This is a genomic window from Desulfoluna butyratoxydans (assembly GCF_900699765.1).
GTDB lineage: Bacteria > Desulfobacterota > Desulfobacteria > Desulfobacterales > Desulfolunaceae > Desulfoluna > Desulfoluna butyratoxydans.
Window position 1 is genome coordinate 1 of sequence record NZ_CAADHO010000013.1, and the last position, 57,671, is coordinate 57,671.

The 57,671-nt window shown below is 58.3% G+C and carries 44 protein-coding genes and 3 tRNA genes (1 of these 47 running past the window's edge); 30 read left to right on the forward strand and 17 right to left on the reverse strand.

Going from position 1 to position 57,671, the window contains the following annotated elements:
* Positions 1 to 130 precede the first annotated feature (130 nt).
* Complete coding sequence (locus MSL71_RS23685; protein WP_180146066.1) at positions 131 to 898, reverse strand: HD domain-containing protein; 768 nt, start codon at positions 896 to 898, stop codon at positions 131 to 133.
* A 231-nt stretch (positions 899 to 1,129) separates the two neighbouring features.
* Between MSL71_RS23685 and MSL71_RS23690 the strand changes: the two genes are divergently transcribed.
* The 8 genes from MSL71_RS23690 (at position 1,130) to MSL71_RS23725 (ending at position 12,247) form a co-directional block, all read left to right on the forward strand.
* Positions 1,130 to 1,465: a rhodanese-like domain-containing protein gene (locus tag MSL71_RS23690; protein ID WP_180146069.1), complete on the forward strand. Its 336-nt coding sequence runs from the start codon at positions 1,130 to 1,132 to the stop codon at positions 1,463 to 1,465.
* Between the two features lie 81 nt (positions 1,466 to 1,546).
* A tRNA-Met gene (locus MSL71_RS23695) sits at positions 1,547 to 1,623 on the forward strand.
* Between the two features lie 138 nt (positions 1,624 to 1,761).
* Positions 1,762 to 1,838: transfer RNA gene (locus MSL71_RS23700), tRNA-Met, on the forward strand.
* Between the two features lie 367 nt (positions 1,839 to 2,205).
* A complete protein-coding gene (locus tag MSL71_RS23705) occupies positions 2,206 to 3,108 on the forward strand; it encodes a glutamate--tRNA ligase family protein (RefSeq protein ID WP_246317901.1) in 903 nt (300 codons plus the stop codon).
* A gap of 98 nt (positions 3,109 to 3,206) precedes the next feature.
* The gene (ychF, locus tag MSL71_RS23710; RefSeq protein ID WP_180146074.1) at positions 3,207 to 4,316 is read left to right on the forward strand and encodes a redox-regulated ATPase YchF; all 1,110 of its coding nucleotides are present in this window, start codon (positions 3,207 to 3,209) and stop codon (positions 4,314 to 4,316) included.
* Positions 4,317 to 4,966: 650 nt separating this feature from the next.
* The gene (locus MSL71_RS23715; RefSeq protein WP_180146077.1) at positions 4,967 to 6,490 is read left to right on the forward strand and encodes a hypothetical protein; all 1,524 of its coding nucleotides are present in this window, start codon (positions 4,967 to 4,969) and stop codon (positions 6,488 to 6,490) included.
* Between the two features lie 599 nt (positions 6,491 to 7,089).
* On the forward strand, positions 7,090 to 7,872 hold the full coding sequence (locus MSL71_RS23720; RefSeq protein WP_180146080.1) for a hypothetical protein: 783 nt from the start codon (positions 7,090 to 7,092) through the stop codon (positions 7,870 to 7,872).
* Position 7,873: 1 nt separating this feature from the next.
* Positions 7,874 to 12,247 (forward strand): coiled-coil domain-containing protein, encoded by a 4,374-nt coding sequence (locus MSL71_RS23725; protein WP_180146083.1) that lies wholly within the window; start codon positions 7,874 to 7,876, stop codon positions 12,245 to 12,247.
* A 130-nt stretch (positions 12,248 to 12,377) separates the two neighbouring features.
* Here MSL71_RS23725 and MSL71_RS23730 read toward each other — a convergent pair whose 3' ends face one another.
* Entirely contained in the window at positions 12,378 to 13,028 is a 651-nt protein-coding gene (locus tag MSL71_RS23730; protein ID WP_180146086.1) for a flavodoxin family protein, read from the reverse strand.
* Positions 13,029 to 13,331: 303 nt separating this feature from the next.
* Positions 13,332 to 13,751 (reverse strand): MarR family winged helix-turn-helix transcriptional regulator, encoded by a 420-nt coding sequence (locus MSL71_RS23735; protein ID WP_180146089.1) that lies wholly within the window; start codon positions 13,749 to 13,751, stop codon positions 13,332 to 13,334.
* A gap of 366 nt (positions 13,752 to 14,117) precedes the next feature.
* Between MSL71_RS23735 and MSL71_RS23740 the strand changes: the two genes are divergently transcribed.
* Positions 14,118 to 14,369 (forward strand): hypothetical protein, encoded by a 252-nt coding sequence (locus MSL71_RS23740; RefSeq protein WP_180146092.1) that lies wholly within the window; start codon positions 14,118 to 14,120, stop codon positions 14,367 to 14,369.
* 174 nt (positions 14,370 to 14,543) lie between these two features.
* Here MSL71_RS23740 and recQ read toward each other — a convergent pair whose 3' ends face one another.
* The 5 genes from recQ to MSL71_RS23765 form a co-directional block, all read right to left on the reverse strand.
* Positions 14,544 to 16,379 carry a DNA helicase RecQ gene (gene recQ / locus MSL71_RS23745; RefSeq protein ID WP_180146094.1) on the reverse strand — a complete coding sequence of 612 codons (1,836 nt, stop codon included), beginning with the start codon at positions 16,377 to 16,379 and terminating at the stop codon, positions 14,544 to 14,546.
* Between the two features lie 193 nt (positions 16,380 to 16,572).
* Positions 16,573 to 16,649 (reverse strand) — tRNA-Met (locus MSL71_RS23750).
* Between the two features lie 66 nt (positions 16,650 to 16,715).
* The gene (locus MSL71_RS23755; RefSeq protein WP_180146097.1) at positions 16,716 to 17,030 is read right to left on the reverse strand and encodes a DUF167 domain-containing protein; all 315 of its coding nucleotides are present in this window, start codon (positions 17,028 to 17,030) and stop codon (positions 16,716 to 16,718) included.
* Positions 17,031 to 17,032: 2 nt separating this feature from the next.
* The gene (gene thrH, locus MSL71_RS23760) at positions 17,033 to 17,653 is read right to left on the reverse strand and encodes a bifunctional phosphoserine phosphatase/homoserine phosphotransferase ThrH (protein ID WP_425484456.1); all 621 of its coding nucleotides are present in this window, start codon (positions 17,651 to 17,653) and stop codon (positions 17,033 to 17,035) included.
* Between the two features lie 100 nt (positions 17,654 to 17,753).
* Positions 17,754 to 19,058 carry a homoserine dehydrogenase gene (locus tag MSL71_RS23765; RefSeq protein ID WP_180146100.1) on the reverse strand — a complete coding sequence of 435 codons (1,305 nt, stop codon included), beginning with the start codon at positions 19,056 to 19,058 and terminating at the stop codon, positions 17,754 to 17,756.
* Between the two features lie 541 nt (positions 19,059 to 19,599).
* On the opposite strand from MSL71_RS23765, the gene purM reads away from it, so the two are divergent.
* The 3 genes from purM to MSL71_RS23780 all read left to right on the forward strand — a co-directional run bounded on the left by purM (position 19,600) and on the right by MSL71_RS23780 (position 23,552).
* Positions 19,600 to 20,643 carry a phosphoribosylformylglycinamidine cyclo-ligase gene (purM, locus tag MSL71_RS23770; RefSeq protein WP_180146103.1) on the forward strand — a complete coding sequence of 348 codons (1,044 nt, stop codon included), beginning with the start codon at positions 19,600 to 19,602 and terminating at the stop codon, positions 20,641 to 20,643.
* A gap of 138 nt (positions 20,644 to 20,781) precedes the next feature.
* The gene (tsaD, locus tag MSL71_RS23775; RefSeq protein WP_180146106.1) at positions 20,782 to 21,801 is read left to right on the forward strand and encodes a tRNA (adenosine(37)-N6)-threonylcarbamoyltransferase complex transferase subunit TsaD; all 1,020 of its coding nucleotides are present in this window, start codon (positions 20,782 to 20,784) and stop codon (positions 21,799 to 21,801) included.
* 416 nt (positions 21,802 to 22,217) lie between these two features.
* Complete coding sequence (locus tag MSL71_RS23780; RefSeq protein WP_180146109.1) at positions 22,218 to 23,552, forward strand: sodium-dependent transporter; 1,335 nt, start codon at positions 22,218 to 22,220, stop codon at positions 23,550 to 23,552.
* A 365-nt stretch (positions 23,553 to 23,917) separates the two neighbouring features.
* On the opposite strand, the gene MSL71_RS23785 is transcribed toward MSL71_RS23780, so the two are convergent.
* Both MSL71_RS23785 and MSL71_RS23790 read right to left on the reverse strand, forming a co-directional pair.
* Positions 23,918 to 24,859, reverse strand: a complete 942-nt coding sequence (locus tag MSL71_RS23785; RefSeq protein ID WP_180146111.1) for an AraC family transcriptional regulator — start codon at positions 24,857 to 24,859, stop codon at positions 23,918 to 23,920.
* A complete protein-coding gene (locus tag MSL71_RS23790; protein WP_180146114.1) occupies positions 24,860 to 25,558 on the reverse strand; it encodes a TetR/AcrR family transcriptional regulator in 699 nt (232 codons plus the stop codon). It abuts the gene before it with no gap.
* A gap of 292 nt (positions 25,559 to 25,850) precedes the next feature.
* On the opposite strand from MSL71_RS23790, the gene MSL71_RS23795 reads away from it, so the two are divergent.
* The 5 genes from MSL71_RS23795 to MSL71_RS23815 all read left to right on the forward strand — a co-directional run bounded on the left by MSL71_RS23795 (position 25,851) and on the right by MSL71_RS23815 (position 30,733).
* Positions 25,851 to 26,612: a hypothetical protein gene (locus tag MSL71_RS23795; RefSeq protein WP_180146117.1), complete on the forward strand. Its 762-nt coding sequence runs from the start codon at positions 25,851 to 25,853 to the stop codon at positions 26,610 to 26,612.
* A 38-nt stretch (positions 26,613 to 26,650) separates the two neighbouring features.
* A complete protein-coding gene (locus tag MSL71_RS23800) occupies positions 26,651 to 27,910 on the forward strand; it encodes an aminotransferase class III-fold pyridoxal phosphate-dependent enzyme (RefSeq protein ID WP_180146120.1) in 1,260 nt (419 codons plus the stop codon).
* Between the two features lie 175 nt (positions 27,911 to 28,085).
* Positions 28,086 to 28,928 carry a transketolase gene (locus tag MSL71_RS23805; RefSeq protein WP_180146123.1) on the forward strand — a complete coding sequence of 281 codons (843 nt, stop codon included), beginning with the start codon at positions 28,086 to 28,088 and terminating at the stop codon, positions 28,926 to 28,928.
* Positions 28,929 to 28,938: 10 nt separating this feature from the next.
* Positions 28,939 to 29,955, forward strand: a complete 1,017-nt coding sequence (locus MSL71_RS23810) for a transketolase family protein (protein ID WP_180146126.1) — start codon at positions 28,939 to 28,941, stop codon at positions 29,953 to 29,955.
* A 1-nt stretch (position 29,956) separates the two neighbouring features.
* Positions 29,957 to 30,733 carry a hypothetical protein gene (locus tag MSL71_RS23815; RefSeq protein WP_180146129.1) on the forward strand — a complete coding sequence of 259 codons (777 nt, stop codon included), beginning with the start codon at positions 29,957 to 29,959 and terminating at the stop codon, positions 30,731 to 30,733.
* Between the two features lie 1,027 nt (positions 30,734 to 31,760).
* Here MSL71_RS23815 and MSL71_RS23820 read toward each other — a convergent pair.
* Positions 31,761 to 32,795, reverse strand: coding sequence for a YeiH family protein (locus MSL71_RS23820; protein WP_180146132.1), 1,035 nt, complete (start codon positions 32,793 to 32,795; stop codon positions 31,761 to 31,763).
* A gap of 532 nt (positions 32,796 to 33,327) precedes the next feature.
* On the opposite strand from MSL71_RS23820, the gene MSL71_RS23825 reads away from it, so the two are divergent.
* The 13 genes from MSL71_RS23825 (at position 33,328) to MSL71_RS23885 (ending at position 49,786) form a co-directional block, all read left to right on the forward strand.
* A complete protein-coding gene (locus tag MSL71_RS23825; protein ID WP_246317903.1) occupies positions 33,328 to 34,224 on the forward strand; it encodes a LysR family transcriptional regulator in 897 nt (298 codons plus the stop codon).
* Between the two features lie 431 nt (positions 34,225 to 34,655).
* Positions 34,656 to 36,320 carry an acetolactate synthase large subunit gene (locus MSL71_RS23830; protein ID WP_180146134.1) on the forward strand — a complete coding sequence of 555 codons (1,665 nt, stop codon included), beginning with the start codon at positions 34,656 to 34,658 and terminating at the stop codon, positions 36,318 to 36,320.
* A gap of 82 nt (positions 36,321 to 36,402) precedes the next feature.
* Positions 36,403 to 37,785, forward strand: coding sequence for an aldehyde dehydrogenase family protein (locus MSL71_RS23835; RefSeq protein ID WP_180146136.1), 1,383 nt, complete (start codon positions 36,403 to 36,405; stop codon positions 37,783 to 37,785).
* Between the two features lie 200 nt (positions 37,786 to 37,985).
* The gene (locus MSL71_RS23840) at positions 37,986 to 38,906 is read left to right on the forward strand and encodes a transposase (RefSeq protein WP_180146141.1); all 921 of its coding nucleotides are present in this window, start codon (positions 37,986 to 37,988) and stop codon (positions 38,904 to 38,906) included.
* Between the two features lie 618 nt (positions 38,907 to 39,524).
* Positions 39,525 to 40,016 (forward strand): cytochrome P460 family protein, encoded by a 492-nt coding sequence (locus MSL71_RS23845; protein WP_180146144.1) that lies wholly within the window; start codon positions 39,525 to 39,527, stop codon positions 40,014 to 40,016.
* Positions 40,017 to 40,807: 791 nt separating this feature from the next.
* Positions 40,808 to 41,782, forward strand: a complete 975-nt coding sequence (locus tag MSL71_RS23850) for an AAA family ATPase (protein WP_180146147.1) — start codon at positions 40,808 to 40,810, stop codon at positions 41,780 to 41,782.
* Between the two features lies 1 nt (position 41,783).
* Positions 41,784 to 42,662, forward strand: a complete 879-nt coding sequence (locus MSL71_RS23855) for a DUF58 domain-containing protein (protein ID WP_180146151.1) — start codon at positions 41,784 to 41,786, stop codon at positions 42,660 to 42,662.
* The gene (locus tag MSL71_RS23860; RefSeq protein WP_180146154.1) at positions 42,662 to 43,342 is read left to right on the forward strand and encodes a hypothetical protein; all 681 of its coding nucleotides are present in this window, start codon (positions 42,662 to 42,664) and stop codon (positions 43,340 to 43,342) included. The genes MSL71_RS23855 and MSL71_RS23860 overlap by 1 nt, the downstream gene beginning before the upstream one ends.
* Positions 43,343 to 43,416: 74 nt before the next feature.
* Positions 43,417 to 44,412, forward strand: a complete 996-nt coding sequence (locus tag MSL71_RS23865) for a vWA domain-containing protein (RefSeq protein ID WP_180146157.1) — start codon at positions 43,417 to 43,419, stop codon at positions 44,410 to 44,412.
* On the forward strand, positions 44,409 to 46,277 hold the full coding sequence (locus MSL71_RS23870) for a VWA domain-containing protein (RefSeq protein WP_180146160.1): 1,869 nt from the start codon (positions 44,409 to 44,411) through the stop codon (positions 46,275 to 46,277). The genes MSL71_RS23865 and MSL71_RS23870 overlap by 4 nt, the downstream gene beginning before the upstream one ends.
* The gene (locus MSL71_RS23875; protein WP_180146163.1) at positions 46,278 to 48,020 is read left to right on the forward strand and encodes a BatD family protein; all 1,743 of its coding nucleotides are present in this window, start codon (positions 46,278 to 46,280) and stop codon (positions 48,018 to 48,020) included.
* The gene (locus tag MSL71_RS23880; protein WP_180146166.1) at positions 48,017 to 48,754 is read left to right on the forward strand and encodes an SH3 domain-containing protein; all 738 of its coding nucleotides are present in this window, start codon (positions 48,017 to 48,019) and stop codon (positions 48,752 to 48,754) included. The genes MSL71_RS23875 and MSL71_RS23880 overlap by 4 nt, the downstream gene beginning before the upstream one ends.
* Before the next feature lie 453 nt (positions 48,755 to 49,207).
* Positions 49,208 to 49,786, forward strand: a complete 579-nt coding sequence (locus tag MSL71_RS23885; RefSeq protein WP_180146168.1) for an REP-associated tyrosine transposase — start codon at positions 49,208 to 49,210, stop codon at positions 49,784 to 49,786.
* 78 nt (positions 49,787 to 49,864) lie between these two features.
* Here the strand turns inward: MSL71_RS23885 and MSL71_RS23890 are convergent, their stop codons facing one another.
* From MSL71_RS23890 to MSL71_RS23915, 6 genes are all read right to left on the reverse strand, one after another.
* Positions 49,865 to 50,707, reverse strand: coding sequence for an MBL fold metallo-hydrolase (locus MSL71_RS23890; protein ID WP_180146171.1), 843 nt, complete (start codon positions 50,705 to 50,707; stop codon positions 49,865 to 49,867).
* Positions 50,708 to 50,835: 128 nt separating this feature from the next.
* The gene (locus MSL71_RS23895; RefSeq protein ID WP_180146174.1) at positions 50,836 to 53,286 is read right to left on the reverse strand and encodes an ATP-binding protein; all 2,451 of its coding nucleotides are present in this window, start codon (positions 53,284 to 53,286) and stop codon (positions 50,836 to 50,838) included.
* 135 nt (positions 53,287 to 53,421) lie between these two features.
* Positions 53,422 to 54,840, reverse strand: a complete 1,419-nt coding sequence (locus MSL71_RS23900) for an MFS transporter (protein ID WP_180146177.1) — start codon at positions 54,838 to 54,840, stop codon at positions 53,422 to 53,424.
* Between the two features lie 42 nt (positions 54,841 to 54,882).
* Positions 54,883 to 55,380, reverse strand: coding sequence for a MarR family winged helix-turn-helix transcriptional regulator (locus tag MSL71_RS23905; protein ID WP_180146180.1), 498 nt, complete (start codon positions 55,378 to 55,380; stop codon positions 54,883 to 54,885).
* A 141-nt stretch (positions 55,381 to 55,521) separates the two neighbouring features.
* Positions 55,522 to 56,856: a diguanylate cyclase domain-containing protein gene (locus MSL71_RS23910; RefSeq protein ID WP_180146183.1), complete on the reverse strand. Its 1,335-nt coding sequence runs from the start codon at positions 56,854 to 56,856 to the stop codon at positions 55,522 to 55,524.
* Between the two features lie 632 nt (positions 56,857 to 57,488).
* Positions 57,489 to 57,671, reverse strand: partial view of a hypothetical protein gene (locus tag MSL71_RS23915; protein WP_180146186.1) — the end only. Its footprint extends 813 nt past the window's final position; the window shows 183 of its 996 coding nt (coding positions 814–996); the start codon falls outside the window, past its right edge; the stop codon is at positions 57,489 to 57,491.

A 57,671-nucleotide genomic window follows, 5' to 3' on the forward strand; every position in this document is an offset into this window, starting at 1 on the left:
ATAATAGGTTATTGTTTAACTTTACCATAACCTTTAAAGAGTGGTTTGTCTAGATTTTATCACGTCATTTTGGGCCTTTAGGTATAGTTATATTTACCACCTTGAAAGGGCTGCCCTTAGCCCTTAGCCCTTAAGCCCCCTTCTCCCCCATGTATCGGGCTATGTTGTCGTAGATTTCATCGATCCTCGGATCCTCCGGCAGGGTCTCTCTGATCATCCGCAGGTAGCCTTTCTCCTCCAGGCGTTTGATGGACGGGGTGAAATTGAGGTCGAAGACCCAGCCCATCTGCAGGAGCTTGAAGTCATTTAAGCTTTGCAGATGCTCTTTGAGAACCACGGTTCGGTTCATAAGGCTCTCATGGACCTTCTTCGAGACGTCCGGAGTGTCGGGCAGGCCGAGTTCCAGGGTGGTGTTTCGCTTGAGCTTCATCTCCTTGTAATACGAGGTGACCACAAACCAGATATCGAGCTTGTCGGCGTCCCGCAGGAGGCGGGTGTGAAACAGGCACTCCTCGGACTCATCCTCCGGCAGGAAGGCCCGGTTGTGATAGAGGACCACTCGTTTGATGAGGTCGGCGTCGGAAGGGGCCATCCGTGCGAGGCAGTCCTGTTCCTCCAATATGTCACGGCCGAGTCGGGCATGGTCGGTGGAGCGGTCGTCCACAAAGGTGCGAAAGCGTCGGAACTGTTCAAAACGGCCGATGTCATGGAGGAGGGCGGCCAGGTCGGCAAGGGCTGTTTGCCGCTCGTTGAGGCCCAGGGCGTCTGCCAGGAAGCGGCTCTCGGCGCGAACCCTCTGGGTGTGGTCCCGTTTGAGGTTGATGTTTCGGTCGTTTTTCTCGGAGCCGGTGAGAAAGGAGGCGGTGTAGTCGTCAAACCATTGGTTGAGATGATTCATTGGGCTGTGTGGATCCTGTGATGATCATGATAAACATGCGGGCACACAGACGGGGAGCATTCTGGATGAACGGGCTTGTATGGCCTGCAGTGTCCGTATGGTACGGTGTACTCGGAACATTCTTTTGCGGAGCTTTTGTTCAAAAAAGCGACCCGCCGGGGGCAACTGAACCGTTGCATTTCTTTTCGACAGGCATATCAGTATTGGCGAGTGAATGAAAGGAGCTCTTGAATGACGTGGTTTCGGTTTTTTCTTCCGGTGACCTCCATTGGCCCGGAACAGGCCAGGAAAATAATGGCAGACAGTGACGGGTGGACCCTTCTGGATGTGCGGCAGAAGGCGGAGTACGACGGAGGGCACCTTGAGGGTTCCATCCATATTCCGCTGTTTCAGGTCAGGAAGCGGGCCGGGGAGCTGAACAAGGGCACCGCCCTGCTTGTGTATTGCCGGTGCGGCAACCGGAGCAGGCTGGCCTCGCGGTTCCTGGCGGCCAAGGGGTTTACCGGGGTCTACAATATCGAAGGGGGGATCCTGGGGTGGGAGCAGCATAAGGAGGGCCTGCCATAGGTGAGGGTAACAAGGGTGGCATCTTTTTTGCTTTTGTGCCTTGACATCACCCGGGCTGGGGTGTAGTGTGCGTCTCGTTGTTGCGGGATGGAGCAGTCTGGTAGCTCGTCGGGCTCATAACCCGAAGGTCAGTGGTTCAAATCCGCTTCCCGCTACCACTAAAAAATACGAAGGCCCGAAAGAGTTCTCTTTCGGGCCTTTTTTGCATTTTGCGTCATGGGAAATGGCATGTGGCATCTTTTTTGCTTTTATCCCTTGACATCCCCCGGCGCGGGGAGTAGTGTGCGTCTCATTGTTGCGGGATGGAGCAGTCTGGTAGCTCGTCGGGCTCATAACCCGAAGGTCAGTGGTTCAAATCCGCTTCCCGCTACCAATAAAAAATACGAAGGCCCGGAAGAGTTCTCTTCCGGGCCTTTTTGCGTTTGGTGGGGCAAAAGGTAAAGGGCAAAGGGCAAAGGGCGAAAGGCAAAAGGCAAAAGGCAAAAGGCGAAAGGCGAAAGGCAAAGGGCGAAAGGTAAAGGGTAAAGGGCTAAAGGCGAAGGGCAAAGGGTTATACCGGGCAACAATGCCGCAGGTATTTATGTTGCTGGCGTGCGCTCTGCCGGTATCTGACCCATCCGATATTGGACATGGAATAAAAACAGTGATATGTAGGTTCGTTTTGAATCGATGCGCTTTTTAAGAGGCCCAACAGAGGGAGAACCCTTTTTTGCCCCATGGAAACAACGCCTTTGGACAGGATGGAGATACCTGAAAAGCCTGTGTCGCGCATAGCGCCGACTCCCAGTGGTTACCTGCACCTGGGCAATGCGGTGAATTTTCTCGTGACCTGGGCCCTGGTCCGGGCCAGGGGCGGCACCCTTCACCTGCGCATTGATGACATGGACGGGATCCGGTTCCGTGACGAGGTGCTGGAAGATATTTTCACCTCTTTGGAGTGGCTGGGGCTGGACTGGGACAGCGGGCCCTTTGGACCGGATGCGTTTCACAGCTCATTTTCTCTCCAGAAAAGACGTGCTTTTTACCGGGGCGAGCTGGACCGATTGCAGAAGGCCACCGAAAAGCTCTTTGCCTGTGAATGCTCCCGGAGCACCATTAAAAAGGCGTCTCCCGACGGTCTCTACCCCGGGACATGTCGTCACTGCGGACTTGCGCTGGTGCCCCAGAAGACCGCCATGCGGGTGCAGGTGGATGAAGGCGCCATGGTCAGCGTGAACGGCCGCAGCCTGGACCTGTCGAGAACCTTCGGGGATTTTCTGCTCTGGCGAAAGGACGATCAGCCCGCATATCAGTTTGCCAGTCTCTTGGAAGACGAGGCCGGCCAGATCAATTTTATCGTCCGGGGCGAAGACCTTCTGCCGTCAACGGCCGCGCAGCTCTACCTGGCGGACCTGTTTGATGCGTCCTATTTCAAGCGTTGCGCCTTTTTGCATCATCGGTTGATTCCCGGGGAGGACGGCGAGAAGCTGTCGAAATCCCGGGGGGCTTACGCCCTGAAAGACATGCGTGAAGCCGGGATAACCCCTGATGTGGCCTGGAAGGCTGCAGCCCGGTTTCTGGGATGCGCCCATGGGGTGTCGGCCCCAGAAGACCTCATTGCCTGCGCAGGGGCGTCTCAATGTGCCGGGGACCCGGAACGCTGAGTGTCGGTGCATAGAGACGGTAACCACCATTGAACCGATGAGAAGGCCCGTATGGTCGGGTGTTCTCTTTTTTATTTTTTGAAGGAGTTTTGTGACCCATGCAATTGAACTGCGGTATTGTTGGCCTGCCCAACGTCGGTAAATCCACCCTCTTTTCGGCCCTGACCTCCGCTCCTGCCGAGGCGGCCAACTACCCTTTTTGCACCATCGAGCCCAACGTGGGCGTTGTGGCTGTGCCCGATGAGCGCATGAACCGCATCACGGAGCTGATCCCTCCCCAGAAGGTGATCCCCGCGGTGGTGGAGTTTGTGGACATTGCAGGCCTCGTTCGCGGGGCGTCCAAGGGGGAGGGGCTCGGCAACCAGTTCCTCGGTCACATCCGTCAGGTGGGTGCCATTATCCATGTGGTGCGCTGCTTTGATGACGACGACGTGGTCCATGTGGATGGCAAGGTCAACCCGGTGAGCGATATCGAGACCATCAGCATCGAGCTGGCCTTTGCCGACCTTGAGACGGTCCAGAAGCGCCTGACCGGTCTTCCCAAGCTCCTCAAGTCCCAGGACAAGAAGGTCTCCGGCAGGGCCAAGGCCCTGGAGCCCGTCTTGAAAAAGCTGGAGGCGGCCCTGGAAGAGGGGCAGCCCGCTCGAAGCCTGGAGCTGGATGAGCGTGAAATTGAGCTCATCTCCGACCTGCACCTCATTACCCAGAAAAAACAGCTCTACTGCTGCAACGTAGGGGAAGACGATCTGGGCAGCGAGAACGATTACGTGGCCAGCGTCCGTGAATTTGCCGCAAAAGACGGATCCGGCGTGGTGGTGATCTGCGGTAAGTTCGAATCGGAAATTTCCGAAATGGACGACGAGGAGGAGAAAAAGGCCTTCCTGGAGGACGCAGGCCTGGAAGAGTCCGGGCTCCATCGCCTCATCCGCGAAGGCTACAGCATGCTGGGTCTCCAGACCTACTTCACGGCCGGTGAAAAAGAGGTCCGCGCCTGGACCTTCCCCAAAGGGGCCAAAGCTCCCCAGGCCGCAGGCGTGATCCACTCCGACTTCGAGCGCGGGTTCATCCGTGCGGAGGTCTACCACTGCGAAGAGCTCTTCGAATACAAGAGCGAGGCCGCCCTCAAAGAGAAGGGCAAGCTCCGCGTGGAAGGCAAAGAGTACGAGGTGCAGGACGGCGAAGTGCTGCACTTTCGCTTCAACGTATAGCGAGGTTCCCGGCTCCCCGGCGTGCTCTTCCCGAACCATCGGGAAGGCCGCGCCGGATCGGTGGCAGGCCCCTTGGGGCCTGCAGGCCGGGGAACCGGAATGTTACCGTTCCAGCCCTTGGATTTCCTTCTTCCCTCCTGTCTTGCTTACTTCCGAGCAGATCCCTTGTGTCGACTCAATTCGCTGCTGCCTTCGGTGGTCTTTCCCATAGTTTCAGGTTGAACGGGTAAGTGCCCGAAATGTTATGGGTGCGCGGAAAGATGGTTGACTCTGTTTAATCTCTTTCTGTCAATGCGGGGTGACAATACCGGAGGGTGGGTTGAGATCGGAAAGGGCGGTTCTCCCATGCCCCTGGCGTTGTTTTCAGACGGCAGCATAGATCCTATCAGGGGGGCGGCCCAAGGATGAGAGGGGCTTCGGCCTTTGGAATGATAAAAACACCCCCGGGACCAATGGGGACGAGGGTGTTTTTGTGCCTTGGCACCCTTCGATTTCAGGGTGTCACTGACAAAAAAATGTGATACCTAAAAAAGGCCCCATCAAGGGGCTTTTTGTTTTTGGCGCGGGCTTGACCGCAGCATGAATTTTGTATGGTGCCGGGTCAACGTCGAGTGCGTGGAGACCGGATCAGATAGATACAGGGGTGCACGTTGGATACGTTGACAACAGAGGAAAATCGCCTTGAGGGCGAAGGGGAGTCCAGGACGGTTCGAACCCGCGAATCGGACGTCACCCGGGTGGTCCATTCGGGCCTTGTCATGCGGCCCATTTATGAGCTGGAGGCCCGGCGGTTCCGGTTCGGCGAAGCCGGGGGCAAGGCCTGGGAAGTGCTGGATCTCTGCTGGCTGGCCTTTGCCATTTTAGATACCATCTCCGAGGTGACCGAGTACCAGGTGGGGGCCTCCCGAACCGAGGTGATCGGGCGCATCCGGTCATCGGCCCGGGTGCAGGCCGAGGCCGCAGGGGTCGAGATTACCGACGACGAGCTTGACGAGGTGATCAGCCGCGTCTTTGACCACCTCTCCAACCGGGAGCGGCGCTACCTTCCCTTTGAATACCCTTACTACGACGGCCAGGAGGGCCGGTTTGATACCCGGAAGTTTTGGCTTATCAAGGCCGTGTATACGGGGTACGGAGAGACCACCTCCTTTGCCCTCACAGACGAAGGCTATGCCGCGTACTTCGGCCTGCACGAAACAAGCGCCCTGGACGGAACAGCCATCGGCAACCTTCGAATCAAGCTCTTCATCGAACGCGGCAACGTGGACGACGCCATTCTGGTGGCGGACCAGAACCAGAAGCAGTGCTTTCGAAAGGCCGGAGATATAAGGAACGTGCGCCGGGCCATCGCCCGGAACATCCACGCCGTGGAGTTTGCAAAGATCAACGCCATGGCCGACGAAGGCGCGGGCCAGGCCCTCCAGATCCAGGAGGAGAGCAGCCGTCTCCAGACCCTGGTTATGGCCTATCTTCAGGACACCTCCGATGCGGACCTTGAGGAGAAGCTGCACCAGCTGGCAGGCCAGCTCAGGCACCTGAACTCCCGCCAGATGGACCTGGTGGGCGAACTCCAGCGCCTGCCCGACGATTACCACAAACACAGCCACAAGCTGTTCCGGCGTAACTCTTACGGCATCCTCCCCTCACCGGACGAGGTGCTCAAGCGGGTGGCCAGGCTGGAGGAGCACAAAGCCGCGGAGGTGGGCATGGAATTTATCGCCCGCTTTGACCCGCCCACCCGGCCCTCCCTGTTTGACCCTGCCACCCTTATGGATGCCATGGACCGGTTCCTCGAACGCATGAGCGGCCCCCAGGAAAAACAGCGGGCCGTCTGCGAGATCGACGGCGAAGATCTGGAAACCTACCACTCGGAACTCACCGAAGAGCTTATGGCCTCGGCCGGTGCCTTTATGCGCAACGCCGTTTATAAAGAAGGCTTCCTGGCCCTTTCCGACCTCATGGACCGTTCCTGCGACAACGGCGCTCCCATGGCCGTTGCCGCCGCCATGACTGTCTTTCAGTGCTTTGTGGACCCTCGCACCGCCGCAAAGAACCGTGTCCAGGTCCGCCTGGCAGACACCGAAAGCCGCTTCTCCGCCCGACTCCCGGACGGGCGCCTTTACCGGGGCCACAACCTGGTCCTGGTGCCCCTTGCCGAGGGCGAGGCGAATTAAAAAAACAGCCTCCGGCGGCCAGGTAGGGGCACCTGGAAACCTTATGGCGAATGCGTGGAGGCCGCCAGCATACAATCGTTATCGGGGCATTCGCGAGATGTGTGACATGGGGCAACCGTTTATGCTGGAGAGGCCCATGTCATTTTTCGGAAAACAGGATAAAGGGCCAGAGACGCAAATGCTCTGAACCCTCGTTTCTCGGGTTCCTCACATTTGCTGACGGGCTGCGCCTGTTATAAAAATGCCCCCGGAGGCCACACTTTTAAAAAGTTTGGCAAACAGGTCTTACGAACGTCGTGGTTCGGCCGCAAGCTTTCGGCGACCCGCCGGAGGCAACTGAATAGCTACAGTTTAACGAACAGGTTTTAAAACGTGGATTCAAGTCAATTTAAATCAAAGACGAATGTGTTTTTTCCCGAGGAATGAGGGGAAAAGCGCATTCGTAACCTGCTTTCGAGGTGGCACACCTCGCCGCCGGAGGCATGCTTTTTGAACCTACTTTGACCATATCATCCTTTTCGCATCCGGTGAGCGCCAGCGAGCCGGATGCCATATGGGGTCAAGGGGATCATCCCCTTGCCGCCGGAGGCGAAATATAATTGGAAACAAACGATATCTATCAGGTCAATCGGTTGATTTATCTCAGCCTGGCGCACAGCAACGGGCGCAAGCAGTTGGTGGGACGCCATCAGGACGAGGCCAAAGAACTGGTCCAGCGATACCAGGCGGACGGCCAGTTCCAGGTGATGGTCCATGACGGCCTCGCCGGCCTAGAGCTTCAGGTGCTGGACGTGGAGGCCCTTGCCCTTCGTGTTTCCGCTTTGCATGCCGGGAGTTTTTTTGCGGCAAACCTCACCGAGTACGGCAAGATCTTGGCCCGTAACGAGCTGAAGGCAGCCGAGCTGCTCATGGTGCACTGCGCGGTTGCCACGGCGTTTTTCCCGTCTGAGGCGGATCTGGACGCGCCCGTGGAGGACCTGGGCATTGCCATGGTGGAAGACGTTGTGGAGGTGCTCCGGCGCTTTGCAGAGGCCGAAGCCCAGATGGAAGAGGACGACGACCTGGTCCATCCCGAGGTGCGGACCGCGGCCAAGAGGTTCCGGGAGCTTCCCGAGGAGAACCCCGACAGCAAGCGCGCAGGCGGCGGCCACAGCTGGGTGGAGCTCATCCAGCGGGTCTTCGAACACATGGTGGAGACGGGCTACCTCCTGGCCTTTGAGGACCGTCCCGGAGAATTGGAGTACCGGCCCACGCCGTCGTACCAGGCGGCCCTGAAGAATGCCACGGTCTATGCGTTCCATGCCTTCCGCGACGTGGTGGAGGATCATCAGATGATGGCCGAGGAGCAGGCCGAGGTCCAGGCAGAAGAGGAGGCGCACTAAGATGTATCGACTCAGCAGATTTTTTATCAGTGACGTGGCGGCCGGCGAGAACATCGTCCAGAACGGCTATTTTCCCATCTGCCGTGAGGGGGAGCGTGCCGACCACGGTGTGCTCTTTGCCCAGAACGGCTCCTGCAAGACCACGCTCCTTTCGTTTTTGCTCAGCGCCTTCTGCCCGGAACAGCGTCGGTTTGTCCAGCACCTTCAGTCCGGCGGGGACAAGAGCCTGGATCAGTACCTGATCCCCGGGCGCCCGGCCGTGGTGCTCATCAACCTCACCGTCACGGCGGAGCCCACCCTCTTTGAGGCCGAGCCCGAAGAGCACCTCCTGGTGGGGCAGCTCATCTATCGCCACAAAGGGGCGGCGGGCAAGATCGACCGCATCTATTTTACCTCTTCGGAAGAGTCCCTGTTCGACGAACTTCGCTTTGCCTGGCCGGGCCTCTCCGCCGAGGAGAAGCCCTTTACCGCCGCACGGGAGTACATCACCCCCAGGGTCACCTCCACCACCTCCCAGCGGGACTGGGAAGAGCACCTGGAAAAACTCGACCTCGACCCCTGGCTGGTGAACCGTCAGGTGGACTTTGCCCGGTCTGAAGGGGGCATCAAGGATGCCTTCAAGTTCCGCAACGAAGAGGAGTTCATGGGCTTTTTCCTGGGGTGCGTTACGGACCTGGACGTGGCGGCAAAGCTCAGGGAGACCACCCTGCAGTCCATGGAGAAGATGCGCCATCGCCCCGAGAAGAAGGCCCGGCTCAAGGCGGCCTGGGGGCTTCGGGAGAAACTCTCCGAGTTCGAGGCGGTCAGCGGCAAGTGGCGCAGCGCCGGTGACGACACCGATGCCTTTCGCCTGCGCCTGGGTGAGGCCCGCCGTCTTCTGTCAACGGCAAAGGCTGCTGCGGCTGCCAGGGGCAAGGAGGTGGCGGTCAAGATTCATGAGGCTGCCGAGTCCCATGATGCCGTGACCTTGCAGCTGAATCGCACCCGGGCCAACGCCTTTTACCTGGAGTCGGTAAAATACGCCCGGGAAGAGAAGCGCCTCAAAGAGCAGGTGGACGCGGCCACAGAGGCCTACGCCTCCGGCCGCAGGGAGCAGGCCTCCCTGCGCGGGGCGGGCCTGGCCGCAAAAATCCGGCGCCTGTCCGCACAGATCGACGACCGGGAGAAGGCCCTCTCCGACAAGGACGACGCCCTGGCGCCCGTGCGCGAGCAGATCTCCGTCCGGTCCTCCCAGTATCATCACCGCCTTGCCTCGGAACGGGACGAGGCCGCAAAGGAACGCCATCGCCTGAAGGAGGAGCAGCAGGCCGCCGGGTCCAGGCGTCGAACCATCGAAGCCGAGGCCGAAGCCCTTGCATCGGACGTGGAGAAGGCAAGGCACACCATTACCCGGTGCACCACCCTCATCGACGCCGCCGAAACCTCCCGAACCGCATTGGCCCTGGCGCAGGATCAGTCCCCGGAAGAGGCCCTGGAAGACTTGAAAACAGAGCAGAGCCAGCATGCCTCGCGTCGGGAAGAGATTATTGCTTCCCTGGAGGACCTCTACCTGGAGATGGAGGAGTCCAAGCAGCTCTGGAAGAGAAGCCAGCGGGAGCAGGTGGAGGCCGAGTCCGCTGCTAAGAAGGCAGCTGAAGCCCTGGACAAGGAAAAAGCTGCCCGCGAGTCCCTCCAGGCCAACCGTCACCTGGCTGCTGTTGCCGGGTGCAGCGACTTGTCCCCCCATCGGCCGGACCTGGCCTCCCGGGTTGCCGAGATGCTCCAGCGCAAGCGAAACGCCGTGGCCGAGCAGAACCATCGTCGCTTTACCCTGGATGATGACATCGAGCGCCTCTCCACCACCGAGACCCTTGCCGTGGACGCGGACACCCGTCGCCTGCTGGCATGGCTCCAGGAAGAGGGCGTCTCCCCTGCCGACGTCAAGGCGTTTCCCGACTACCTTGCCGTAGAGTACGGCGATCCCCAGGTGGTGGCCCGGTTCCTTGAAAAAGACCCGGGGCGCTTTACCGGGATCATGGCCAAAAACGACAAGGTTCTGGAAAAGGTGAAAGCCCTGTCCACTCCGGACTGGCTGACGCGGCCGGTGGTGATCTCCGTGCCCTCTGCCCTTGAGGAGGTGGCCGACTGTCAGGGCCACGTACTGGCCCCGGCCGACGCCTCGGTCTACAGCCCCTCCTTCATTGAAACCCGTATCACCGAGCTGAAGGCCAGGCGCGCCGCCCTGGTGGAGACCCTGGTTTCTGAGCAGGCCCTGCTGGCGGAGATGGAACATGCCGCAAGGCTCCTGACAGCCTATCTGGAACAGTATCCCGACGAGTCCGGGCTCCAGGCCCTGGAAGGCCAGCTCACCGAAGCCGGGCATCGGGTGGAGGAGATCCAGGCAGAGATCGCCAGGGCTGAAGAGGCCCAGAGGGTGCTTCTATCCGAAGAGAACCGCCTCAAAGGTGAAGCCAAGGGCATCACGGAGAAGGAAGGCGAACTTACCCGCCGCATGCAGCAGATTACCGCCTGGCAGACTCAGTACGGGGAGCTGGAGGCCTGGAAGCAGAGCCTCAACGACGAGAACCGGAACCTCTCCTCCTTTGAAGGGCGCAAGACAGAGATCCGTGAGAGCCGGGAGGCACTGGGCGACGAGATGACGCGCCTTGTGGAACTCCTTGCCCGCAATGAGGCGTCGGTCAAGCGGCTGGATGAAAAGGCCGAACTCGTTCCCCAGGGGGACGCCACGCTGGATGAGGACCAGAAACAGGAAGCCCGGGAGATGGATCTTTCCGCCCTGGCCTCTCTGTATGCAGAGGCCCTGGAGCGGGAGCGCCGGGTGGCAGGCGAGCTGGGCATCGAGTCCCTGGCGGCCGAGCTCACCGAGCTCAAGGCAAAGCGTCAGAAAGAGGCGGCGGAGCTGGAGCGCTCCCGCCGCGAGTACGATCTGGACGAGGCCCTGGTGGAGACCTGGGCTTCACATACCGACGCCGAACGTGCCGAACGGATGGAGGCCCTGGCCGCCATGCTGGAAGAGACCCTGGAGCAGAAAGGGGCCTTTGTGGGCAAGCAGGAGGGCATTGTCCGCGAGAAGCAGCGCCTGGATCTGGAACTGGGGCGCTGGAAGGGCAGGGGCGTGACACCGGATGTGTCCGCCGATACCCTGGAAACCGACGCCCTGGACGAGGCCATGGAGGGGTGCTCCCTGGAAGGGGCCCGCCTGCGTGAAGAGCTCATGGACCTGGAGACCAGACAGACCAAGCTCAAGAGCAAGGCGGATATGGTCAAAACCTGGTCCACCTCTCTGGACCTGGGCACCGCACGCATCAAGGACTACACCCCGGTCTGGGATGAGGAGTCGCCCAGGCGCGAGTGGCCCGAGCTTGTGGAGTGCGCCAACCCCGTGGTGGCCGCCGAGGTCTTCCTCAAAGAGGTGGAGGAGGTGATCCGCCTGGAAGCCGACTCCGTGGCCGAAAGCGTTCGCCAGCACCGGGTGATGTCCGCGGCCTTTGACCGCCTTCAGGTGAGCCTCTCCGATGAGAAGCTCAAAGAAGCCCTGCCTGCGGTGGTGGACGAGCTGCGTCGTCACGATGCAGAAACCCTGGGAGCCCAGAGTGCCGCCATGGTGGCCACCTGCAAGGACCTGGCCGAAAACATCGAGAGCGATCTGGCCCGGTCGGAAAAATTTGTGGGCAGCCTCATCGGCATGATGCTCCAGCACGTCAAGGAGTGCCACCAGAAGCTTCTCACCGCCACCCGCATCACCATGCCCGACGATGTCTTTATCTACGGCGGAAAAGCGATCCTGCGCTGCAGCCGGCGGCTTGATTTTGCACGTCATGAAGAGGCTTTCCGCGAGTCCATCGACAACTGGCTCCACGAGCTCATCGAGGCCAACCGCATGCCCGAGGTCAACGCCCGCACCGGCAACATGCTGGGGGCCGAGCTCATGTATCGCCTTCTCCAGGCCGCCACCGGAAAGAGCGAGTTTGCCGTGCGCCTCCTTAAGTGTGACGACACGGGCAGGCGCTACGAGCAGGTGGGCAAGGACCTGGGCTCCGGCGGCGAGGCCCTCACCACGGCCGTGCTCCTCTACGCCCTGCTCACCTCCATGCGCCAGAAACGCCGCAACCGTAAAGAGGATCGCCTCCCGGCCTTCCTCATTGCAGACAACCCCCTGGGCGTCTGTAACCGGTCGGATTTCCTGGACGCCCAGCTCAAGGTGGCCCGGGCCATGGGCATCCAGTGCGTCTACTTTACCGGCATCAACGACACCGAGTCCCTGGGCCTCTTCGAACACCGCGTGGCCGTGCGCAAAAGCGGCAAACGTGTCCAGATCGAAGGCGTGGACTACAACCACCTGGAGGTCATCGAACAGAACCTGGAACGGGTATAAGCTGCCTCCGGCGGCCCTGCCGGGGGCCAAACTTTTTGAAAAAAGTGTGATCAAAAACGTTTGGGTATGAACGAGCCCTGAGTGATCCTGACGGATTGCTCAGGGCTCGTTTTGTTTTTGCGCTGTGGCTTTATTGATTGGGGCTGGCGAACCTGCGTCCCATATCAAAGGCTTTATCACAATCCAACGGGAAGACCTCTTGACGCTGTTTCTCTTTTTTCACCGGATCGAAACAGGACTGAACAACCGTGTCATAGTTATTAAACTGATACGTGTCATGGCAGAAGAGGGTTTCGGATTTACCGAAAACAAACTCTAATTGCGTTTCATTTAAGTTGAGATGGGCATCAAATCCATACCCTTTCATCCCTTCCTCTGTGACGTTCATGGTATAGATAAAGCCCGTTTGGATGGTTCTCGGAAAGAGGGTTTGATACGGGTTGGCGTACACATACTTTGGGAAGAGGGCTCGCTCAAGAAAGCACCGCATTTCACCTGAAACCGAGCCAAAATAGATCGGTGAGCCCAGGATCAAGGCGTCGGTATGCTCAATTTTATTTAATACCGATGTCAGCTCATCATTCATTGCGCAGGCCCCGTAATGTCGGCCCCCCTTTTTTTTGCAGGCAAAGCAACTTCGGCAGCCTTTGTAATCAAGGTCATATAAATGGATCAACTCCGTTTCCGCTCCCTGGGAAGAGGCGCCGTCAAGTGTTTTTTGAATCAAGGTTGCTGTGTTCCACTCTTTTCTGGGGCTGCCGTTTATTGCGATAACATTCATAGTTGGTGGTTCCTTTTAAATCATGGGGCTTTGATTTTATTGTTAGTTAAGTTTAAACTAATTAATATGGCGGTGCAGACGAATTTTACCGGTTTGTTTGTAGTGGGGCGTTGAGCCCAATTTAAATGAATTTTGAAGGGTTGTTGCGTTTGAAATCCATCTGGCATGTCGCTGGATGTGGTCGTAAAGCAAGGGAGAGCACGTTATGATAACGTTTTAACGGCTTGCCCCGGCAGAGCGTCCAGAGGCAAACATCTCAATGTAGTTGGCCTTTGGAAATTAAGGCCGGGTGTGTTCTCGATGCTATCCAGAAATTTTGTCGAGCAAGCGGATAAATGTTTCTACTTCATTAGGGTCAAGTTTCTTCAGGATGAGCTCGATTATTTTATTTTCAGAGAGCGCTCGTGAACGCGCAATATTTCGTCCTTTCTCTGAAAGTTCAATAAAATAAACCCTGCCGTCATCCGGGGATTGCGTTTTTGTTACGCACTCGAGCCTGATCAGTTTGTTCACGATTTCCGTTACAGAAGGCTTGGTAATTCCGAGAAGTTCCGCCATGAGGCTGAACGTGAGGCTGTCATGTTCATCAATGAGCTTCAGGTAATGGATCTGATTCACTTGCAGCTGAGACATTCCCAACTGTTCTGAGATTTCCAGGCTGCAGGTTGTGGAAGCATCATAGAATCTTTTTACTATGTGATGCATACGATCATCTGAGGTCATTGGTGAGTCCTTTTTTATTTGTTAGGGTGAAACTAACTAAATGGCGGTCAGTTGTCAATATGAATGTTTTTTCGTTTTCTCATGTGCATTTTGTGCTGTTGGATGTTCTTTATTACCGGCCTTGGGTATGCATCCATCGTCGGGGGGGGACATGCCAAGGTTATTTTTCTTGGCACCATGCGATGTGTGCAACGGGGGCGGTGATCGTTTTGTCCAGTTTGAGCAGGTGTATCCTCTCTGTCAATGTTGAAGAGTACAGGCTGGATTTTTTGAATCATATGCGGGTATGTATTTATTCAGGTGTCTATCAGATTCATTTCGTTTCTGTGTAAATCAAGGATTTCACGTTGTAATGGGGGGGGCGCCATGAAAATCCATGTCAGCTGTTATGCTGGATACCGGGGAGAGGAGACGCCCCGGGCGATCTCCATCGGCGAGAACCTCATCCGCGTGGCGGAGGTTCTGGACCAATGGCTGGCCCCGGACCATCGTTACTTCAAATGCCGGGGTGACGACGGGGGCGTGTATCTCATTCGTCATGACGTGGCCTCAGGCCAGTGGCAATTGGTCTACTTCAGTCTGACGGATGCCATGCCACCCGGTAACATTCCCCATTGAGAAGAGCCCTTAAAGGAGGCTACCCACAAAGGGGTATCGGAAGCCTGGAGCGCCGCACTGCTGTGTGGCTTTTTTTGTGCATAACGGCCTAAGTGCTCGCGTCTTAGCGGGCGATTCCACCTGCCGAATTTTCCTGTATCAGTATGTTTTTTGTGCTGCTCTATGTGTTCTTATCTAAATGAAATCTTTGAGGTGCTCGTCGATAATCGCCAGGATCTCGTCGCCGTAGGAGGAGAGCTTTTGCTGGCCAATGCCGGAAACGGCAAGAAGTTCCAGGTCGTCGGTGGGCATTTTGTCGATGAGATCGGCCAGGGTGGCGTCGTTGAAGACGAGGTAGGGAGGGATTTCGGCCTCGGCGGCGGTCTCTTTGCGGTAGGCTTTGAGTTTGTCCCAGAGGGCCCTGGCGCCGGGGGCTACGCAGACTTCTTCCATGAGGCGGGAGGCGTTGGAGCGTCGCCCGGCCTGTTTGCCCCTGCGCGTGGGGGTGGGGTCTTTGCGGAAGCTGACCTGTTGCTGGCCTTTTAAAACAGGCATGGACTTTTCGTTGAGCCGGAACCCTCCGGTTTGGGCGTTGACGCTGATGAGGCCCCCGGCCACCAGTTGCCGGTAGACGGAGCGCCATTCCGCGTCGGAGAGCTCTTTGCCGATGCCGAAGGTGGAGACGCAGTCGTGGCCGCAGAGCTCTACTTTGTCGGTGCCTTTGCCCAGGAGCACGTCGATGAGGTGCCCGGCGCCGTAGCGCTGCCCGGTGCGGTAGATGCAGGAGAGGGCTTTCTGGGCTTCGGTGGTGCCTTCCCAGGTGTCCACCGGGGAGAGGCAGGTGTCGCAGTTGCCGCAGGCGGTCTCCAGGGTTTCGCCGAAATAGGCGAGGAGGGCCTGGCGCCTGCACCCGGTGATCTCGCAGAAGCCCAGCATGGCGTTGAGCTTCTGGTGCTGGATCCGCTTGAACTGTTCGTTTCCTTCGGATGAATCCAGCATCTGGCGCAGGAAGACGGCGTCCCCCAGGCTGTAAGCCATCCAGGCGTCGGCGGGCAGGCCGTCGCGTCCGGCCCGGCCGGTCTCCTGATAGTAGCTCTCCAGGTTCTTGGGGAGATCCAGATGGGCCACGAAGCGGACGTCCGGTTTGTCGATGCCCATGCCGAAGGCGATGGTGGCCACGATGATCACCTGTTCCTCGGTGATGAACCGGCGCTGGTTTTCGGCCCGGGTCTGCTGGGGGAGCCCGGCGTGGTAGGGCAGGGCGGTGAAGCCTTTGTCCGAGAGCCAGGCCGCGGTGGACTCCACTTTTTTACGGCTCAGGCAGTAGACGATGCCCGAGTCTTCGTTGTGCTCCTGCTCCAGGAAGTCCAGAAGCTGCTTTTTGGGGGTGTTCTTTACCACGATGCGGTAACGGATGTTGGGGCGGTCAAAGCTGGAGACAAAGCGCTTGGCCTGTGTGAGGTGGAGGCGCTCGGCCATCTCCTCCCGCACGATGGGGTCGGCCGTGGCGGTGAGGGCAATGCGGGGGACCTGGGGAAATCGTTCGGCAAGGATGGCGAGCTGCATGTACTCGGGGCGGAAGTCGTGCCCCCATTGGGAGACGCAGTGGGCTTCGTCGATGGCAAAGAGGGCCAGGGGCGTCCGGGTGAGGAGCTCCTGGAACCGGGGCGTCATGAGCCGCTCCGGCGCCACATAGACCAGGTCCATCTCCCCTTGGGCCATGGCCCGCTCCACCTGCAGGGCCTCGGCCTGGGACAGGGAGGAGTTGAGGTAGCCCGCCCTGACCCCGTTCTGGCGCAGGGCCTCCACCTGGTCCTGCATGAGGGCGATAAGAGGGGAGACCACCACAGCGGTGCCGGGCCTCAGAATGCCCGGGATCTGATAGCAGAGGGACTTTCCCCCGCCCGTGGGCATGAGCACCAGGGCGTCGCCGCCGGACAGGAGGTTGTCGATGATCGCTTTCTGGTTGCCCCTGAAGGCTTCATAACCAAAGACGTTTTTTAGAATGGTTTCCGGGGGCTGGTGGTGCATGGGCGGTACAACGGCTCCTGTTTCTTGGCGTCATGGGACAGCGTTATGCATGTCTGTGTGGTTCATATCAGAAACAGGGTGGGATGGCATCCCCTTTGTCTTCCTGGATAGGAGAGAAGGAGGCGTCGAAGGAAAATGTGGACCAAACAAAAAAAGCCTTGAAGGAATGTCCTTCAAGGCTTTTTGAAAGCGGTGGTAGCGGGGAGCGGATTTGAACCACTGACCTTCGGGTTATGAGCCCGACGAGCTACCAGACTGCTCCACCCCGCAACAATGTGAGGGAATATACATGGGCCTTGGATCCTTGTCAAGGAAGGGATCGTAAAAAAATCGCCGTTAAGCATACGATGTGAGTAATTTCACGATATTCCGCCGCTTTTCTTCATCGCCGGGCGACGCCCCAAGCTCCACGCGGACCCGTTTGTTCCGTCCTGTCTGTCCTGAGACGATTTCCACGGATGATTTGGAGACCCCTAGGAATTTGGCGAAGTACTTGATGCACATGGCGTTGGCCGCTCCGTCCACGGGAGGCGCCGTGATCTTCACCTTCAAGGCGTCTCCGTGGATGCCGGAGATCATGTTTTTCGAGGACTTCGGCTGCACGAAGATGCGGAAGAAGAGGTCTCCCTTTTTTTCTTCGACGGCAAACATGATCAGCGCGCTGCCCCGGTTTCAAGGGAGGCGGCCACCAGGGGCTTGAGTTCGTCGTAGCTGGTGGTCACCGGGAACTGGGGGAACTCTTCGATGACGTTGGCAGGGGGTCTGAAGAGAAAACCCTGATCGGCTTCCTTGAGCATGGAGACGTCGTTGTAGGAGTCCCCGAAGGCCGTGACATGGTAGTTGAGCCCTTTAAGGGCCATGACCGCCTTTTTCTTCTGATCCTGCTGACGAAGGCAGTAGTCCGTGACCCGTCCGTCCGTATCGATTTTCAGCTGGTGGCAGAAGAGGGTGGGCATGCCCAGCTTGCGCATGAAGGGGCCTGCAAACTGCTCGAAGGTGTCGGAGAGGATAATGAGCTGGGCATTTTCACGCATCCAGGCCACGAAGTCGGCGGCGCCTTCCATGGGGTCCATGGTGTCGATGACCTCGGTGATGTCGGCAAGCTTCAGGCCGTGGGCGTTCAGGATCCCCAGGCGTTTTTTCATCAGCACGTTGTAGTCGGGGATGTCCCGGGTGGTGAGTTTCAACTCTTCGATACCGGTTTTTTCAGCCACGTTGATCCAGATTTCAGGGATGAAGACCCCTTCCAGGTCGGAGCAGATGATGTTCATCATGGTGTGCGGTTTCCGTTTCTTTGTGGGTACGCCCATGAGGCGGGGTTATGAAAAAGGGACGGGCCCGCCCAATATCTTTCTGCGGACGGGCCCGGATACCTTACTCTTCGATGCGGATCAGGGCGGCCTTGCCCTGGATGATGTCCAGGGACTCGATGTCGGCCAGGGCCTGCCTCATGTCTTTTTCCCGTGCCACGCTGGTGAGCATGACCAGGGGGACGGAGCCGTCGCCCTGGCCACCTTCTTTCTGGTGCACGGAGCGGATGCTGATGTTGTATTCCCCCAGGATACCGGAGATGCGGGAGAGGACCCCGGGCTTGTCCATGGCCTTGAACCGGACGTAGTAACGGCAGGTTACCTCATCCATGGGCAGGATGGGCAAATCGTTCATGCGCTCGCTGGTAAAAGCCAGGTAGGGAACCCGCTGGCCGGCCCCGGTGATGAGGTTTCGGGCGATGTCCACCAGGTCGCTTACCACGGCGCTGGCCGTGGGCAGCATGCCCGCGCCCTGGCCCACGAGGAACATGTCCCCGGTGGCGCTTCCGCAGACATTGACGGCGTTAACAGCGTGGTTGACACTGGAAAAGAGGTTGTCCTTGGGGATCATCGTGGGGTGGACACGGGCTTCCACGGCACCGTTGGTGCGTTTGCCGATGGCCAGCAGCTTGATGCGGTAGCCGAACTCATCGGCAAACCGGATGTCTTCCGGGGTGACCCGGGTGATACCCTCCACATAGATGTCGTCTAAGTTAACCTTCATGCCGTAGGCCAGGGAGTTCAGGATGGCCAGCTTGTGGGCTGTGTCGTACCCTTCGATATCCAGGGTGGGGTCGGCCTCTGCAAAGCCGCTCTCCTGGGCCTGGGCCAGGGCATCTTCAAAGCTGCTTCCCTCGCAGGTGATTTTGGTCAGGATGTAGTTGCAGGTGCCGTTCATGATGCCGGCCAGGCTGTGGATGGTGTTGCCGGCCAGGGTTTCCCGCATGGTTTTGATGATGGGAATGCAGCCTGCCACGCTCGCTTCGAAGGCGATGTCCACACCCTGCTCCGCGGCCCGGCGGAAGAGGTCGTTTCCGTGGGCGGCGATGAGGGCCTTGTTGGCGGTGACGATGTGTTTACCTTTGGCGATGGCCCGTTCGAAGCACTCCTTGGCAAAGGTCTCTCCGCCGATGAGTTCCACGATGATGTCGATCTCGGGATCATCGATAACGGCAAAGGCATCGGTGGTGAGGCGGTCGCGGGAGATGGTAAGGCCTCGATCGGTGTCGATGTCGAGGTCGGCAATTCTGGCAATGACGAGTTCGGCGTCCAGCTTGGAGGAGATGAGATCTTTCTCCTTTTCAAGCATGCGGGCCACACCCGTTCCCACGGTTCCAAGTCCAAGGATACCGATTTTGATCGTTTTCATAAGCGGGAGCTCCTTTGAGGCAGCGGCAAAACGTGATAGTCTGAGATACAGGCCAGGGAAGTGTGTTGTAACAATCTGATATTACAACGCTCTTTTCTCTTGGCGCGCTCGATGGAAAACCATGTAAAATACAGGCAAACGTACAATACAACGGCCCTGGATGTCAAAAAAAAATCTTTGGGCGGGGCGATGGGGCTGATGACAAGGGGGCAAACGGGCTTTGCTTAACAATATATCATGGTTTAATTAGGCGGAACCACAGGATGTTGTATGGTTGATGCCTCGGGGTCTGGCTTGGGAAAACAGGCGCGTCACGGAGCGTCCCGGCCGGGAAAACCGGTGCGTCGGGCGCCCTTTTGGTTTGACTTTTTAAAGGAATCTGTTTAGGTATGTGATTTTACAATGACAGCCGCGAGTACGGATTTTACAGGGGATCGTGATGCGCGGGGGGGCGCTGGCAACACGATGGTTTGGGCCTTGATCCGGCCGTCTTAAATCAGCGGTTCGCGGGTGATCAATTTTCCGGAGGTATCCTCATACCATGAGTGAGTCGTTAACATATGCAGATGCGGGGGTTGATGTCCACAAGGCCAACGCCCTTGTGGACTCCATCAAGAAGATCGCCAAACAGACCAATCGGCCCGGTGTGATGGGAAGCATCGGCGGGTTCGGCGGGCTTTTTTCGCCCAATTTATCCAGCATGGAAAAGCCCGTACTGGTGAGCTCCACCGACGGCGTCGGCACCAAGCTCAACATTGCGTTTCAGATGGGCAAGCACGACACGGTGGGGATCGATCTGGTGGGCATGTGTGTCAACGATATCGCAGTGCAAGGGGCCGAACCCTTGTTTTTCCTGGATTATATCTCCATGGGGCACCTGGACACAGATATTGCCAAGGCCATTATTGAAGGAGTCGCCGAAGGCTGTCGCCAGGCGCGATGTGCCCTCATCGGCGGAGAGACTGCCGAGATGCCCGGTATGTACGGCGAGGGGGAGTACGACCTTGCCGGTTTTGCCGTAGGGGCCGTGGACGACCACAAGATTGTGGACGGCTCCGAGATTCATGTGGGGCACAAGATCATCGGCATCGCCTCCACGGGCCTGCACAGCAACGGGTTTTCTCTGGTACGTAAGATCTGCTTCGAGAAGATGAAGCTCACGGTTGAGAGTCACGTGCCCGAGTTCGGCAAGACCCTGGGCGAAGAGCTTCTCACCCCCACACGGATCTATTCCGATCTCATGCAGGGAATGCTCAAGAGCATCAAGGTGGACGGGTTTGCCCACATCACCGGCGGAGGACTGGACGAAAACATCATCCGTATCATTCCCCATGCGTGCAAAGCCGTGCTGAAACGCAACAGCTGGGAGGTGCCGCCGGTCTTTACCTGGCTCAAAGAGGCGGGTAACGTGGCGGATGGGGAGATGATGCGAACCTTTAATAACGGCATCGGACTTGCCGTTGTGGTTCCCGAGGAGTATGCTCAGGCGCTGCTGGATATGCTGGAGGCCATGGAAGAGAGGGCCTGGATCATCGGCGAGATCGACACGCGTGAAGAGGGAGCCCCCCGGGTGGAGTGGGTGTAAGTCCGACGTCCCTGTCTGCCATAAGCCGCGCAACGAGCTTTCGGAGTGCGTGAACACAACATGATGATGCGGCCATTTTCACCGGTTTGCCCGATGGAAATGGCCTTTTGTTTTTGGAAATGAGGAGTGTAGTAACCCATGAAGATACTTGCCATCGAGTCGTCCTGTGATGAAACCGCCGCTGCCGTGGTGGAGGACGGAACCCGCGTCCTTTCATCTGTGGTGGCTTCCCAGGTGGCTGTGCACCATGTCTACGGAGGCGTGGTGCCGGAGCTGGCCTCACGGAAGCATGTGGAGGCCATTGTGCCCGTGGTACGGGAGGCCATTGAGACTGCAGGAATAGACCGCTCCGAGCTGGATGCGGTGGCCGTAACCCAGGGACCCGGCCTGGTGGGAGCGCTCCTGGTGGGATTTTCCTATGCCAAGGCCTTTGCCTGGGGCCTGGGAATCCCGTGTGTGGGTGTTAACCACCTGGAAGGGCACATGTCCTCGATTTTCCTGGGGGATAACCCGCCTTCCTTCCCCTATGTGGCCCTGCTGGTGTCCGGCGGGCATACGAGCCTTTACTACGTCACCGGGCCCACCGAGTACGAACTCATGGGTCAGACCCGGGACGACGCCGTGGGCGAGGCCTACGACAAGGTGAGCAAGATGCTGGGCCTCGGCTACCCCGGTGGGGTGGTCATCGACGGCCTGGCAGGAAAAGGGGACCCCAAGGCCATCTCCTTTCCCCGGCCCTACCTGGACAAGAAGGCCTTTGATTTCAGTTTCAGCGGTCTCAAGAGCGCTGTGGGCCGTCATCTCAAAGAGTTCCCCGAGCCCGATGAGGAGCGTCTCCGAAACATTGCGGCAGGCTTTCAGGAGTCAGTGGCCGAGGTGCTCTGCCACAAGCTGATGTATGCGGCCAAGGTCAAGGGATGCCGACATGTGGCCGTGGTGGGCGGCGTGGCGGCCAACTCCCGAGTGCGGGACATGGTGGCAAAGGCGGCATCCCGCCGGGGCCTTTCGTTTCATACCCCGGAGCTTAAGTACTGCGGGGACAACGCAGCCATGATCGGTGCCATCGGTTACCACCGTTTTATGGAGGGGAGCACCCTGGGGCTGAACGATGATGCGTATTCCCGGGCCCGCCTGCCGTCCAATACCAAGCACAAATAAAGGGCGGTTTTATAGATATCCATAGCTCCGGGCGCTTTGTTTTAACAAATCGGCGGATCGTCCGGTGCGCCATTTTATTCTTGACCAACCCGGTTGCGTTCACGTAGAGATGTCACGGGTTTGGTTGAGTGTGTTCGTTTTGCGATGCATCCCCTTTGTGTGTTTTCTCGCGCTGTTCTTCTCTTCAGAGTTGTATCACGTCGTTCATGCATTCACATCTCAAGCGAATAAGGGCCTTCCAGGGGCCGAAGACCGCACCGGCACATGGTGCGTGCGGTGTACCATGCGCAGGCAGCGTGGTTGCCGCGGCGTGTTTCGGTTTTTTTAAGGCTTTAACATAAACAGCCCGTGACGCAGCGGGCCAGGATCAAGCATGTCCTTATTTAATCACGGTTGAATAAGGCCGGGAGTCATTCGTGTCAGAGGTAGAAAACAGAGATCAGTTCGGAAGCCGTATCGGCTTTATCCTTGCATCTGCCGGATCGGCGGTGGGGCTTGGCAACATTTGGCGATTTCCCTTTGTGGCCGGTGAAAACGGCGGCGCGGCCTTCGTGCTCATCTACCTGCTGCTGGTGTTTTGTATCGGCATGCCGGTGATGCTCGCCGAATTTGTCGTGGGCCGGAGAGGTCAGGGCGACCCGGTGGGGTCCCTTCGGCGGGTGGCTGGAAAATTTTTCACCCCCCTGGGCGGGATGGGGATCTTTGCCGCCATCGTTATCCTGAGCTTTTACGGTGTGGTGGGTGGGTGGACCATCAAGTACACCGTGGATGCCCTCATGGGGGCCCTGGGCACGGATGTGCCGTCGGCCGGGGCGGTGTTCGGTAACTTTGTGAAAGACCCGAAGATGGTCATTTTCTACCAGGCCCTTTTTATGCTGGGAACCTTCGGGGTGGTGGCACGGGGCATCGGCAACGGCATCGAAAAGTTCTGCACCGTCTTTATGCCCGTGCTTTTCCTGCTCCTCATCGTTCTTGCCGTGCGGTCCGTGACCCTTCCCGGAGCTGCCGAAGGGCTGGCGTTTTACCTGAAACCCGATTTTTCCAAGGTGAACGGGGCCATGATCCTCGCCGCCCTGGGCCAGGCCTTTTTCTCCCTTTCCATCGGCATCGGGGTGATGCTGACCTACGGGTCCTACCTGAAGAAGTCCGAGCCCATCGTCAGCCCGGCGTTTCAGATCTGCTTTCTGGACAGCTTTGTGGCGCTTATTGCCGGCCTGGTGATTTTTCCGGCGGTCTTTGCCTTCGGCCTTGAGCCCGGCTCCGGTCCCGGCCTCACCTTTGTCACCCTTCCTGCGGTGTTCAGCAAGATGCCCGGGGGCGCCCTTTTTGCCGTGCTCTTCTTTTTTCTTCTGGTCATTGCCTCGTTGACGTCGTCCATGAGCCAGCTTGAAGTGATCTGCGCTTACTTTGTGGACGATCGCAAATGGACCCGCAGCAAGGCGACCCTCACCGTAACCTGTCTTACGTTCTGTCTGGGGATCCCTTCGGCCATCAGCCTGGGGGGCGGCCTCAATATCGCCGGAAAATCCTTTCTTGACGCCATGGACTTCATGGCCTCCAACATGATCATGCCCTTAGGCGGCATGGGCTTTGCCCTTCTCGCCGGATGGGGACTCCACGCCATGGCCAAAGAGGAACTCTCTGGTTCCGACGGAAAGCCTCTTGCCATCTATCCCGCCTGGCGCGTGATCTGCTGCGTGGTGGCCCCTGCGGCCATCGGGTGGATTTTCGTTACAGGTCTTAAGTGGTAAAAGGGAAGGGTGAGGCGAAGGGCTAAAAGGCGAAAGGCTAAAGGCTAAAGGCAGAAAAGGGTCAGGCCAAAGTTCGGGTCTGGTTCTGGGCAGCAGTGCCCCTTGATACCCTATGAATATAAAAGAGCCGGTGGGTTTTTCCACCGGCTCTTTTTTTGCCTGACCCCTACCTAATAAAGGCGAAAGGCGAAAGGCGAAGGGCGAAGGGCCAAAAGGCCAAAGGCTGAAAAGGGAGCAGGCCAAAGTTCGGGTCTGGGCAGCCGTGCTCTTGCCCTTGATACCCTATGAATATAAAAGAGCCGGTGGTTTTTCCCGCCGGCTCTTTTTTTTGCCTGACCCCTATTGACCTAATTGACCTAATTGTTTCATGCCGGCTTGACCGGAACGCAGATGTCCACGGTGTGGCGGCCGTCGGGGTGTTCACCCGGGGCGCTTCGGTAGATCTCAAGGCAGGGGCGGTCGTCGGAGCGGTATCCGGACTGGGGGAGCCAGTCGGCCATGACCGCGTCCCAGGCTGCTGCGTACTCCGAGGGCAGCAGGTGGAACCGGGCTACGGCATAGGTGCCACCTGTCAGGGTCATGCGGCCGATGTCGCCTTCGGCAGGGGTGCCATCCGGGACGGTGATGCAGACGCTTAAGCGAAGCTTGTCGTCTTCGGTGAGGGGTTCGTTGTCGTGGTAGACGCTCAAGGTCAGGGTCTCGGGAAAGTTCAGGAGCTGCCTTGGGCCGGCCCAGGTAAAGAGCCGGTTGAAGAGTCTGTCGAACAGCTCACCGTTGCCCTGGTAAGGCCCGATGTGCCGAACGTAGGCCACCTCCATCTCTTCAAGCGGTTCAACTCGTATCGTCGTGTTCAGTGTTTCGTCCATGTAAAGCCTCCATTGGTGTAGGGTTGAGGCATCATAAACTGCTTTGACGACGGCGGCTTTCCTGATCTTGTGGTCTGTTTTGCATTTCTTGCTGTTTCGAAGGTCCCCTGATTTTCTCCACTCCCCGGCGTTCATTCCGTAAAAGTCCCGGAAGGCCCTTGCAAAGGTGGCTGAGCTTGAGAACCCGCATGCAAGGGCAATCTCCGTGATTGTCTCAGCCGACAGGAGGAGCATGGCGGCTGCCTTTTCCACCCGAAGGCGCTGGATGTACCGGTTGAGGGTCTCCCCCACGGTGGCCTTGAAGATTCGGTGGAAGTGGAACGGGGAGTAGCAGGCAACCCTTGCCACATCGTCCAGGGTGAGGTTTTCGCTTAAGTGGGCATCGATATGGTCCAGGGCGCGGTTGAGGCGGAGGGCGTGGTCGGTGTTCGGTGCGTGCATCTATGTCTCCGGGTTGGTCAGGGCTCTGCGGATAAACGACATGATACCTTGGATCATTTTTTCATCGTTTTCAAGGGCGTCTTCGCCTGCAAAAATTTTCATTCGCTGGGAGTGGTAGTCAGACGAGTAGGCGTACTGGAGCATCACCAGGAGGTTGTCCATGCAGAAAGCGGCGGTGAACTCGTCGATATCCGCGGCGATGTCCCCTTTGTCCCGGGCGTCCCGCAGGAGCCCGCGGTAATACCGGGCCGTCACCGTCTCCAGTTTGCCGGAGAGCTGGCGGGAGAGGTGGGAGAGCCCTTCGGAGGTGAGCTCCTGGTAGATCTGATTGAACTCCGGGTAGAGACGGGCATACACCTGCACCGACCGGAGCAGCCGTTCGAACTTGTCGAAGAGCGATCCCTCCTCTAAGTCTGTTGCGGCCAGGATGGCATCGATGAGGTGGTAGCTCAGGTCGTTGATGGTGAGAAAAAGGGCCTCTTTGGACTCAAAGTAGTTGTACATGGAGCCGATGCTGATATCGGCTTTTTTGGCGATGACGTTGATATTGGCCGAGGCAAACCCCTGCCCGGCGAACTCTTTGGCAGCCGCCTTTAAGATGCGCTCCCGCTTTTCAATGGGAATTTTTTCAAAGGCCGGTTTGGCGTGGGTGGCCTTGAGCTGTTCAATGATGTCGGATGCCGGAAAGGCGTGGGTCATGGTTGCGCGCTCCTGACGCCTGGGGCGGTCGGTGTGCCCCCGGGGCCTGTGGTTCGTGAGGTCTCAATTTTAATGAATGGGTATTGACAACATACGATATTTATTCAATGATTCATAGGTGAGTGATCACTCACTCAACCTACAATAGCATGGCCCGGTTTCCAGGTAAAGGCGGCCGTCTCAACGAAAACCGCCGTGCCGAGACCATGGTGAGAAGTGCGAGGTCGTGTTCCCGGGTCCCGTAGCCTTTTTCAATCGCTTTCATAAAAAAAGCGGAAAGGAGGGGAGGTCCATGGAGTACCAGCGCGTGAAAGCCAATCTCAATCTCTATGCGGTCCTGCGCAACCTGGAGACCCTTGTGGCGTGCGACGGCACATCGGCCGAGTTGATCAAGGGGTGGGAGGTTACCCTTCAGTTCTCGGTATTCCGGGGGCCCACCCTTTTCCTTGAGTTTCACAACGGGAGATGCAGGGCAGGGGAAGGGGCGCACCCATCGCCGGACGTACGTCTTTTTTTTCTTTCGGCAGGTCACCTCAACCGCATGATGGACGGCAAAGGTTCGCCCATTCCCCTCAAGGGGCTGACCCACCTCTCTTTTCTAACCAAAGAGTTTCCCCAGCTTACCGATCGCCTCGAATACTTCCTCAAACCCGACGACACCCTCCTTGCCGATGCAGCCTATCAGGAGGTCAACACCCGCCTTAATCTGGGGGTTGCCGCCTATGCCGTGCGCGAGCTTGCCACCTCGGATCCCATGGGGTCCCTCAATGCCGCGTCCATGCCCGACGGAACCCTGGCCATCCGCGTGCTGCCAGACGGCCCGTCGGTCTCCATCGTAAAAGAGAAGGGCAGCTATGCCGTGGGAGCCCCCCGTCCGGAAAACCCCATGGCCATCATGAGTTTTCGGGACATGGGCGTTGCATGCGACCTGATGAACGGTAAATGCGACGCTTTTGCCGCTTTGGCCAAGGGCGATGTCTCCATGAAAGGCAGCATCCCCATGATCGAGGCGACCAACCTCCTGATGGACCGTATCCCCCATTACCTGGGGTAACCCATACGTATGGACATTACACAACATGTGAGGAGGCCATGGATACTTACAGCTACAAGCAGTCCCAGGCCCTTTTTGAGCGGGCCGTAAGCGTCATTCCCTGCGGTGTGCCCGGGCACATGAGTCCGGCCGTGAACATCCCGCCCTCTGCTTATCCCATCTATGCGGCCAGGGCCGAAGGTGCATGCTTCTGGGACGTGGACGGCAATGAATTCATCGATTACATGTGCGGGTACGGCCCCATGATCCTGGGGTACCGGAACCCGGTGGTGGACGGTGCAGCCCGACGCCAGGCAGACGAGGCAGATCTCACCATGTGTGCGTCCCCCAAGATGGTGGAGCTGGCCGAAGCCCTTGTGGACACGGTGGATGCCATGGACTGGGCCTTTTTTGCCAAAAACGGCGGGGACGTCACCAACTACGCCGCCATGGTGGCCCGAAGCGCCACGGGCAGGAAAAAGATCGTGGCCATCAAGGGTGGGTACCACGGGGTGGCCCCCTGGATGCAGGCCCTGGGGCATCACGGCATTCTCGAAGAGGACCACGCCCACACCCTGCGTATTCCCTGGAACGATACCGCGGCCTTTGAGCAGGTGATTGCAGAGCATCCCGGCAATGTGGCGGGTTTCATCGCCACTCCCTACCATGTACCCACCTTTTACGACAACGTCCTCCCGGACCCCGGATACTGGCAGAAGATCGAGGCCATCTGCCGAAAAGAGGGCATTGTCCTGATCGTGGACGACATCCGTCACGGCTTCCGTCTCGACATGAAGGGCTCCCATGTGCACTACGGGTTTACCCCGGACCTGGTCTGCTACTGCAAGGCCCTGGCCAACGGGTACCCCATCTCCGCCCTCATGGGCACCGAAGCCATGAAAAATGAAGCGGCCAAGGTGTTTTACACCGGCAGCTACTGGTACCAGGCCGTGCCCATGGCAGCGGCCCTGGCCTGTCTGGAAGAGCTCAAACGGCTCGACGCCCCTGCCTGGATGCTCAGGCAAGGGGCTGATCTTTTCGGCAAGATGGAGGCCATGGCCGCTAATTACGGCTTTCACCTCAAGGTGACCGGCGAGCCCTCCATGCCCAATGTTCGCCTGACCGACGATCCCAGCGGGATGCTCCACCAGGCCTGGTGCGCGGAATGCACAAAACGGGGAGCTTTCTTTGCCTCCCACCACAACTGGTTTATCTCCACGGCCCACGACGATGAAGTGGTGGCCCGGACCCTTGCCATCTGCGACGAGGCCTTTCAGGTGATCAAAGATGCCGCGGAAAAAGGGCGGCTGGCGTCGTGATGGCGGGCTATTGACAGAAGGGGCGCGGGAAAAATGACATTCGCCCTTGAGCTTGATTGGTGTGAATCTGTTTTTTAGCCTGTTTGTCAAACTTTTCAAAAGTTTGGCCCCCGGCAGGGCCGCCGGAGGCATCTTCGTTGTGTACTTTTTTCCCGAAAATATAAGGAGATGGACCATGGCATTGACCGATGCGGAGATCAGGGAGCTGGAAGAGCAGGCCTGGCAGCTCAGGCACGACATCATCAACGTGACGGTGTGGGCGGGTGGGGCTCACATTGGCGGGGGGCTCAGCATGCTGGACATCCTGGTGCTCCTTTACTTCAAGTACCTGAACATCGACTCCGGCCAGCCGGAGATGGCGGACCGGGACCGGGTGGTGGTGAGCAAGGGCCATGGGGGCGTGGGCTTTGCTCCGGTGCTGGCGCGCCGCGGGTATTTTGATTTTGAAGCGCTGAAGACCTTCAATCAGTTCGGGTCGCCCTTCGGTATGCACCTTGATGCCTCCAAGGTGACCGGTGTGGATGCCTCCACCGGTTCCTTGGGGCACGGGTTTTCCATGGCCGTGGGACTGGCTCTGGGGGCGCGGGCCCAGAAGAAGGCATGGAAGACCTATTGCATCTTAGGGGACGGGGAGTGCAACGAAGGGGCGGTGTGGGAGGCGGCCATGTCGGCGTCCCATTTCGGACTGACCAACCTGGTGACCATTGTGGACCGCAACGGGTACATGATTGACGGGGCCACCGAAGAGGTGATGGCCCTTGAGCCCTTCAGCGACAAGTGGCGGGCCTTCGGGTTCCATGTGCTGGAGGTGGACGGGCATGATTTTGCCGCCCTTGCAGGGGCCATCGACATCTCTCTTTCCGGTGACAAGGGGCCGTGCGTGATCATGGCCCACACCAAAAAGGGGCGGGGGATCGATTACATGGAAGGCAACGTCAAGTGGCATTACGGCAGCATCGATTCCACCCTGGCCGACAAGGCCCGGGCATCTGTGGACCGCCTGTACGGCAAGGCTTAAGGAGGAGAGCATGAGTGAAGTGACCGGAACCACCTGGACCGTTTATGACGCCAACTCCATGACCCAGGCGGAGGTGTACGGCCATGTGCTGTGTGAGATCGGTGAGGAGCGGGATGATGTGGTGGGGCTTACGGCGGACCTGGCAAAGTCCACGAAGATCGGGCTCTTTGGGGAAAAATTCCCGGAGCGTTTTTTTAACGTGGGCATTGCCGAGCAGAACCTCTTTGGTGTGGCCGCAGGCATGGCCCTTTCCGGCCTGACGCCCTTTGTCTCCACCATGGCGGCCTTTGCCTCCATGCGGGCCTGCGAGCAGGTGCGCACCGACATCTGTTACCAGAACCTCAATTGCAAGATCATCGCCACCCACGGCGGGATCTCCTTCGGGACCGCGGGCAGCACCCACAACGCCCAGGAGGATGTGGCCATCATGCGCTCCTTTCCAAACATGACGGTGATCATCCCGGCAGACGGCATTGAAACCGCCAACGCGGTGCGCGCCTGCGTGGACTGGGATGGGCCGGTGTACATCCGTGTGGGCAGGGGGTTTGAGCCCACCTGGTACCCCAGCGAAGACTATGGGTTTCAAATCGGCCGGGCCGTCACCGTAAGCGAGGGGACAGACATCACCCTTATCTGCTGCGGGGTGACGGTGCTTCAGGCTGCCGAAGCGGCAAAGGCCCTGAAGGACGAGGATGGCTTGAGTGTTCGGGTGCTGAACCTTCACACCATCAAGCCCCTTGATGAAGAAGCTGTGTTGCGGGCGGTTCAGGAGACCCGGCGCATCATCACCTTTGAGGAGCATACGGTCCACGGAGGGCTCGGCAGCGCCGTGGCCGATGTGATCGCGGAAAGCGGCAAGGGGTGCGCCTTTGAAAAGGTGGGGCTGCCCGATGCCTTTTCCCTGGTGGGATATCCCGAAGATCTTTACGCCCATTACAAACTCGACACCAACGGCATCATCGAGAAGGTGCGAGAGGTCATGGGCCGGGATTTTGAAGAGGACGAAGACTGGGAAGATGAGGTGTGACATGACCGAGAACCGAACACATCTTGCGACGCGTATTCTGCTGAAGGCCCTTTTTCCCGTGATGAAGGTGGTGGTGGCCGACGACCCGAAGATGAACAGGCGTTTTAACGGCGTATCGGCCCGGGTGCGGTTTTCCGTGGCCGGTGACGGGGGGCCGTGGGGCACCGATGTGGTGTTTGACGACGGGGCGCTTTTGGTGGACGGGGCCATGGAAGGGGAGGCGGATGTCTCCTTTCGCTTTAAGAGCCCGGAGGCCTTCAACGCCTTTATGGCCGGAAAACCAGTGGTTCCGGGGATCCGGGGGTGGCGGCACCCCATGCTCATCGGGAAGATGGTCTCGCTTCTCCTTGCCATGAAGATCCTCATGCCCGATGCCCGGCCAAAGCAGGAGGCAAAGCAGCGGCTGAAGGTGAAGATGATCGTCTACATGATCACCACGGCCCTGAGCCAGTACAACAAGGGCGGGGATCCGGAGATGAGCCGGTGGACCGGAAAGCAGCCCGATCGCATTTACCAGATGTCCGTGGACGGCGAAGAGATTGCCGCTTATGTCCGGGTAAAGGCGGGCAAGACCAAGGCCGGGCGAGGGCTCTACACACGCAGGCGCCCCTTTGTCCATATCTGCTTCAACGGGATCCAGGGGGCCCTTCCGGTGCTCATGGGGGATGTGGAGTTTGTGGAGGCCCTTGGGCGCCAGCTTGTGACCGTGGAAGGCTCACCCGAGTACGCCGCCAACCTGAACGATTACATGCAGAGGATCCAGGCCTTGATTGTCTGAATTCCAATGGGTACAACGTGGAAGAAGAGCCGTGCCGCATCTCTATGCTGGTGCGGCTCTTTTTTTATGCAGAAAAACAGGTAAAACAGGGGTCAGGCAAAATTACGTTTAACGTTTAAAAAAGGGTCAGGCAAAAAAACGTTTCAAAAACCCGTTTCAAAAAAAGATTCGTCAGGTCACAGGTAGGGGGCGGTGGCATACCGAAATATTCGGGTGGTGATTATCCGCTCTTGGAATACACGGGTGAAAGGTATTCTGTGAATTATCGGAACGTTCACCCTTTGCCGTGCCGGAAAAACTCAGGAAATGCGTCTGGTGTGGGCTTTTTCTGATGATTTATGCCTGCATGGTGCCTGGTACGAATTCGGTGTGTGGTAGCAGGGGAGGCGGGGGCGACGCGCTTTCGCCGGGGAACATTTGACAACGGGAGAACGTGTGTATTACACTTCGAAGTTACTTTACGGGTAATGCCTTTTAAAGGGTGGGCATTTTCATCCACACGTTTTTTAAGCCTTAGCGTCCAGGGCTGTCTTCATGGGAGAAGTCCGCTCCGGCTGGTCGGGATTAAAAAAGGACAAAACAAGGGACGTTGTGTGGATGAAAATAACCCTGAAAAAGAGGGAAGAGGAAAGGCCCGTAAGGAGGAAGTTGGGAAGTTTGGGAAGTTGGATCCGGGCCTTTTTTAAACCGGTTGATGATTTTCAGGGAGGTATAGCCTTTTTGGGACCATCAACCTTTGTTTGTTCCCCTTCGAACCCCCAACGCGGATGGGGGTTCGAGGTAGTTCTTCGATGGTGACCGGCTTTGGAAGTGATGAAGAAGGGACGAACAACTTCATCAGGAGCCGCGCAACATCTTGGTGCATAAGTATAAGATATTTTAAATCAGGTCAAATTCAACGTATTTAAGAAGTTTATCAATATGATTGATTTGTCCCCGTGGGTGTTCCGGTTCCTGGGGCTAAAAACCACAACGGGCCGCCTCCCCGGAAGGGACGACGGCCCGTTGCATGACGTCCTGATGCTTATCAGGCAAAGAGTGTGGACATGAGACGGGTGACACCGAATCCCCCGATGGTCAGCCACCCGAAGAGGATCAGGGCCAGCCATACGGGCTTCATGCCGACGCCCCTGATGCGGCTGAAGTTGGTCTCGATACCCAGGGCGCACATGGCCATGGTGAGGATGAAGAGGTCCAGTTTGTTCCAGAAGGCCACCACGGGGGTGGGGATCACGTTCATGGAGTTGATGCCGGCCACGACAATGAAGAGGATGGCAAACCAGGGAATGGTGATCTTACCACGCTTTCCTTCTTCGGCCCCTTTACGGCGCCCCAGCCAGATGCTGATCCCGATGAGAAAGGGGGCGATGAGCATGACACGGAGCATCTTCACGATGATGGCTGAGGATGCGGCCTCCGGGGAGATGGCGTTTCCTGCGGCCACGGCGTGTGCGACCTCATGGATGGTGCCTCCGATATAGATCCCGAAGAGCTTTTCGCTGATGTCGAAGAAGCCGGCTTTGTAAAGGGCCGGGTAGAGAAACATGGTCAGGGTCCCGAAGAGGACGACTGTTGAGACGGCCATGGCACTCTTATGGGCATCGGACTTCAATACAGGCTCTGTGGCAAGGACGGCCGCCGCACCGCAGATGGAACTGCCGATGGAGGTGAGCATGGCCGTTTCGTAGTCCAGCTTGAAGAATTTGATGCCCAGGAAGCTTCCCATAAGAAAGGTCGAGGTGGCCATGGTGACGCTCACGGCGAACCCGGCGGTCCCGACGGCGGCGATATCCTGGAAGGTGATACGGAATCCGTAAAGGATAACACCGAGCTTCAGCAGGGTACGGGTGGCAAACACGATGCCGGGCACCCATCTGGCGGGCAGTGCCATGCGCAGGGTGTTGCCGTAGATCATGCCGAGCATGATCCCTATAATCAGGGGGCTGACCCCCATTCTTTTGATGGGCGGAAATTCAGAACAGTAGATAGCTGTTGTGGCGAAAAGGGTGACGAAAAGGAGGCCGTTCATGGCATCTTTACGACTTTCTGCTGGAAAAAACATCGGTTACCGCTCCTTGTGTCCTGCTATGGGTGGTCCGTTTAACGGGCCGAAATCGTGTGCGATACGTTGTGTCAGTCCGTCCGCGGCGTGAAGAAACACCTCTCCTGTGCCTTGCATGTGCAAGGATCCGGCGTTATTCAACGTGTGGGAGACGAACGTGAGTCAGGGTGTTTTGCATGGCTTTTAACCCAACGTATCCGGCCATGCGTTTTTATCCCGGGGGGTGGAGTTTTTTTCAGGATGTATCGGGCACCGGGCGGTGAAAGGACTTGCACGTGTCGCGCCGCCCGGTGCCGTGGAGATACAGACTGCTTTTTTTGTTGCTCCACTCCGTGAAGGAGATGAGCTTGTTTTATGAATAGGGCTGTGATAAGTCAAATTCATTGTATTTAAAAAGCTCATAAAAATATTTGATTTTTACGGGTGATTGGTTTAAAATTCAAGGTGTTGTTTCGCGTAAAAGCGTTCAATGCTGGGGGAAAAACAGACATACCGGTACGTTTCGGTTCTATATCAAGGAGATGATGTTACCATGCAGATGCGCATGACATTACGGCAGCTGGAGTTGTTCCTGGCTCTGGCAAAGAGGCCGCACATCGGGGAAGTGGGCAAAGAGGTGGGGCTGACTCAGTCGGCCGTATCCATGGCCATTAAGTCCCTGGAAGAGATTCTGGAGACGAGGCTTTTCGATCGGATCAACAAAAAGATCGTGCTGAATGAAAACGGACGGCTGTTCCTCGGGCGTGTGGAGCACCTTGTGCTTGGCCTGAAGGAGGCGGAGTCCATCTTCAGGGATGAGCACCTTCACGGCGAGATCCGTGTGGGGGTGAGTTCGTCCATCGCAAACTATATTATTCCGAAGATCTTCTACAGCTTCATGCAGACCCACGACGGGGTGAGCTTTAAGATGGAGACGGGCAACACCCATGAGGTGGCCTCCTTGATCGAAAGCGGCCGGGTGGACATGGGGTTCATCGAAGGGGAGTACGACGGTCTGGATATCCAGCACGAGGTCCTCGGCAAGGACGAGCTCTACATTGTCACCGGGGATGCGTCCCTGGTACGGGATGAGCCGTACCGCATGGAAGAGCTCCTCGGAAGGCGCTGGGTGCTTCGTGAAAAGGGGTCCGGTACCCGAGAGACCTTCATGGACCATTTGGGTGATCTGTCCAAGTCGCTGAACGTTTATATGGAGCTGGACCACACCGGTGCGGTAAAATCGATCCTGTCCAACAGGGACACGGTTTCGTGCCTTTCACGGTACAGTGTGCAAAAAGAGCTGAAATACGGCCTTTTGTTCAGGCTCCCCGTGGAGGGGTATTCGTTTACGCGGTCCTTTTATACCATCTGGCACAAAAACAAGTTCATGAGCTCGCTCATCACCGCCTTCATTGAATTCACCCGTAGCTGGGACGGCATGTCGCGCTAACCCGGATATGTCATGAAAAAAACAGTCAGGCAAAGCGAACAGCACATGATTTCAGAAGGCTATATTAATATTAAAAATGCCGGCTGTTTTGAAAATGCAACATGTACATCAGCGTTTGCTGTTTGATTTTTTTACCCTTCGGGCGAGGCGGGTGCACTCATCTGCAGCTCTGATGCCTTGCATATGAGCGCACCCGACTCGTGAAATATCCGGGCCTGTCCTGCCATTTCCCCACGGCGTGCGGATTGTGCCACCATATCTGCGGTTGCCCTGCCGGGGCATTGCTTGTCCCGGCAGGGCAACTGTGATAATTTGGTGTCATACTAAATTGTTGCCTTCCCATCTCCCCTTGCGTTGAGACCTGCGATAATCGCGCCTTCCCCCCTCCTTATATAAATCCAGCCCATACAAGCCTTTTCGGGAGAAGCCTCATGTCCCCTTCCGGCATTCCCTTGAAAACCTCGGAGCTTCTGGTGAAAGCCCTCGAAGGAGAGGGCGTTCGGCATGTGTTTGGCGTGCCGGGTGAGGAGAACCTCGATTTTCTGGAGGCCCTTCGCACGTCTACCATCCAGCTGGTGCTGACCCGGCATGAGCAGGCCGCTGCCTTTATGGCCGCGACATATGGACGGCTTACCGGGCGTGCCGGGGTGTGTCTTGCCACCCTCGGACCCGGAGCGGCAAATCTCGTGACAGGTGCAGCCTACGCCCGGCTTGGCGCCATGCCCATGGTGATGATCACCGGCCAGAAACCCATTACCCGGAGCAAGCAGGGGCGATTCCAGATCGTGGATGTGGTGAGCATGATGCGTCCCCTGACAAAATTCACCCGCCAGATCGTCCACGGAAACACGGTTCCTGCCCTTGTCCGCGAATGCTTCCGGCTTGCTGAGGAGGAACGGCCCGGACCCGTGCACCTTGAACTGCCCGAGGATATTGCAGGCGAGGTGGTGGAGGGCTGGCATCTGATTCCGCGAAGGGCCCCCTGCCTCAGCTGTGCGTCTCGGACCTCCATTGAAAAGGCTGCGGAGATGATTGAGGCGGCTGTCTCCCCGCTTTTGCTCATCGGGGCCGGGACCAACCGGAAGCAGGTGATCGAACCGCTGAAGGCCTTTGTGGAGAAGACCGGGATCCCCTTCTTCAACACCCAGATGGGCAAAGGCGTCATTGGCGGGGCTCATCCGTTGTATATCGGAACCGCGGCACTGTCGGACAACGACTACCTCCATTGTGCCATCGACCGGGCGGACCTCGTGATCAACGCAGGTCACGATGTGGTTGAAAAACCGCCTTTCTTCATGGTGCCCGGTGGCAAGACGGTGATCCATGTCAACTACAGCCCTGCGGAGGTGGACACCGTCTATTTTCCGCAGCACGATGTGGTGGGGGACATCGGCAACAGCTTCACGCGGCTTACGGAGAGGCTGGCCAGGAACGACCACCACGATTTTTCCTACTTTATGAAGATCCGCAAGGAGGTTCTCGGGCATATGGGGATGGATGCCGACTCTCCACGGTTTCCTTTGTTGCCCCAGAGGGTGGTGGCGGATGTTCGCAAGGTGTTGCCGCCGGACGGTATCGTCGCCCTGGACAACGGTATCTTCAAAATCTGGTTTGCCCGGAATTACAGGACCAACATGGATAACACCATCTTGCTGGATAATGCCCTGGCCACCATGGGGGCCGGGTTGCCTTCGGCCATGGTGGCGGCCATGCTTAACCCCGGCCGGCGGGTGATGGCCGTCTGTGGGGACGGAGGGTTCATGATGAACTCCCAGGAGATGGAGACGGCCGTTCGGTTGGGGCTCAATCTGGTTGTTCTGGTTCTGAGGGACGACGCCTATGGAATGATTCGCTGGAAACAGGTCATGGAGGGGTATGCGGACTGGGGCCTGGAATACGGGAACCCTGACTTTGTGCTTTATGGAAAGGCATACGGTGCAGGTGGGCATCGGGTGGCGAAAGCAGAAGCGTTATTGCCGCTGATGGAGGCGTGTTTTGAGCGGGGAGGGGTTCACCTTATTGAGGTGCCTGTGGATTATTCTGAAAATCAGCGGGTACTGATTGATGAACTGGCCGCCCGGGTGTGCCTGTTGTGACTGGTGACACCGGATACCCTTTTGCGTCGCTTTGTGCGTCGGACTCATTGAACAACAGACAGAATTTTATGAGGAGGGCGATATGAAGGTGGAGGTGCGATCCCCCTGGGATGGGACGGTGCTGGAAACGTTGCATATGGGCGGTATAGCCCATGTGGAAGAGCTGCTGCACAAGGCCACGGGGGCTCTTCGGAGTTGCAAGGCGTGGATTCCCGTGTGGGAGCGTCGGGAGATCCTGTTGAAAACCGCGGCGGATGTCAAGGCGAGACATGAGGAGTTTGCCCTGCTCATTGCCCGGGAAGGGGGAAAGCCTCTCATGGACGCCAGGGTGGAGGTGACCCGTGCCATCGGCGGCATTGAACTGGCCGCAGAGGAGATGGGACGCATGTCCGGTCGGGAGGTTCCCATGGGGCTGACTCCGGCCTCCACCGGGCGTCTTGCCGTGACGATCCGGGAACCCATCGGCGTGGTGGTGGCGGTGAGCGCGTTCAATCATCCTTTGAACCTGATTGTTCACCAGGTGATGCCGGCGGTGGCCACGGGATGTCCGGTCATTGTCAAGCCGGCCACGCGGACGCCCCTGTCATGCCTGGCGCTGGTGGAGTGTCTGCACAGGAACGGGCTCCCCGAAGCCTGGTGCCAGGTGGCGCTTCTCGGTCGTTCAGAGGCAGAGGCCCTGGTGACGGACTCGCGCGTGGATTATTTCAGTTTCATCGGCTCGGCAACGGTGGGGTGGGGGCTGCGAAGCAAACTGGCGCCGGGGACCCGGTGCGGCCTTGAGCATGGGGGGGCGGCTCCCGTGGTTGTGGGGGATAGGGTTGACCTGGATCTTCTGGTTCCTCCTCTTATGAAAGGCGGCTTCTACCATGCCGGCCAGGTGTGTGTGTCGGTTCAACGGGTCTTTGCCATGAAGGGCATTGCAGGGGAGCTGGCAGCCAAGATGGCCCAGGCCGCATCGACGTTGATTGTGGGCGATCCCACCGACAGCAGCACCGATGTGGGGCCTTTGATCCATTCCGGGGAAGCAGACCGGGTGGATGAGTGGGTGAAGGACGCGGTCAAGGACGGAGGCCAGGTGCTGTGTGGCGGCGTCAAGGTGGCCGAATCCGCCTACGCCCCGACGATTGTCATGGCCCCTCCCAAAACGGCCCGGGTTTCCACGGAAGAGATTTTCGGCCCGGTGATATGCGTCTACCCCTGCGAGGACGTAAATGACGCGGTACGGCGCGCCAACAGCGTCAAGATGGCTTTTCAGGCCTCGGTGTTTACCCAGGATATCGATACCGCCATGCATGTTGCCCGTCACCTTGACGCATCGGCCGTCATGATCAACGACCACACCGCTTTCAGGGTGGACTGGATGCCCTTCGGCGGCAGGCGTGAGAGCGGCCTGGGCGTAGGGGGCATCGGCTATACCATGCGCGAGATGACCCAGGAAAAACTGATCGTTCTCCATCACCGGTAGGGGCTCAGGCTCATACTCATTCCCGTTCGCTTAAGCAAAGAAGGGTCAGGCAAATTAACTTGACAAAATTCCCTGTATTATGTCAAAAGATTATGTATCGGAAATTGCACGATATTTTTCATTTCATACCTTCATTCTTTTCAATTCAGAACCAGCATCCCGTCATTTCGATGCCATATGATTCGATAAGGAGGTTATGTATGCCTCGCAGCCTTCGAATGCTTGTGCCGGATCGGGCCTGTGCCTATCACATTATTTCTCGAACTGCCCTTGACGGGCTTCCCTTTGACCCCCGGGACAAAGATGAGTTGGTGAGGCTCATCAAATGGCTCAGCACCGTCTATTTTGTCGATGTTCAGGGGTATTGCATCATGGGAAATCATTTCCATATCCTCGTTGTCGTGCATCCTGATCTCGCCGCAACCGATGCTGAAATAAGGCGAAGATATGTCTTGCGGTATGGTTTCAAACGCGTTTTTCCGGAGTCAGAGATGGCACGGCTGAAGTCGAAATGGTGCAACCTTTCAGAATACGTGAAAGAGGTGAAACAGACCTTTTCGAGATTCTACAACAAGAGAAGGGATCGTAAGGGGACGCTGTGGGGGGATCGATTTAAAAGCGTCATCGTCGAAGATGGTGGCGCGATGCTCAACTGTCTGGCGTACATAGATTTAAATCCCGTCAGGGCGGGCATCGTCAAGCGCCCGGAGGAGTATCGCTGGTGCTCGCTCGGGTACCATGCGCAGACCGGGAACCGGGACACGTTTCTGTGCGATGATTTCGGCCTTTCGGGGTTCGGAACGTTTTCTTCGGACGAGCGACTCATCAGGTACCGTGAATACGTCTATCATGCCGGTGCCATAGACAAAGCAGGTGCCGCAAAAATTGAACGCGGTGTCCTTGATAAGGAAATAAAGAGCGGGTTCCGAATAGGCAAGGCAAAGTGCCTTGAGTACCGGGCAAGATTTTTCACGGATTCCGGTGTTATCGGTTCCCAGAGTTTTGTTGAAGGGATGATTCACCATTTCAAAGCGGTTGTTCCGGCAAAGCGGAAAAGGGTTCCCCTGGAAATATCCGGATTTGAGGGGCTGTTTACCTTGAAACGTTTGAGCCGTGCCTGAATCGTTTGGTTGATGGTGTCTTTACGCACGGGGTGTGTTGGCAGGGAGAAGTGCGCGCGTAGAAAGGATTTGCAGTCTCCGTGGGGGCATTCGGCGCCTGAAAGGTATTGTCTTCTTAAGAAAATGCAATAAACGGGAGGGGACGCTACTCGTATTTCTTCCGGGGTGGTTGCTTGCCGGATAGCATATGGTGAATTAGGTCTTTGTTATAACGAGGGCGACCCCTGTATGTGTTGTCGCTTGAATGAAAATTCGCCTGCATATTTGTTCGAAGGATGGATTGGGCTTTCAATTATTCGATTTTTTGCCTGACCCTTTTTCTTTTTTAAACCATGCGTGAGGTTTTGATAATATTTGCCTGACCCCCCAAAGAGAAAAAATAAAATTGTGCAGGGGATGACGAATGATGTATAGTGTGGTGATTGAATGTCATGAATCCTCAATGATTTATCTGTGTTGTTCTCCTTTTGCCCTCCGGCCCTGAAAAGACTCTGAACCTGTGGTACCGCCTTTGTTTTTCCCGTCATGGCAACAGCGCCCCGGCGTGCTTCAAACACGGGGCTTCACGCAACGTATACACCAACAACAGGGATACCAACCAGAAGAGGGAGAGCCGCCATGAAGAAACGATGGATGCTTGCCGCTGTGGTCGTTTGGATGATTATCGGTGTGGGGGTGGTCAACGCCATGAAACCGGAGCCCGACCCCGATAAGCTGTGGCGATACATTACCGAGGTGTCCGCCTATGATTCCTGGGGATTCTGGGGAGATCACGTCGGGCTCCAAGCCGGGGGAGCCCCACATGGGCCCTTCCACAAGGTGTTTGTGAACAAGCTGGGCCTTGATTCCAAAAAGCCCCCGGTGCGGTACGGCACCCTTATTGTTAAAGAGAATTACGGTGATGAAATGGGCAGGGATTTAAAAGCCGTCACGATCATGTACAAGGTCAAGGGGTATAATCCCGAGGCCGGTGACTGGTTCTGGGTGAAGTACAGCCCCGAGGGAAAAGCGGAAAAATTCGGGCGCCCCCAGGGGTGCATCGATTGCCATGCCTCCATGGTGGATCAGGATTACATCATGGTTCACGGATTTGGTGCAGAGGAGGAGTAAACAGGCCCTAACCCGGATATTTCACGAGTCGAGTGCACCCATATTCAAGGCATCAGAGCTGAAAATGGGTGCACTCGGATCGCCCGAAGGGTGAGAAAATCAAACAGCAAACGCTTATTTACATTTTGCAGTTTCAAAATAGCTGATATTTTTATTGTAGCTATTCGAAATCATATTGTTTTCCTTTCGGATAGCTGTTTTTTTATGACATATCCGGGCTAACCACGAAGCTCGGACATGCTTCCTGCCTCGCCTCTTAAGCAGGATATGCAGCAGGCGTGTTTCCGCTGGCGTAACATTACAAAGAAGTCATTTGGTTTGTCCGTATGCCGGGGTGTAAAGTAGCCGCATGTTTCCCTTTGGGGGATATGCGGTTTTTTTTGTGAGCCTTATGGAAAGAGCGATGGCAGAGGGCCGGTCAGGGTTTGTTCTCCTTGAAACCTGATCCCAAAATGATTATATATTTGCTGCAATTCTCTGAAGCAATGGGGCTGTTTATTGACGCCCTGCATGCTTTGGCAAAGGAAACGATCGCAGTGTGTTGCATGGCCTCCCGTGACGGGATGCGCTTTCTGGCGGTGGAGCTTTACAGCCCGGCGCCTCTGCAATCCGTTTTCTAAAGACATGCCGCTACCGTGGCTTTGCCACCCTCGCCGTCGGAGCTTGTTTACTCTGTTTTCCTGAAATGGAGCAGCGGACCTGGAAAAAAACGATGACTGCCGCGTGATTGTGTTGAGCCCTAAGCGTGTTCGGGTTGAACCTCATGTCTGAGCTGACCGGAGAGACTACATATGGAAGAACTCAAAGCAAAAGTGGAAGAGGCCCATGGCCGTATCAACGCCGTTCGCCAGGAGATCGGCAAGGTGCTTGTGGGACAGACGAAGCTGGTGGACGGACTTCTCATGGGGCTTTTCACCCGTGGGCACATTCTCATCGAAGGGGTGCCGGGCCTTGCCAAGACCAGCGCGGTGAAGGCCGTTGCCGACGCCGTGGACGCCGAATTCAAGCGCATTCAATTCACCCCGGACCTTTTGCCCGCAGACCTTGTGGGGACCGAGATTTATCGCCCCCAGTCATCGGATTTCGTCACGCGCAAAGGGCCTTTGTTTCGCAATATCATCCTTGCCGATGAGATCAACCGGGCCCCGTCCAAGGTGCAGTCCGCGTTGCTGGAAGCCATGCAGGAACGCCAGGTGACCATCGGTGACCAGACCTTTCCCCTTCCCGATCCCTTCCTCGTCCTGGCCACCCAGAACCCCATCGAGCAGGAGGGCACCTACCCCCTTCCCGAAGCCCAGGTGGACCGCTTCATGTTCAAGCTCCTCGTGGAGTACCCCAGCAAGTCCGAAGAGAAAGAGATCATGCGCCGGGTGGGCTTCGAAGTCCCGGAAGCGGTCCGCGCGGTCCTGTCTCCCGCAGACCTGTCTGCCATCTTTGACCTGATCCATGACATCTACATGGACGAAAAGCTCCGGGACTACATCGTGGACCTGGTCTGCGCCACCCGGGAGCCTGCCGAGGTGGACGAGGACCTGGCCGCATGGATCCGGTTCGGCGCCTCTCCCCGGGCCACCATTTTCCTCAGTCTTGCGGCACGTGCCTGGGCCTTTCTCCAGGGCCGCACCTACGTGACCCCCCAGGACGTCAAGCAGATCGCGCCGGACGTCCTGCGCCACCGCATCATCGCCTCCTACGAGGCCGAAGCAGAGGACATCACCACCGACACCATCATTGAGCGGCTCTTCGAGAGGGTGGAGGTGCCCTGATATGCTGCCTGCCGAGGTGCTGAAAAAAATCAAGCGGATCCACATCCGAAGCCGCCGCATGGCCGATACCATGATGGCGGGGCACTACCGCTCCGTCTTCAAAGGGGCGGGCATGGAGTTCGAGGAGGTGCGGGAGTACACCCCCGGGGACGAGATCCGCAGCATCGATTGGAAGGTCTCCGCCCGTATGGGCCGCCCCTTTATCAAGCAGTTTCGCGAAGAGCGTGAAATGGTGGTGATGCTCCTCATCGACATGAGCCGCTCCGGGTTTTTCGGGACCGGGGAGAACTTAAAGGTGGACAAGGCCGCGGAGGTGGCCTCGGTCATCGCCTTCAACGCCATCAAAAACGGGGACAAGGTGGGGGCGATTTTTTTCACCGATCGCGTGGAGCAATACATCCCCCCCAAGAACGGTTCCGCCCATATCTGGCGGGTCATCCGGGAGATCTTTACCTTCACCCCATCGTCCCGGGGCACCGACATCGAAGAGGCCGTGGCCTTTCTGGCGAGGGTCTGCCGCAAGCGCACGGTAAGCTTCGTAATCTCCGATTTCCTCTCCGACCCCTGCACCCGCACCCTGCGGCTGGTGGGAAGAAAACATGAGCTCATCTCCATTCTCCTTTCCGACCCCGGGGATTTTCTGCTTCCCTCGGGCGGGCTCCTCACCACCCGGGATTTCGAGACCGGCCGCACCGTTGTCCTCGACGTGTCCAGCCGCAGGTGCCGGGAGAAGGTGCGCCAGGTCAAGCTGGCTGAAAAGGCGGAAATCATGGATGAGATGAAGCGCGCCGGGTTGGACGTCATCGAGCTCTCCACCGAGGCCTCCACCACGGACGCCCTCACCCGGTATTTCACCTGGCGGGAAGGGAGGAGACGCTGATGACATCCCCGATTCAAAGGATTCTCCTGGCTCTTTTGCTCATGCTTGGCCTGGCCGTGACCTGCCTGCACGCCGAGGAGGCTTCCCAGCCCATCGCACCTCCCGCGGCAGACTCCCGGGCCATCGCCCCCCAGGCCCCGGACAAGGCACCCATGACCGATATCCACGACATTGCCCCGCCCCGATTCACCGGTCTCTCCTCGGGGGTGAAGAAGGCCATGCTCTATGGCGGCATTGTCCTTGGGGTCGTGATCCTTGTGCTGATCGGGCTCTGGCTCTGGTTCCGGCGCAAGCAGGGGCCCAAAAAGGCCCCGGAGATCTACCAGCCCCCGGATGCCCTGGCCCTGATGGCCTTGGATCGTATCGAGGCACTCATGGGGCAAGATGGAAAGGCTTTTTATTTTGAGCTCTCTGAAACGGCTAAGCACTACCTCAAGGGGCGCTTTGGCCTCGATGCCCCGGAGATGACCGTGGAAGAGCTGCTCCCGGCCTTGTCCGGCCTGCCGGTCAGCCCGGAGCAGAAAAAAACGGTTTCCGGTCTGTTTACACACGCCGAGCCCGTTAAATTCGCCGGTCTCGCTCCCGACGCCGGGATCATGGCCGAGGATTTTTCCGCCATCCGGCGTTTTGTCACGGATACGGCCCAGAAGCCGGACGAGGATGCATCACACAACGACTGAGTGACGTTTCAGGCCCGTCCTGCACCTGAAACGTCTTTGCGGGGCGCTTTTACGCGACCTGCCGGAGGCATGACATGTTTGAGTTTGCAACGCCGTGGGCGTTTCTTTTGATGGGGGCCTTTCCGCTCCTCTGGTGGGCGGGGCGAAGGCGCAAGGCCCCGGCCCTGAGGGTCTCCACCACCGTTTCCTTTTCCCTGGTGGAGCGGTCCTGGGCTGTGTCCGGCGCGAAGCTGGTGCCCTTGTGTGCCATGGTGGCCCTTTTTTTGATGATCGTTGCCCTTGCACGGCCGCGCATGGGCGTTGAGCACAGCATGGTAAAGACCGCCGGGGTCAACATCGTCATCGCCCTGGACACCTCGGGCAGCATGGCCGCCCTGGACTTTACCCATGAGGACAAGACCGTCAATCGCCTGGAAGCCATTAAGCAGGTGGTGGATCGGTTCGTGGCCGGGCGGAGCGGGGATCGCATCGGCCTGGTGGTGTTCGGCACCGAGGCCTTTACTCAGATACCCCTGACCCGGGATTACAACACCATCTCCTCGATCCTTAAAGAGGTGGAGATCGGCGCGGCAGGAGAACAAACGGCCATCGGCGATGCCCTGGGCATCTCCCTGAAACGCCTCGAAGACATCGAGAGCACCTCCAACGTCATCGTGCTCCTCACCGACGGGGAGAACACCGCAGGGGAACTCACCCCCATGCTCTCGGCCGAGCTGGCCGCCAAACGGGGCGTCAAGGTCTACACCATCGGCGTGGGCACCAAGGGCAAGGTGCCCTTCCTTGTGGACCATCCTCTGTTCGGCAAGCGCTACGTCTATCAGGAGGTCTCCATGGACGAGGAGACCTTGAAAGGGATCGCGTCAAAAACCGGCGGCCTCTACTTCCGTGCCGAGGATGCCGAGGCCCTGGCACAGATCTGGGCCACCATCGACCGCATGGAAAAGAGTGAGGTGGAGGTGACCTCCTGGACCGAGTATCGCGAGTACTACCGCATTCCCCTTCTTCTGGCCGTGGCGCTTCTCCTGGCCTCCGTTACTCTGGGCAACACACGATTTTTGAGGGTACCATGACCTTTGCAGACTCACACATGCTTTACCTGATCTGGCTCGTACCTGCCGTGGCTGCGCTGTTCGCCTGGGGCGGCATGAGGCGCAGGCGTATTCTTTCCTCCTTTGCCTCGGAAAAAAGCCGGGCCTCGGTGCTCCCGGAGCGTACAACGGGCCGTCGCCGGGTCAAGGCGACCCTCATGGTCCTGACCATCTTAAGCCTCATCCTCGCCCTGGCCGGGCCACGCTACGGGTATGTCTGGCAGGAGGTGGAGCGAAAAGGCGTGGACATCGTGGTGGCCCTGGACTGCTCCAAGAGCATGCTGGCCGAGGACGTGAAACCGTCTCGTCTGGAGCGGGCCAAGCGGGAGATCATCGACCTTCTGGCCATGCTGGAAGGGGACCGCGTCGGGCTGGTGGCCTTTGCCGGGGAGGCCTTTCTGCAGTGCCCCCTCACCCTGGACTACAGTTCCTTTAATATGTTCCTGGACGCCCTGACCCCTTCATACCTGCCCGTGGGCGGCACCGACCTCGCAGGGGCCCTCGCCGTTTCCATGGAGGCTTTCAAGACGGAAGACGCCACGGACAAGGCGGTGATCCTCATTACCGACGGAGAGAGCACCGACGGCACCCCCGAAGAGGTGGCAAAAAAAGCGGCGGAGCTCGGGATCAAGGTCTTTACCATCGGTGTGGGAAGCAGGGAAGGGGTGCCCGTCCCCGATGCCGGTGGCGGGTTCAAGAAGAACCGGGACGGCAGCATCCTGCTCTCCAAGCTTGACGCCACTACCCTCAAGCGCATGGCCGCCATCACCGGAGGCAGCTTTGTGCGGTCCGTGGCAGGCGACATGGACTTAGACGTCATCTACACCCAGGGCATCCGCAAGACCATGGAGGCCCGGTCCCTGGAGAGCTCCCGCAAGAAGGTGTGGGAGAACAGGTACCAGTGGTTTCTGGCGGCGGCCGTGGTCTTTCTTCTGGCCTACCTCGGCCTGGGAGACGCCAAAAATAACGGCACCGCCGTGCTGGTGGCCCTGTGCCTGCTTCTGCCCCGATACGCCAGCGCCCTGGACCTTGCCTCTCCTCTGGAAAAGGGGGTGACGGCCTTTGACGCCGGAGACTATGAGGGGGCCCTGACCCACTTTATCGACGGTCAGCTCAACGACCCGGACAACCCGGCCATTGATTTCAATATCGGCACCGCCTATTATCGCCTGGGAAAATTCGACGAGGCCGCCCACAGCTTTGAGCGGGCCGCCCGTTCCGACGACCCGTCCCTTAAAAACAAGGCGCTCTACAACCTGGGCAACAGCCGGTTCAAAAAAGGTGAGGTAAAGGAGGCCATCGAGACCTGGGAGAACCTTCTTAAAGAGGCCCCGGAGGACAAACGGGTCGCCGAAAACTTGGATTTTGCGCGGAAACGGCTGGAAGAGATGAAACCGCAGCCCAAAAACCAGCAGGGGAAAGGCGACAACCAGCCCAACAAGGACGGAGAGCAAGACTCGCAAGACTCCCAGAGCCCGGGTCAACAGGGCCAGCAGGATCAGGAGCAGAAAGACCAGGGCCAGAAAGATCAGAGCCAGAAAGATCAAGGGCAACAGGGGCCCCAGGGAGGGCAGGATCAGCAGCCAGCCCCTGACCCGGAAAAACCCGGAGACGAGAAGGCAGGCCAGCAGCAACAGGCCCCAGATCCCGCCGATGCCAAACCCGCAGGCGGCCAGTCCGGAGATGAAGCCCCCGGCACAGAGGAGAGCCAGGCGATGGGCAGCCAGGAAAAGCCCGGAGACGAGGAGATGCAACAGGCCGCCTCCGCCCTTAACCGATTGAAGGACAAACCCGGCGGCGTCATGATGCGGCGCGCCGAAAAACGACGTGTGGAAAAGGACTGGTAGATGAAGCGCTTGTTTCTTTTTTTGATAACGGTACTGCTCGTGGGCCCCTGGGCCTCCGGTGTTCAGGCCCAGGGAGCGCGGGCCGTGGTGGATACCAACCGGTTGCGGCTGGGGGAATCCCTGACCCTTCGCGTCATCGCCGATTTTGACGACGCCCGGGTGGCAATGCCCGAACTGGCCGATTTTCGCGTGTCGCCCAGGGGCACCAGCTCCCGCGTTCAGAGGATCAATGGAACCACCACCCGTGAGGTGGAGAGCCTTTTTCTGCTCATCCCCTTGCGAACCGGCCAGCTTACCATTCCGGCCATCCCCGTCCGGGGAAGAGGCGTGCAGGCCGTGACGCGGCCCATCGTGGTCCAGGTGGATGAGCGCAGCGCCGCGTCAATCTCAGATCAGCCCTGGTCGGTGACGGCCGAGGTCTCCAACACCTCGCCATACGTTGGAGAGCAGGTGGTCTGGACCTTCAGGTTTCAAACCGCGGCCGCCTTTCAGAATGCGCGCCTGGGAAAACCCGATTTTAACGGCTTCTCCTCGGATGAGATGGGGGAAGGCCGGGCCTTTGAGCGGGTAATCAACGGCAGGCGCTATGCCATCCATGAAGTCACCGAGCTGCTCATCCCTCAGAAAGCAGGTGCTTTTGAGGTCCAGCCGGCAAGCCTGTCCGTCGCCGTGGTCACGGGGCGCTCCCGAAGGTCCCGGGACCCTATGTTTGATGATTTTTTCTCCACCCGTAACGTGATGGAGCAAAAGCTCCTCACCACCGAAGCCGTTGCCCTTACCGTCCGGCCCCTGCCGCCGTACTCTGGGAAAACCCCTTTTTCAGGCCTTGTGGGACATTTTTCCCTCACAGCTGCCCTTGAAAACGATGAGGTTAAGGCTGGAGACCCCCTGACCCTGACCCTGACGATCCAGGGCACGGGCAATATCCGCGATGCCGCAGCTCCCCTGGTCTTTCTGCCCGAGGGCATGAAGCAGTATGGGGACACCCCCGTGGAGGAGATCGCCATGGGCCCCTCGGGGTGGCAGGGGAGAAAGACCTTTAAAACAGCCATCGTGCCCCTCAAGCCCGGAAAGGTGACCATCCCGTCCGTCTCCCTGGTGTGGTTTGATCCCCAGGCCGAAACCTATCGCACCGAGAAATCCGGGCCCCTCACCTTTACCGTGACGGAAAACACAGCCGCCGAGGCCGTGGAGGTCTTTCAGGCAGGAAGCGGGGATGCCCCTTCGTTGGCGCCGGAGAAACAGGCCGTCCGCCTCAAAGGGCGTGACATCCTGCCCTTAAACGTGGACCCGGACGCCGTCGTCCACAGGGCGCCCATGGATGTAACTCTTTTTTTGACCTGGCTGGCAGGGCCCTTCGGGGTTTTTTTGATTCTTGTGGTGGGGCTCAATCGCTTTGCACGGGGCCTCAGCGTGGGCCAGGCCCTTGGGCGCAAGGCATCGGCCAGGCTTAAGGAAGCGGAAAACGCCACGGGCGATACCGAGCAGTTTTACGGAGCCCTTCACGCCGCCCTGGTGGCCGTCATGGGAGCCCTTGCCGGGCGCCCCGTGGAAGGCTTGACAGGTGATGATATCCGGCAGATCGTATCCCGGGCGAGTGGCTCCCCCGAGGCGGGCGAATCGTGCGTGGCTATCCTGGAGTCCGTGGAAGCCGCCCGGTACGGCGGTGCTGCTGAAGGGGAGGGGGGCCGCAAGGAAAAAGTCCGGACCCTTGCGAAGCTTTTGAAGGAGGTGAAAGCATGAAGCGCCTGCTGTGTATCCTGATTCTGTTGATCCCCGCCGTGGCCTTTGGCAGCGAATCCTCCAAGGCTTTTTACGACGGCATCGCCCACTACGAAAAGGGCAGCTACGACGAAGCCCTGGAGAGCTTTCTCTCCATCTCCGGTCAGGGCATTGAAAACGGCAAACTCGCCTACAACCTGGGCAACACCTACATGCAGATAGGGGACCTGGGCCGCGCCGTCCTCTGGTACGACAGGGCCCATCGCCTCATGCCCGCGGACCCGGATCTGACTTTCAACCGGAACCAGGCCCTCTCCCAGGTGAAAGACCGCCAGGAGGGGACGGAAAACCCGGTGATGTCCGTTCTCTTTTTCTGGAAACAGGGGCTCTCCCTGAAAACCCTCCAACAACTTGCCGTGGGCTTGGGAGTGCTCTTCTGGGGTCTCCTGGCCCTGGCCATCCTTTTGCGGAAAACACCCCTTAAAACCGCAGCCGCCGTAAGCGGCGCCCTGTTTCTCCTCCTGGCCTCCACGGCCCTCTGGGACACCGTTTCCGACGTACGCATCCAAAAGGGCGTGGTGCTACCACAGGCCGTCTCCGTGCGTTCCGGCCTTTCAGATACCGCCACCGAGCTTTTTGTCCTCCACGCAGGCAGCCGGGTCACCGTGGAGCAGGAGCGCAGCGGCTGGGTCCGCATCGCCTTTGCCCAGGGCAAGATCGGCTGGGTGAAAAAAGAGAGCGTCGGGGTTATTTGAGGTGGCAATGAAAGCCTCAACCGAGCCGATTCCATTGGAGCGCCGCACTCCTGTGCGGCGTTCGCATGACAACGGCATCCCGGACCATGCCTTTGAACCAGCAGTCAATAGAATCACTTCACAACAAGACGGTTTATCCCGTAACCCGAAAAGCCGCACGAAGTGCGGCGCTTCTCAACCGAGCCGATGTCTTTGGAGCGCCGCACTCCCGTGCGGCATTCGCAGGCCAACGGCATCCCGGACCATGCCTTTGAACCAGGTGTCAATAGAGTCACTTAACAACAAAACGGTTCATCCCGTAACCCGAAAAAGCCGCACAAAGTGCGGCGCTCCACAATCGAGCTGACACCATTGGAGCGCCGCACTCCTGTGCGGCATTGGCAGGCCAATGGCATCCCGAACCATACCTTCAGATCGGGCGGTCAACATGATCACCCTGGCACAGGAGGAAGCATGACGCACCTTGGGTGGTATTCCCGGGGGTACCTTCCCCATTGTGATGCACCGGGCGCTTTGCAGGCCATAACCTTTCGTCTTGCCGACAGCCTTCCCCTTGATGTGTTGAAGAAAATGGAAAGAGACGTTGCGGCATCACCTGACGGCCAAAAGAACCGTAGATTGCGCCGGCGCATCAATGAGTGGCTCGATACAGGGTATGGGGCGTGTCTTTTGAACCATCCTGAATGCGCGGCAGTTGTTGCTGACTCGTTTCGGTTTTTTCACCAAACGCGTTATGAACTCATCGCATGGGTGGTGATGCCCAACCATGTTCACCTTGTTATCCGGCAATATGAGGGCTGGCCCCTGGGTGGGGTGATTCGAAGCTGGAAGGTCTTTACCTCAAAGAAGATCAGGGAAGTACATGGGGGGCCACTGCCCGAGAAAATTTGGCAACGCGGCTTTTGGGATCGGTTGATTCGAAATGAACACCACTATGAAGCTGCTCTTCAATATATCGCCGACAATCCTGTACATGCAGGGCTTGTGGCTTCTTCCCATGAATGGCCGTGGATGGGCTTGCCGTCGTTGTAAAAAAGCCGCACGGAGTGCGGCGCTCCATAAGCGAACGTCGTTTGGAATGCCGCATTCCTGCGAGGTAACTATGCCGATCTATTCAAAGGCGATCACCGTGCCTGTGTGGACCGAACGATACGTATCTCCCAGCCGGGAGATGAGCCCTTTGAGGTGTTCGGGCCCGCCGCTGCAGTGGCAGATCATGATGTGGGGGATGGCTTCTTTCAGGAAGTAGTCGGTGGTTTTGTCGATGCGGGAAGGGTCGGCCTCCACCAGGTGGGTGCCGCCGATGACCGCATGGATGGGCTCGCCAAACTCTTTTTTGACCTTCTCCAGGATGTTCACCACCCCGGGGTGGGAGCAGCCCAGGATCACCACCAGGCCGCGACAGGTTTTCAGCACGAGGATCTGCTCCTCGGAAAAGTCGTCCACCACGCGGCCGTCGCGACGCTCCACCACAAATCGCTGGTTGATCTTCTCAAAGGGACTGGTCCTCTCAAAGCCCGTCACCGAAAACACCCCGGGGAAGACTTCCGTTGCGTCCCCTTCCAGTTCGTGCACGGCAACGTGTGCGCCCTCAAGCTCCTCTTTTGAAAACGCGTTGCCGAGAAAGGCCTCTCCCGTCTCCCTGAATCCGTATTTTTTGTCGAAAAAGCCGGGCCTGACAAAGAGGTTCGTCTTTCTGCCCTTGGCTTGTTCCACAAAGGCATTGTACCCGCCGGAGTGGTCGTAGTGGCCGTGGCTGATGAAGACGGAGTCCACGGCATCGGTGTGGATGTTAAGGCGCTCCGCGTTTTTGAGGAAGAGGCCCGATGCCCCGGTGTCAAAGAGAAACGAGGTGTCTCCTGCCTTGATGTGAAAGGAGAGCCCGTGTTCGGCTTCCAGATTTGGCGTGTCGCCCAGGGTGTTCTCCACGAGGGCAGTGATGGTGACCTTCATGATGGGTGTCCTTATATCCTTTTGCAAATGAGGGACAGTCCGGCATGGGCCGGGTTGTCGATAACTTTTATTTAAAGGTGCAGTATTATGCGAGGTGGGTAAGAAGTCAATGCCCCATGGGGGAAATGTCAGGGGGCGGATTTCAGCACGCCCAGGAGGATATTCCGGAAGTCTGAAAATCGGTAGGGTTTCACGGCAATGGCTTTGATGCCGAACTCTTCGTAGCGGGACATGATGGGATCGCTGGCGTAGCCGCTGGAGATGATGATTTTTGCCTCGGGGTCCATGGCCAGGATCTGCTCCGATGCCTCCCGGCCCCCCATGCCCCCGGGGATGGTCAGGTCCAGGATCACCGCGTCATAGGGCGTTCCCTCTTCGAGCTGGCTGCGGTAGGCGCGGATCGTCTCAGAGCCTTCCACGGTGAAGGTGGGGACGATGCCCATCTTGCCCAGGATGGTCTCCAGGATTTTTCGGATCACCGCCTGGTCATCCAGGATAAGGACGCGGGCCCCTTCTGCGCTGGTGTCGTCCAGGGGCTCCGGCTGTATACCGGGGGCTTTGGCGGGGCGGATGTCGGCTGCGGGGAGGTCCACGGTGAAGACGGTGCCCTTGTCCGGTTCGGTGTCCACGGAGATGGTTCCGCCGTGCTTGGTCACGATGGCATGGGTGGTGGCCAGGCCCAGGCCGCTGCCCGTGGTTTTGGTGGTAAAGTAGGGGTCGAAGATCTTATCCAGATGCTCCGGGGCGATGCCGGTGCCGGTGTCCCTGACGGTGATGCGGACGATGCGGCCTGCTGTTGCCCGGGCGTTTTTTGCCGTCAAGGTGACGACCCCTCCGGTGGCCATGGCCTGGTGGGCATTAATGATGAGGTTGCCGATGATCTGGCTGAGCTGCCCTTTGTCCGCTGCCACGGGCCACAGGTCGTCGTCGATGGCCGTCTCCAGCCGGGTGTTGAGTCCGTGGGTGGCAAAGGTGGCGGCGTCGTTGAGGGTTTTTCCCACATGGATGATTTTTTTCACCGGGGCTTCGTTTTTAGAGAAGGTGAGGAACTGGCCGGTGAGGGCAACGGCCGCTTCCATGGACTCCTCGGCAGAAGAAAGATACGTCAGTGCTTCGTGATCTGCGGGCAGGGCCAGTTTTGCCATGGAGACGTTGCCGTAGAGCCCGGTGAGCAGGTTGTTGAAGTCATGGGCGATGCCGCCGGCAAGGATCCCCAGGGATTCCAGCTTTTTCATCCGCAGGACCTCCTCTTCGGCCCTTGCTTTGTCCGTGATGTCCTTGAAAATATAAACGGCGCCGGTGACAAGCCCCTCTTCGTCGCGGATGGGAGCCATGTTGCAGCAGATCCTGCACGGAGTGCCATTGCGGGATACCAGGACGGCTTCGGTGGTGGTGTCCGTTGGCTCCCGGTCCGTGGGGCTGCTGAAATCGGGAGGGGGCAGGAGGCGGTCCGTGCGGATATCCCTGAGCTGGAAGACCCGGGTCATGGGCTTGCCGCAGGCTTCGGTTACGGACCACCCCATGAGGGCTGCAGCAGCCGGATTGAGGCGGGTGACGGTGCCTTCGATGTTGGTGACCATGACCCCGTCTCCGATGGAGTCCAGGGTGATGCGCAGGTTCTGCCTGCTGTCCCGGAGTCTTTTGGTCTGCCGACCCACCTGCTTCCTCAGGCTCGTGGTCCAGGCCCAGAGCAGGAAAATAATGGACAGCACAATGCCAGCCATGACTTCCAGGCTGATGACCAGGGTGTCGGACAGCCACCTGTCCCCCGGGCTGATCCATCGGTGATAAATGTCCCTGCGGCGGCTTGACGGGATCGTGTCCACGGTTTTTTCAAGGATGCCGAAAAGCTCCGGATTGCTTGGGCCGGTTGCAAGGGACACGCGGTTGAGAAAACGGGTCCGGCCGGCAATGTGCACATTGGTGAGCCCCAGGGCCTCGATGAGGTACGAGGCCTCCATGCTGTTGGCGACCATGGCATCGCAGGTCCCGGACGAGACAGCGTGGAGGCCTTGAATGCTGCTTTTCACTCCGGTGATGGCGATGTGGGGGTAGTGGTGTGCCAGGATGGCGTTGACGGCGTCGTGGGATACCGCGCAGAGGGTTTTTCCTGCAAATTCCGGGATGCCCGTGGCGTGGCTGGTTTTACGTGTGATGATGGCGTAGGGCACTTTGACCACCGGGGCGGTGACGAGAAGGCTTTTCGGCCCTTCCCTGGATCGGCTGGCAGCCAGGATAATAACGTGGGGGTTCTGCTCGGCATGGGCCAGAAGATCCCCCCACCGGGCAAAGGGGCGAATGGGCAGCTGGAGGCCCATGGCTTTTTCTATTTCACGGAGGTAGTCCACGAACAGGCCGTCATAGGCTCCGTGTTCGTCGCGAAAGGTGAAGGGGGGGCGGTCTTCCTGCAGGAGGACCGTAAGGTGCTTCCCATTGGCCGCAAGCCAGTCCTGCTCTTCCTGTGTCAGGGGAAGGGGGGCTTCTGTCCGGCAGGCCGAAAGGCAAAGGAGGCCGATGAAGACCACCTGCAGGCGGCGGAGCCTCCGCCGCCCGGCCGCAGGCAATGGGGTGTGGGCCATGGGTCCTCTGTCCGCTTGGGGTGGGTAGATGTGTAGAGAATACCACAGAATATCCACCGGGTGGAAGGCGGAGGCTCAAGGCGGGTGGATTTTCACCCGCCCGGTCCACCACGGCCCACAGAAGGCCAGTGTCTTCTAACTCCGAGGTTCAAGAAGGGCCTCGTCGGATTTTTTTTCCATGCGCCCCATGGAGCAGAAGATCCCGATGACGCTCAGGACGCTGAAGATGAGAAAGCCGGTGCCCATGGCCTCCACAAAGGCGCCAGCGGTTTGACGGGTCACCGGGGCGTCGCCCATGAAGAGGGTGAGGATGAAGGTGATGACCGTCATGGCGGTGAGCATCCCCACGGTCCGCATGGTGGCGATGAGGCTGGAGGCAATGCCGTAGTCTTTGGGGGCGACGCTGCCCATGACCGTGGTCATGTTGGGGGAAGAGAAGAGGGCAAAGCCGATACCTAAAAGTACGAGGATGCCCAACAGGGCGTGGATGGAGGTCTCCATGCGGATGGTGGCGCACAGGGCCAGGGCCGTGGTGCAGAGTCCCATGCCGAAGGTGGCGATGCGGGCGGGCGGCAGGGTGTCGGCGAGCCTGCCGGAGACCGGGGATAAGATGGCCTGGAGGATGGGCTGGGTGACGAGGATGAGCCCCGCACTCTGGGGGGAGAGTCCCTTGACCTGCTGGAGGTAGAGGCTGAAAAAGAAGGTCACCCCGAAGGAGGCCGCGTAGTTGATCAAGGTGGCGATGTTGCTCATGGCAAAGACCCGGTTTTCCATGAGGAGCCGGACGTTGAGGATGGGGGAGTCGCTTTTTGCCTCCCAGACGAGGAACCCGGCCATGCCCCCAAGGCCAAGGATGAGAAGGCCTGCGTGGAGCGACCCGTCTTTGAGGTGGGTGGCACCGAAGATCATGGCAAAGAGCGACCCCATGTATAGAAGGCTGCCCGTCCAGTCAAAGGGCATGCCCTCTGCCCCTTTCCACTCCCCCTTAAGGCGGGTGAGGGTCAGGGCCAAAGAGGCCAGCTCCAGGGGCAGGGCGGTGAAAAAGATCCATCGCCATCCCATGTGGGTGACCATGAACCCAGCCAGGGTGGGGCCTGCCGAGAGTCCCAGGTAGACTGCCGCCACAACGATCCCCATGGCCTTTCCCCTCTTGGAGGGTGGGATCACCGAAGAGAGGATGGCCACGCTGGTGGCCGTAACCATGGAGGCCCCGGCACCCTGGAGAAAGCGAAAGAGGATGAAGGTCCCGATGGTGGGGGCCATGGCCAGAAAGAGGGTGGCTACGGTAAAGATCACCGAGCCGGAGACAAAGATTTTCTTTCGACCGTGAATGTCCCCCAGGCGCCCTGCAGGGAGCATGATCAGGGACACGGCCAGGATGTACACCATCTCCACCAGGCCGAGCTGAACGGCACCGGCGGAGAATTCGTGGCCGATGGCGGGCAGGGCCACACCCACGGCGGACATCATGAACGGGGTCAGGAATTGGATCACCGACACCACGAAGATGGTGACGGCAGGTGAGATGGTTTGTTCAGGGGCGTGTGTCTGCATGATGCGTTGTTCTATTCCTTTCAGCATCGCCGGATGCGTTGTCTATGGTGTTTTGCGGGGTGGATGCCCCGATGTGTTCCGGTTGTCGCCTGCTCCGTACCGCGCGGAGATTCCGTTTGCCATGATGCGGTCCAGCAGCGTGAGGGCTGCCTGTTTATCAGACTCGGAGAGCCCAGACACCAGGGTGTCGGAAGCGTTGCCCAGCACCTTGTAGAAATCCGTCTCCATCTCACGGGCCTGGGGGGTGATGGCCACAAGCTTCTGGCGGCGGTTTTCGGGGTTGACCTCCCGGGTGACGAGCCCTTTTTTTTCAAGCTGGTCCAGGGCCCGGGCCGTGGCCGCCGGATCAATGCACAGGCCTATGGAAAGTTCATTCTGTGTGACGGGGCGCTTCTGATGGAATAACTCTGCCAGAAAGGGGAACTGGGCTGTGGTGATGCCCAGGGCGGCCATTCCGTCACGGGACAGGGCGGCATGGATCCGTTGGATCATGGCAAAACGGTAACCGAAGGAGGTTTTTCGTGAGTTGGGGTGTGGCATGGCCGCTCCTGTGGGGGTGTTTTTATGGTTGATATGTCAAATGTTGACATGTCAATAATTATCGGGACAGCGTGTTCCTGTCAATGGTATTTTTGTGTGTGAAGGGCATGGGGCGGCCCCATGGGGGGAGGTTATGACGGGCTACTGGTTTTTCTGGGAATACATGGCCAGGTCCGCATGGTTGATGAGGGCCTCGCCGGAGGTACCGTCGTCCGGGTAGAGGCTGATGCCGATGCTGGCGCCCACGGAGATTTCCCTGCCGCAGGAGAGGGCCACCGGGGCCTGGATGATACCTGCCACCTTGGATGCCATGGCGTGGGCGTCGTGTCTGGTGACCATGTCGTGGAAAAGGAGGATGAACTCGTCACCGCCGACCCGTGCGATGATATCCGACTGGCGGAGGTTGTCCTTCAGGCGGCGGGCCAGGGTGGTGAGAACCGCGTCGCCGGCCTCGTGTCCGAACCGGTCGTTGATGGGCTTGAACCGGTCCAGGTCCACATACAGGAGGGAAAATGCTTTTTTCTTTCGGCGGGAGAGGAGGATGAGCTGGGAGAGGTGCTCTTCCAGCAGGCGACGGTTGGACAGACCGGTGAGGGGATCCTCAAGGGCAATGAGGTGGATGCGCCGGTACGAGCAGAGCAGGGCATGGACCAGGCCGGAGATGGTGAGGGCGAGCAGCAGACCCGACCAGCGGATAACAGTCAGCACCGAGGCGTTTTCCACCCAGCCGGTGGCGGGGACAGCGGCAAGGAGCCAGGTGCCCGAGGGCAGCTTGACAGGGAGCACCGCCGCATGGGGATCGTCGAAGAGTTGAGGCTCTCCGTAAAACACATCGCCGGACACGCCCAGGCCGTCTTTTCCCTTGATGGCGTACTGCACCGTGGGGTCCGGCTCCAGCAGGCCGCTGAAGCGGTAAAGGGAGGTTTCATTGATGGCGACGCTGGCTATGCCCCAGTAGGCATTGACCCTGGGGTAGATGGGGATGCGGCTGACAAAGGCCCTGCCCCCTTGAACCAGGGAGACCGGGCCTGCGATGAGAGGTTGCCTGTGCGTCATGGCCCGTTCCACGGTTGCCCATTGGTCCGGATAATCGGCGTAATGGAGGCCCAGGGCCTTTTCGTTTCCCTCGGCAGGGAAGATGTGGGTGATGACATTGTCCTTGGCCAGGGCAATGCTTTTGATGTGGGGCGCCTGGGACATGATGCTTTTGGCCACGTTTTCAAAGGCGTGGGCCGGAAAATCGGGCTGGGAGCGGATCACCGCCGCCAGGCCGAGGCAGAGGTTCAGGGTGGTGCTGAGCTCCACCTCCAGCCGGGTGCGGATTGCCCCGGCGTGCTCGTAGACCTTGCGGTACTGCACATCCCGGAGGTGCTGCCGTTCGCGTTTGACCACGTAGTGGCTTGTGCCCATAAGAAGGGCAAAGAGAAGAAGGGGGAGGGTCGGGATCGCCCAGGAACCGGTGATGCGATAGTTCATGCCTTACTCCGGGAGCCGAAAAACGTAAACGGCTCCTGATTCAGCATCTGTCCCATGGCGGACAGGGGTGGAGAAAGGGGCCAAACGGGTTGTGGGCCGGCGGAAAAGCCAAAGCTCTCTGTCGCGGCAGTTTCTGGGATTCAGAAGTTTTTGGACCGGGGTGTGCGGTTGGGGAGAACTCCAGTCAGTAAACGTATCACCGTTTACTATGAATAAAACCGAATCATGTCAACAGGAAAGTGGGATGCGGGCAGGGGCAACGCATTTAAAAACTCAGTTGCCTCCGGCGGGTCGCTTTTTGAAAAAAGCTCCGCAAAAACGTTCCGGTAATAAAACAAAGAGGAGGGGCTATACCGTGTAGGGACGCATCCTCATAAAACAAAACCTGTTTATCAAACTTTTCAAAAGTTTGGCCCCGGACAGGGCCGCCGGAGGCAAAATCCAAATGCGTTAGCCCTGGGGATGCGGGGGAGAAAATGGGCCGGGCGTTTTGGTTTAGGGCTATGCCCTAAAATAATAAGACATAACGATACGCCGCTTCAAATTCGTTATGTATCGAAGCAACGATCAAAAAAACCTGCTGAGGACTGATGGGATGATCCCGTCATGTGGCTTTATTCTATGCATTGCCCTTACAGACGCCAGCCCCAGTAGGCCAGAAATGTGGGAAAGTCCCGCATGTCCGACCGGTCCCGTGCCCAGGGCTTGAGGCTGGTGTAAAAAAGAGTGCCGTCGGCTTTGGATACCCCCAGTTTTTTGTCTTCGCCCACCCGCCAGTCAAAGGCCCACCAGCTCATCAGCAGTCGCTCCCTGGG

Bases quoted from the DNA above. Each gene is read 5' to 3' on its own strand.
- MSL71_RS23685 (WP_180146066.1), bottom strand. From the start codon at position 898: ATGAATCATCTCAACCAATGGTTTGACGACTACACCGCCTCCTTTCTC.
- MSL71_RS23690 (WP_180146069.1), top strand. From the start codon at position 1,130: ATGACGTGGTTTCGGTTTTTTCTTCCGGTGACCTCCATTGGCCCGGAA.
- MSL71_RS23705 (WP_246317901.1), top strand. From the start codon at position 2,206: ATGGAGATACCTGAAAAGCCTGTGTCGCGCATAGCGCCGACTCCCAGT.
- ychF (WP_180146074.1), top strand. From the start codon at position 3,207: ATGCAATTGAACTGCGGTATTGTTGGCCTGCCCAACGTCGGTAAATCC.
- MSL71_RS23725 (WP_180146083.1), top strand. From the start codon at position 7,874: ATGTATCGACTCAGCAGATTTTTTATCAGTGACGTGGCGGCCGGCGAG.
- MSL71_RS23730 (WP_180146086.1), bottom strand. From the start codon at position 13,028: ATGAATGTTATCGCAATAAACGGCAGCCCCAGAAAAGAGTGGAACACA.
- MSL71_RS23735 (WP_180146089.1), bottom strand. From the start codon at position 13,751: ATGACCTCAGATGATCGTATGCATCACATAGTAAAAAGATTCTATGAT.
- MSL71_RS23740 (WP_180146092.1), top strand. From the start codon at position 14,118: ATGAAAATCCATGTCAGCTGTTATGCTGGATACCGGGGAGAGGAGACG.
- recQ (WP_180146094.1), bottom strand. From the start codon at position 16,379: ATGCACCACCAGCCCCCGGAAACCATTCTAAAAAACGTCTTTGGTTAT.
- MSL71_RS23755 (WP_180146097.1), bottom strand. From the start codon at position 17,030: ATGTTTGCCGTCGAAGAAAAAAAGGGAGACCTCTTCTTCCGCATCTTC.
- thrH (WP_425484456.1), bottom strand. From the start codon at position 17,653: ATGATGAACATCATCTGCTCCGACCTGGAAGGGGTCTTCATCCCTGAA.
- MSL71_RS23765 (WP_180146100.1), bottom strand. From the start codon at position 19,058: ATGAAAACGATCAAAATCGGTATCCTTGGACTTGGAACCGTGGGAACG.
- purM (WP_180146103.1), top strand. From the start codon at position 19,600: ATGAGTGAGTCGTTAACATATGCAGATGCGGGGGTTGATGTCCACAAG.
- tsaD (WP_180146106.1), top strand. From the start codon at position 20,782: ATGAAGATACTTGCCATCGAGTCGTCCTGTGATGAAACCGCCGCTGCC.
- MSL71_RS23785 (WP_180146111.1), bottom strand. From the start codon at position 24,859: ATGCACGCACCGAACACCGACCACGCCCTCCGCCTCAACCGCGCCCTG.
- MSL71_RS23790 (WP_180146114.1), bottom strand. From the start codon at position 25,558: ATGACCCACGCCTTTCCGGCATCCGACATCATTGAACAGCTCAAGGCC.
- MSL71_RS23795 (WP_180146117.1), top strand. From the start codon at position 25,851: ATGGAGTACCAGCGCGTGAAAGCCAATCTCAATCTCTATGCGGTCCTG.
- MSL71_RS23800 (WP_180146120.1), top strand. From the start codon at position 26,651: ATGGATACTTACAGCTACAAGCAGTCCCAGGCCCTTTTTGAGCGGGCC.
- MSL71_RS23805 (WP_180146123.1), top strand. From the start codon at position 28,086: ATGGCATTGACCGATGCGGAGATCAGGGAGCTGGAAGAGCAGGCCTGG.
- MSL71_RS23810 (WP_180146126.1), top strand. From the start codon at position 28,939: ATGAGTGAAGTGACCGGAACCACCTGGACCGTTTATGACGCCAACTCC.
- MSL71_RS23815 (WP_180146129.1), top strand. From the start codon at position 29,957: ATGACCGAGAACCGAACACATCTTGCGACGCGTATTCTGCTGAAGGCC.
- MSL71_RS23820 (WP_180146132.1), bottom strand. From the start codon at position 32,795: ATGTTTTTTCCAGCAGAAAGTCGTAAAGATGCCATGAACGGCCTCCTT.
- MSL71_RS23825 (WP_246317903.1), top strand. From the start codon at position 33,328: ATGCAGATGCGCATGACATTACGGCAGCTGGAGTTGTTCCTGGCTCTG.
- MSL71_RS23830 (WP_180146134.1), top strand. From the start codon at position 34,656: ATGTCCCCTTCCGGCATTCCCTTGAAAACCTCGGAGCTTCTGGTGAAA.
- MSL71_RS23835 (WP_180146136.1), top strand. From the start codon at position 36,403: ATGAAGGTGGAGGTGCGATCCCCCTGGGATGGGACGGTGCTGGAAACG.
- MSL71_RS23840 (WP_180146141.1), top strand. From the start codon at position 37,986: ATGCCTCGCAGCCTTCGAATGCTTGTGCCGGATCGGGCCTGTGCCTAT.
- MSL71_RS23845 (WP_180146144.1), top strand. From the start codon at position 39,525: ATGAAGAAACGATGGATGCTTGCCGCTGTGGTCGTTTGGATGATTATC.
- MSL71_RS23850 (WP_180146147.1), top strand. From the start codon at position 40,808: ATGGAAGAACTCAAAGCAAAAGTGGAAGAGGCCCATGGCCGTATCAAC.
- MSL71_RS23855 (WP_180146151.1), top strand. From the start codon at position 41,784: ATGCTGCCTGCCGAGGTGCTGAAAAAAATCAAGCGGATCCACATCCGA.
- MSL71_RS23860 (WP_180146154.1), top strand. From the start codon at position 42,662: ATGACATCCCCGATTCAAAGGATTCTCCTGGCTCTTTTGCTCATGCTT.
- MSL71_RS23865 (WP_180146157.1), top strand. From the start codon at position 43,417: ATGTTTGAGTTTGCAACGCCGTGGGCGTTTCTTTTGATGGGGGCCTTT.
- MSL71_RS23870 (WP_180146160.1), top strand. From the start codon at position 44,409: ATGACCTTTGCAGACTCACACATGCTTTACCTGATCTGGCTCGTACCT.
- MSL71_RS23875 (WP_180146163.1), top strand. From the start codon at position 46,278: ATGAAGCGCTTGTTTCTTTTTTTGATAACGGTACTGCTCGTGGGCCCC.
- MSL71_RS23880 (WP_180146166.1), top strand. From the start codon at position 48,017: ATGAAGCGCCTGCTGTGTATCCTGATTCTGTTGATCCCCGCCGTGGCC.
- MSL71_RS23885 (WP_180146168.1), top strand. From the start codon at position 49,208: ATGACGCACCTTGGGTGGTATTCCCGGGGGTACCTTCCCCATTGTGAT.
- MSL71_RS23890 (WP_180146171.1), bottom strand. From the start codon at position 50,707: ATGAAGGTCACCATCACTGCCCTCGTGGAGAACACCCTGGGCGACACG.
- MSL71_RS23895 (WP_180146174.1), bottom strand. From the start codon at position 53,286: ATGGCCCACACCCCATTGCCTGCGGCCGGGCGGCGGAGGCTCCGCCGC.
- MSL71_RS23900 (WP_180146177.1), bottom strand. From the start codon at position 54,840: ATGCAGACACACGCCCCTGAACAAACCATCTCACCTGCCGTCACCATC.
- MSL71_RS23905 (WP_180146180.1), bottom strand. From the start codon at position 55,380: ATGCCACACCCCAACTCACGAAAAACCTCCTTCGGTTACCGTTTTGCC.
- MSL71_RS23910 (WP_180146183.1), bottom strand. From the start codon at position 56,856: ATGAACTATCGCATCACCGGTTCCTGGGCGATCCCGACCCTCCCCCTT.